Annotated in this window: 53 protein-coding genes (1 of these 53 only partly in view); 25 read left to right on the top strand and 28 right to left on the bottom strand. The window is 64.3% G+C overall.

The window, feature by feature from the left end; translation table 11 throughout:
• Window positions 1-83 precede the first annotated feature (83 nt).
• Entirely contained in the window at window positions 84-500 is a 417-nt protein-coding gene (fabZ, locus tag AC0L3J_RS32560) for a 3-hydroxyacyl-ACP dehydratase FabZ (protein ID WP_051058562.1), read from the top strand.
• Window positions 501-506: 6 nt separating this feature from the next.
• Here the strand turns inward: fabZ and AC0L3J_RS32565 are convergent, their stop codons facing one another.
• The gene (locus tag AC0L3J_RS32565; RefSeq protein ID WP_473349782.1) at window positions 507-851 is read right to left on the bottom strand and encodes a KTSC domain-containing protein; all 345 of its coding nucleotides are present in this window, start codon (window positions 849-851) and stop codon (window positions 507-509) included.
• A 175-nt stretch (window positions 852-1,026) separates the two neighbouring features.
• On the opposite strand from AC0L3J_RS32565, the gene lpxA reads away from it, so the two are divergent.
• The 3 genes from lpxA to lpxB are packed head-to-tail and all read left to right on the top strand — an operon-like array spanning window position 1,027 to window position 3,876.
• On the top strand, window positions 1,027-1,818 hold the full coding sequence (gene lpxA / locus AC0L3J_RS32570) for an acyl-ACP--UDP-N-acetylglucosamine O-acyltransferase (RefSeq protein WP_473349783.1): 792 nt from the start codon (window positions 1,027-1,029) through the stop codon (window positions 1,816-1,818).
• Window positions 1,819-1,837: 19 nt separating this feature from the next.
• On the top strand, window positions 1,838-2,695 hold the full coding sequence (locus tag AC0L3J_RS32575) for an LpxI family protein (RefSeq protein ID WP_247463174.1): 858 nt from the start codon (window positions 1,838-1,840) through the stop codon (window positions 2,693-2,695).
• Window positions 2,692-3,876: a lipid-A-disaccharide synthase gene (gene lpxB, locus AC0L3J_RS32580; protein ID WP_473349784.1), complete on the top strand. Its 1,185-nt coding sequence runs from the start codon at window positions 2,692-2,694 to the stop codon at window positions 3,874-3,876. Before AC0L3J_RS32575 ends, lpxB begins: the two co-directional genes overlap by 4 nt.
• Before the next feature lie 653 nt (window positions 3,877-4,529).
• Here the strand turns inward: lpxB and AC0L3J_RS32585 are convergent.
• Complete coding sequence (locus AC0L3J_RS32585; RefSeq protein ID WP_473349785.1) at window positions 4,530-5,276, bottom strand: P-loop NTPase family protein; 747 nt, start codon at window positions 5,274-5,276, stop codon at window positions 4,530-4,532.
• A 319-nt stretch (window positions 5,277-5,595) separates the two neighbouring features.
• On the opposite strand from AC0L3J_RS32585, the gene AC0L3J_RS32590 reads away from it, so the two are divergent.
• Window positions 5,596-6,291: a Clp protease N-terminal domain-containing protein gene (locus tag AC0L3J_RS32590; RefSeq protein ID WP_473349786.1), complete on the top strand. Its 696-nt coding sequence runs from the start codon at window positions 5,596-5,598 to the stop codon at window positions 6,289-6,291.
• Between the two features lie 134 nt (window positions 6,292-6,425).
• Here AC0L3J_RS32590 and AC0L3J_RS32595 read toward each other — a convergent pair whose 3' ends face one another.
• The 8 genes from AC0L3J_RS32595 to gltX form a co-directional block, all read right to left on the bottom strand.
• Window positions 6,426-7,193: an SDR family NAD(P)-dependent oxidoreductase gene (locus tag AC0L3J_RS32595; protein WP_473349787.1), complete on the bottom strand. Its 768-nt coding sequence runs from the start codon at window positions 7,191-7,193 to the stop codon at window positions 6,426-6,428.
• Entirely contained in the window at window positions 7,190-8,299 is a 1,110-nt protein-coding gene (locus AC0L3J_RS32600; RefSeq protein ID WP_473349788.1) for an ABC transporter ATP-binding protein, read from the bottom strand. Before AC0L3J_RS32600 ends, AC0L3J_RS32595 begins: the two co-directional genes overlap by 4 nt.
• Window positions 8,300-8,309: 10 nt before the next feature.
• Window positions 8,310-9,167, bottom strand: a complete 858-nt coding sequence (locus tag AC0L3J_RS32605) for a carbohydrate ABC transporter permease (RefSeq protein WP_473349789.1) — start codon at window positions 9,165-9,167, stop codon at window positions 8,310-8,312.
• Window positions 9,160-10,083, bottom strand: a complete 924-nt coding sequence (locus tag AC0L3J_RS32610) for a carbohydrate ABC transporter permease (protein WP_473349790.1) — start codon at window positions 10,081-10,083, stop codon at window positions 9,160-9,162. Before AC0L3J_RS32610 ends, AC0L3J_RS32605 begins: the two co-directional genes overlap by 8 nt.
• The gene (locus AC0L3J_RS32615; protein WP_473349791.1) at window positions 10,080-11,366 is read right to left on the bottom strand and encodes an ABC transporter substrate-binding protein; all 1,287 of its coding nucleotides are present in this window, start codon (window positions 11,364-11,366) and stop codon (window positions 10,080-10,082) included. The genes AC0L3J_RS32610 and AC0L3J_RS32615 overlap by 4 nt, the downstream gene beginning before the upstream one ends.
• A 57-nt stretch (window positions 11,367-11,423) precedes the next feature.
• Window positions 11,424-12,602 carry an ROK family transcriptional regulator gene (locus AC0L3J_RS32620; RefSeq protein WP_473349792.1) on the bottom strand — a complete coding sequence of 393 codons (1,179 nt, stop codon included), beginning with the start codon at window positions 12,600-12,602 and terminating at the stop codon, window positions 11,424-11,426.
• A 178-nt stretch (window positions 12,603-12,780) separates the two neighbouring features.
• Window positions 12,781-14,085: a citrate synthase gene (gltA, locus tag AC0L3J_RS32625; protein ID WP_473349793.1), complete on the bottom strand. Its 1,305-nt coding sequence runs from the start codon at window positions 14,083-14,085 to the stop codon at window positions 12,781-12,783.
• A gap of 195 nt (window positions 14,086-14,280) precedes the next feature.
• Window positions 14,281-15,708: a glutamate--tRNA ligase gene (gltX, locus tag AC0L3J_RS32630; RefSeq protein ID WP_473349794.1), complete on the bottom strand. Its 1,428-nt coding sequence runs from the start codon at window positions 15,706-15,708 to the stop codon at window positions 14,281-14,283.
• A gap of 156 nt (window positions 15,709-15,864) precedes the next feature.
• Between gltX and AC0L3J_RS32635 the strand changes: the two genes are divergently transcribed.
• The 4 genes from AC0L3J_RS32635 (at window position 15,865) to AC0L3J_RS32650 (ending at window position 20,630) form a co-directional block, all read left to right on the top strand.
• A complete protein-coding gene (locus tag AC0L3J_RS32635) occupies window positions 15,865-17,541 on the top strand; it encodes a glutamine--tRNA ligase/YqeY domain fusion protein (RefSeq protein WP_473349795.1) in 1,677 nt (558 codons plus the stop codon).
• A 9-nt stretch (window positions 17,542-17,550) separates the two neighbouring features.
• Window positions 17,551-17,937, top strand: a complete 387-nt coding sequence (locus AC0L3J_RS32640; protein ID WP_473349796.1) for a nuclear transport factor 2 family protein — start codon at window positions 17,551-17,553, stop codon at window positions 17,935-17,937.
• Window positions 17,938-18,021: 84 nt separating this feature from the next.
• A complete protein-coding gene (locus tag AC0L3J_RS32645) occupies window positions 18,022-18,255 on the top strand; it encodes a DUF2171 domain-containing protein (protein WP_007610829.1) in 234 nt (77 codons plus the stop codon).
• Between the two features lie 95 nt (window positions 18,256-18,350).
• Window positions 18,351-20,630: a ComEC/Rec2 family competence protein gene (locus AC0L3J_RS32650; protein ID WP_473349797.1), complete on the top strand. Its 2,280-nt coding sequence runs from the start codon at window positions 18,351-18,353 to the stop codon at window positions 20,628-20,630.
• 9 nt (window positions 20,631-20,639) lie between these two features.
• Here the strand turns inward: AC0L3J_RS32650 and AC0L3J_RS32655 are convergent, their stop codons facing one another.
• The 7 genes from AC0L3J_RS32655 to AC0L3J_RS32685 form a co-directional block, all read right to left on the bottom strand.
• A complete protein-coding gene (locus AC0L3J_RS32655) occupies window positions 20,640-21,581 on the bottom strand; it encodes a GAF domain-containing protein (protein ID WP_473349798.1) in 942 nt (313 codons plus the stop codon).
• A gap of 221 nt (window positions 21,582-21,802) precedes the next feature.
• Complete coding sequence (locus AC0L3J_RS32660) at window positions 21,803-22,237, bottom strand: hypothetical protein (RefSeq protein ID WP_473349799.1); 435 nt, start codon at window positions 22,235-22,237, stop codon at window positions 21,803-21,805.
• A gap of 495 nt (window positions 22,238-22,732) precedes the next feature.
• Window positions 22,733-23,434, bottom strand: coding sequence for a transcriptional repressor LexA (gene lexA, locus AC0L3J_RS32665; RefSeq protein WP_027567131.1), 702 nt, complete (start codon window positions 23,432-23,434; stop codon window positions 22,733-22,735).
• A 175-nt stretch (window positions 23,435-23,609) separates the two neighbouring features.
• On the bottom strand, window positions 23,610-24,821 hold the full coding sequence (locus AC0L3J_RS32670) for a molybdopterin molybdotransferase MoeA (RefSeq protein ID WP_473349800.1): 1,212 nt from the start codon (window positions 24,819-24,821) through the stop codon (window positions 23,610-23,612).
• A gap of 244 nt (window positions 24,822-25,065) precedes the next feature.
• Window positions 25,066-25,257 carry a hypothetical protein gene (locus tag AC0L3J_RS32675; protein WP_027518168.1) on the bottom strand — a complete coding sequence of 64 codons (192 nt, stop codon included), beginning with the start codon at window positions 25,255-25,257 and terminating at the stop codon, window positions 25,066-25,068.
• 169 nt (window positions 25,258-25,426) lie between these two features.
• Window positions 25,427-26,053, bottom strand: coding sequence for an HAD family hydrolase (locus tag AC0L3J_RS32680; RefSeq protein ID WP_473349801.1), 627 nt, complete (start codon window positions 26,051-26,053; stop codon window positions 25,427-25,429).
• Between the two features lie 14 nt (window positions 26,054-26,067).
• On the bottom strand, window positions 26,068-27,201 hold the full coding sequence (locus AC0L3J_RS32685; protein ID WP_473349802.1) for an alpha-hydroxy acid oxidase: 1,134 nt from the start codon (window positions 27,199-27,201) through the stop codon (window positions 26,068-26,070).
• A gap of 306 nt (window positions 27,202-27,507) precedes the next feature.
• Here AC0L3J_RS32685 and AC0L3J_RS32690 point away from each other — a divergent pair, with 306 nt between their 5' ends.
• Complete coding sequence (locus AC0L3J_RS32690; RefSeq protein ID WP_456764161.1) at window positions 27,508-28,845, top strand: S41 family peptidase; 1,338 nt, start codon at window positions 27,508-27,510, stop codon at window positions 28,843-28,845.
• Between the two features lie 190 nt (window positions 28,846-29,035).
• Here the strand turns inward: AC0L3J_RS32690 and AC0L3J_RS32695 are convergent, their stop codons facing one another.
• The 3 genes from AC0L3J_RS32695 to AC0L3J_RS32705 all read right to left on the bottom strand — a co-directional run bounded on the left by AC0L3J_RS32695 (window position 29,036) and on the right by AC0L3J_RS32705 (window position 33,442).
• On the bottom strand, window positions 29,036-29,890 hold the full coding sequence (locus tag AC0L3J_RS32695) for a DMT family transporter (protein WP_473349803.1): 855 nt from the start codon (window positions 29,888-29,890) through the stop codon (window positions 29,036-29,038).
• Between the two features lie 83 nt (window positions 29,891-29,973).
• The gene (locus tag AC0L3J_RS32700; protein ID WP_473349804.1) at window positions 29,974-30,588 is read right to left on the bottom strand and encodes a TetR/AcrR family transcriptional regulator; all 615 of its coding nucleotides are present in this window, start codon (window positions 30,586-30,588) and stop codon (window positions 29,974-29,976) included.
• A gap of 121 nt (window positions 30,589-30,709) precedes the next feature.
• Entirely contained in the window at window positions 30,710-33,442 is a 2,733-nt protein-coding gene (locus tag AC0L3J_RS32705; RefSeq protein WP_473349805.1) for a bifunctional diguanylate cyclase/phosphodiesterase, read from the bottom strand.
• Between the two features lie 154 nt (window positions 33,443-33,596).
• Here AC0L3J_RS32705 and AC0L3J_RS32710 point away from each other — a divergent pair, with 154 nt between their 5' ends.
• The gene (locus AC0L3J_RS32710; protein WP_456769624.1) at window positions 33,597-33,698 is read left to right on the top strand and encodes a Flp family type IVb pilin; all 102 of its coding nucleotides are present in this window, start codon (window positions 33,597-33,599) and stop codon (window positions 33,696-33,698) included.
• Window positions 33,699-33,707: 9 nt separating this feature from the next.
• On the opposite strand, the gene moaC is transcribed toward AC0L3J_RS32710, so the two are convergent.
• Genes moaC through AC0L3J_RS32730 form a run of 4 tightly spaced genes read right to left on the bottom strand, consistent with a single transcriptional unit; the run spans window position 33,708 to window position 37,971 of the window.
• Complete coding sequence (gene moaC / locus AC0L3J_RS32715; RefSeq protein ID WP_473349806.1) at window positions 33,708-34,220, bottom strand: cyclic pyranopterin monophosphate synthase MoaC; 513 nt, start codon at window positions 34,218-34,220, stop codon at window positions 33,708-33,710.
• Entirely contained in the window at window positions 34,220-35,038 is an 819-nt protein-coding gene (gene trpC / locus AC0L3J_RS32720) for an indole-3-glycerol phosphate synthase TrpC (RefSeq protein ID WP_473349807.1), read from the bottom strand. The genes moaC and trpC overlap by 1 nt, the downstream gene beginning before the upstream one ends.
• A gap of 6 nt (window positions 35,039-35,044) precedes the next feature.
• Window positions 35,045-36,058 (bottom strand): anthranilate phosphoribosyltransferase, encoded by a 1,014-nt coding sequence (gene trpD, locus AC0L3J_RS32725; protein WP_247435457.1) that lies wholly within the window; start codon window positions 36,056-36,058, stop codon window positions 35,045-35,047.
• A gap of 14 nt (window positions 36,059-36,072) precedes the next feature.
• On the bottom strand, window positions 36,073-37,971 hold the full coding sequence (locus AC0L3J_RS32730; protein WP_473349808.1) for a peptidylprolyl isomerase: 1,899 nt from the start codon (window positions 37,969-37,971) through the stop codon (window positions 36,073-36,075).
• A 223-nt stretch (window positions 37,972-38,194) separates the two neighbouring features.
• Here AC0L3J_RS32730 and tpiA point away from each other — a divergent pair, with 223 nt between their 5' ends.
• The 3 genes from tpiA (at window position 38,195) to AC0L3J_RS32745 (ending at window position 41,275) form a co-directional block, all read left to right on the top strand.
• Entirely contained in the window at window positions 38,195-38,950 is a 756-nt protein-coding gene (gene tpiA, locus AC0L3J_RS32735) for a triose-phosphate isomerase (protein WP_456764168.1), read from the top strand.
• A 140-nt stretch (window positions 38,951-39,090) separates the two neighbouring features.
• Window positions 39,091-39,477, top strand: coding sequence for a preprotein translocase subunit SecG (gene secG / locus AC0L3J_RS32740; RefSeq protein WP_007590603.1), 387 nt, complete (start codon window positions 39,091-39,093; stop codon window positions 39,475-39,477).
• A 166-nt stretch (window positions 39,478-39,643) separates the two neighbouring features.
• Window positions 39,644-41,275, top strand: a complete 1,632-nt coding sequence (locus AC0L3J_RS32745; RefSeq protein ID WP_007590604.1) for a CTP synthase — start codon at window positions 39,644-39,646, stop codon at window positions 41,273-41,275.
• Between the two features lie 5 nt (window positions 41,276-41,280).
• On the opposite strand, the gene AC0L3J_RS32750 is transcribed toward AC0L3J_RS32745, so the two are convergent.
• From AC0L3J_RS32750 to AC0L3J_RS32760, 3 genes are all read right to left on the bottom strand, one after another.
• Complete coding sequence (locus AC0L3J_RS32750; RefSeq protein WP_473349809.1) at window positions 41,281-41,943, bottom strand: class I SAM-dependent methyltransferase; 663 nt, start codon at window positions 41,941-41,943, stop codon at window positions 41,281-41,283.
• 103 nt (window positions 41,944-42,046) lie between these two features.
• Window positions 42,047-43,423, bottom strand: coding sequence for a sensor histidine kinase (locus AC0L3J_RS32755; RefSeq protein WP_473349810.1), 1,377 nt, complete (start codon window positions 43,421-43,423; stop codon window positions 42,047-42,049).
• Window positions 43,420-44,094 (bottom strand): response regulator transcription factor, encoded by a 675-nt coding sequence (locus tag AC0L3J_RS32760; protein WP_007590606.1) that lies wholly within the window; start codon window positions 44,092-44,094, stop codon window positions 43,420-43,422. Before AC0L3J_RS32760 ends, AC0L3J_RS32755 begins: the two co-directional genes overlap by 4 nt.
• 197 nt (window positions 44,095-44,291) lie before the next feature.
• Between AC0L3J_RS32760 and AC0L3J_RS32765 the strand changes: the two genes are divergently transcribed.
• The 3 genes from AC0L3J_RS32765 (at window position 44,292) to AC0L3J_RS32775 (ending at window position 46,812) form a co-directional block, all read left to right on the top strand.
• On the top strand, window positions 44,292-44,618 hold the full coding sequence (locus AC0L3J_RS32765; protein WP_007590607.1) for an NIPSNAP family protein: 327 nt from the start codon (window positions 44,292-44,294) through the stop codon (window positions 44,616-44,618).
• Window positions 44,619-44,743: 125 nt separating this feature from the next.
• A complete protein-coding gene (kdsA, locus tag AC0L3J_RS32770; RefSeq protein ID WP_473349811.1) occupies window positions 44,744-45,607 on the top strand; it encodes a 3-deoxy-8-phosphooctulonate synthase in 864 nt (287 codons plus the stop codon).
• Window positions 45,607-46,812 (top strand): MFS transporter, encoded by a 1,206-nt coding sequence (locus AC0L3J_RS32775; protein WP_473349812.1) that lies wholly within the window; start codon window positions 45,607-45,609, stop codon window positions 46,810-46,812. Before kdsA ends, AC0L3J_RS32775 begins: the two co-directional genes overlap by 1 nt.
• 21 nt (window positions 46,813-46,833) lie before the next feature.
• Here the strand turns inward: AC0L3J_RS32775 and queF are convergent, their stop codons facing one another.
• The gene (gene queF / locus AC0L3J_RS32780; protein WP_027518152.1) at window positions 46,834-47,310 is read right to left on the bottom strand and encodes a preQ(1) synthase; all 477 of its coding nucleotides are present in this window, start codon (window positions 47,308-47,310) and stop codon (window positions 46,834-46,836) included.
• A 126-nt stretch (window positions 47,311-47,436) separates the two neighbouring features.
• Here queF and eno point away from each other — a divergent pair, with 126 nt between their 5' ends.
• The 8 genes from eno to pdhA form a co-directional block, all read left to right on the top strand.
• The gene (eno, locus tag AC0L3J_RS32785; RefSeq protein ID WP_247349200.1) at window positions 47,437-48,720 is read left to right on the top strand and encodes a phosphopyruvate hydratase; all 1,284 of its coding nucleotides are present in this window, start codon (window positions 47,437-47,439) and stop codon (window positions 48,718-48,720) included.
• Between the two features lie 35 nt (window positions 48,721-48,755).
• Window positions 48,756-49,889 (top strand): zinc-binding dehydrogenase, encoded by a 1,134-nt coding sequence (locus AC0L3J_RS32790; protein WP_473349813.1) that lies wholly within the window; start codon window positions 48,756-48,758, stop codon window positions 49,887-49,889.
• 120 nt (window positions 49,890-50,009) lie between these two features.
• Entirely contained in the window at window positions 50,010-51,008 is a 999-nt protein-coding gene (locus AC0L3J_RS32795; protein WP_473349814.1) for an MBL fold metallo-hydrolase, read from the top strand.
• A gap of 176 nt (window positions 51,009-51,184) precedes the next feature.
• A complete protein-coding gene (locus tag AC0L3J_RS32800; RefSeq protein WP_027567108.1) occupies window positions 51,185-51,736 on the top strand; it encodes an NADPH-dependent FMN reductase in 552 nt (183 codons plus the stop codon).
• Between the two features lie 196 nt (window positions 51,737-51,932).
• Complete coding sequence (locus tag AC0L3J_RS32805) at window positions 51,933-52,250, top strand: FtsB family cell division protein (RefSeq protein ID WP_007590617.1); 318 nt, start codon at window positions 51,933-51,935, stop codon at window positions 52,248-52,250.
• Between the two features lie 153 nt (window positions 52,251-52,403).
• Window positions 52,404-53,366: a helix-turn-helix domain-containing protein gene (locus AC0L3J_RS32810; protein WP_473349815.1), complete on the top strand. Its 963-nt coding sequence runs from the start codon at window positions 52,404-52,406 to the stop codon at window positions 53,364-53,366.
• Window positions 53,367-53,660: 294 nt separating this feature from the next.
• Window positions 53,661-55,178 (top strand): aldehyde dehydrogenase, encoded by a 1,518-nt coding sequence (gene adh, locus AC0L3J_RS32815; RefSeq protein WP_473289157.1) that lies wholly within the window; start codon window positions 53,661-53,663, stop codon window positions 55,176-55,178.
• A gap of 265 nt (window positions 55,179-55,443) precedes the next feature.
• Window positions 55,444-56,277: the 5' portion of a pyruvate dehydrogenase (acetyl-transferring) E1 component subunit alpha gene (pdhA, locus tag AC0L3J_RS32820; RefSeq protein WP_007590620.1), read on the top strand. It continues 189 nt past the right edge of the window; only the first 834 of its 1,023 coding nucleotides appear in the window; its start codon is at window positions 55,444-55,446; the stop codon falls past the right edge of the window.

The following is a 56,277-nucleotide window of genomic DNA, read 5'->3' on the forward strand; positions in this document are numbered from 1 at the left end:
CGCGACAGCAAGGCCGATCCGAAGCAGGAGGAACGGGAGTGACGGACGAAGCACCGGTCAGGTTCGAGCTTGTGGACATCAACATGATCCTGCAAACGCTCCCGCACCGCTTTCCGATGCTGCTGATCGATCGCGTGATCAACATCCGCACCGATTACAGCGGCATCGGCATCAAGAACGTCACCTTCAACGAGCCGCCGTTCCAGGGCCACTTTCCCGATCGCCCGGTCTATCCCGGCGTCATGATGATCGAAGCGATGGCGCAGACCGCGGGTGTGATCGGCATCAAATCGGTCGAGGGCACCGATAAGCCCCGGGCTGTGTATTTCCTGACCATCGACAAGTGCAAGTTCCGCAAGCCGGTGCTGCCCGGCGATACCATCGAATACCACATGCGCTCGATCGGCCGCCGCAAGGCCATGTGGTGGTTTCACGGCGACGCCAAGGTCAACGGCCAGGTGGTTGCGGAGGCCGATGTCGGCGCCATGCTGACCGACTGAGCGGGATCAACTTCTCTGGATGCGCTCGCGTGCAGGACACGCGTACCGGCTGCCGCTGACCTCGCGCTTGATGTTCTGCTTGAAGAACTGGCCCATGGACGGTGCGCCCAGCAGGCGCTCGACCGTGTCGATTGGCACGCCGCAATAGCGGTCATAAACGCCGTCCACTGCCACGACGAGGGCCTGCTGCGCCCGGTCGTAACAGACCCGCTGGAGCACCGTGCTGCGGGTGATGTCGCGGCATTCGAATGTCTTGAGATCGACGAGGCGGTGTTCGCCGGTCTCGATCGTCTCGGATACGATCGGCGCGGCGGCGAGCTGTGCGAGGAGAAGTGCCAGGGCCCTGACCACGATACCTAAAGCTCCGCGTGAACTTGTTGACGCGCCGGGAAGGCTACCTCGTTCGGCACTTGAAACACGGAGAGATCATACGTCACTGGACAGATCGGGCATAGTCGCGCTAACCAGCGGAAAACCGAGCGACTTCAACACCTAATCAGACCTTCTTGATGAGTCAGATTGCTTGATGAGTAAGATTGATCCCACCGCACGGATCGCGGACGGCGCCGTGATCGGCGAGGGCACCGAGATCGGCCCCTTCTGCATCATCGGCCCGCATGTCGTGATCGGCAGCAACTGCAAGCTGATCGGACATGTGCATATCACCGCGCAGACCACGATCGGTGACGATTGCACCATCTATCCGTTCGCCTCGCTCGGCACGCCGCCGCAATCGCTCAGCTATCGTGGCGAATTGACGAAGCTCAAGATCGGTTCGGGCTGCACGATCCGCGAGTCCGTGACCATGAACGCCGGTACGGTCGCAGGCGGCGGCATCACCGAGGTCGGCGACCGCAACTATTTCATGAATTGCAGCCATGTCGGCCATGACTGCCATGTCGGCAACGACGTGATTTTCGCGACGTCGGCCACGCTCGGCGGTCACTGCGAGATCGGCGATTTCGTCTTCATCGGCGGTCTGTCCGCGGTGCACCAGTTCACCCGCATCGGCCCGCAGGTTATGGTCGGCGGGGTATGCGGCGTGCGCGACGATGTCATTCCGTTCGGCCTCGTCAACGGTCAGTATGCCGTGCTCGAAGGCCTCAACCTGATCGGCATGAAGCGGCGCAAGTTCACCAAGCAGCGGCTTGCGACCGTACGCGCGTTCTACCAGAAGCTCTTCCATGGCCCCGCTACCTTTGCCGAACGCCTGGAGGCGGCGCGGCCGCTCGCCGGTGACGATCCGGCCATCGGCGAAATCCTCGACTTCATCGGCAAGGGCAAGCGCCCGCTCTGTCTTCCCGCCATCGCGAAGTGATGATGCGATGGCCCCGGGCATGACATCGGCCGCTTCGGAGATTTCATCGCCGGTCGGCGTGGTCGCGGGCGGCGGCGCGATGCCGTTCGCGGTTGCCGACTCGCTCGCTGCCCGCGGCATCACACCGGTGCTGTTTCCCCTTCGGGGGGCCTGCGATCCGGCACGGGTGGAAAAATTCCGTCATCGCTGGATCTCGGTCGGCCAGCTCGGCCGTGCCATGCGGCTGTTTCGCGAGGAGGGCTGCCGCGACCTGATCTTCATCGGCACGCTGGTGCGGCCTTCGCTCTCGGAGGTCCGGGTCGACTTCACGACGCTCCGGCTGCTTGGCAATGTCATCCGGGCCTTCCGCGGCGGCGACGATCATTTGTTGTCCGGCGTCGGGCGCATTCTCGAGCAGGGCGGCTTTCGCATGGTCGGCATCAAGGATGTCGCGCCGGACCTCTTGATGCCCGAGGGCTGCATCAGCCGCGCCTGGCCGAGCGACACCGGCAAGACCGACATCGAGCGCGGACGCGCGGTGCTGACCGCGCTCGGTCCGTTCGACATCGGCCAGGCCGCGGTCGTGATCGACGGTCATGTGGTGGCGGTCGAGGATATCGAGGGCACCGATGCGCTACTCGCGCGCGTGGCACGGCTGCGCGAAGAGGGCCGCATCCGCGCCGCCTCCGGGCGGGGCGTGCTGGTGAAGGTCCCAAAGAGCGGGCAGGATTTGCGCTTCGACCTGCCTACGATCGGCCCGCGCACCCTCGAGGGTGTCGCCGCGGCAGGGCTGGCCGGGATCGCCGTCGTTGCCGGCAACACCATCGCCGCCGAGCCGCAGGCGATGATCGCGCTCGCCGACGCCAAATATCTCTTCGTCATCGGCCTGCCGGCGTGATGCAAGGTCGCGATCCCAAGCGCAAGATCTTCCTGATCGCCACGGAGGAATCCGGCGACCGGCTCGGCAGCGCCTTGATGAAGGTGCTGCGCCAGCGCCTCGGCGACGGCGTGCAGTTCGTGGGCGTCGGCGGCCACACCATGGCGCGCCAGGGGCTCGAGACGCTGTTTCCGATCGAGCAGCTCTCGATCGTCGGCTTTGCCGCGGTCGTGCAGCAATTGCCGAAGATCCTGCGGCTGATCCGCGAGACCGCGGAGGCCGTGACCGAAGCCGCGCCGGACGCGCTCGTCATCATCGACAGTCCCGACTTCACCCACCGTGTCGCCCGCCGCGTGCGGCGGCACAATCCGGCGATCCCGATCGTCGACTACGTCTCGCCGCAGCTCTGGGCCTGGCGGCCGGGACGGGCGCGGACCATGCTCGGCTATGTCGACCATGTGCTCGGCCTGTTGCCGTTCGAGCCGGAGGAATATCGCAAGCTCGGCGGGCCGCCATGCAGCTATGTCGGCCATCCCCTGATCGAGCAATTGCCCTCGCTGCGGCCGAACACCGAGGAGCAAGCGCGCCGCGACGGCGGGCCGCCGGTTTTGCTGGTGTTGCCCGGCAGTCGCCGCAGCGAGATCAGGCACCATCTCGACGTGTTCGGCGCGACGCTCGGCCGATTGCAGACGGACGGCCGCGCATTCGAACTGATGCTGCCGACCATGCCGCATCTCGAGGCCACCATTCGCGAAGGCATCGCGAACTGGCCGGTCAAGCCTCAGATCGTGGTCGGCGAGAACGAGAAGCGCGCCGCCTTCCGCATCGCGCGCGCGGCACTTGCAAAATCCGGCACGGTGACCCTGGAACTCGCGCTGTCGGGCATTCCGATGGTGACCGCCTATCGCGTCGGCGCGATCGAAGCCTTCATCCTGCGCCGCGCGATCCGCGTCTCCTCGGTGATCCTCGCCAATCTCGTGATCGGCAAGGATGTCATCCCGGAGTTCCTGCAGGAAGACTGCACGCCGGAGAAGCTGGCGCCCGCGCTCTCGCAGCTTCTGACCGATTCTCCGCTGCGCCGGCAGCAGGTGGAAGCGTTCGCCCAGCTCGATACGATCATGTCGACCGGCAACAAGTCGCCGAGCGTACTCGCAGCCGACATCGTGCTGGCGACGATGCGCAAGGGCAGGCGGGCTAGCTAGGACGTGTACTCCCAAACGTCGGCTTGCCAGCGCAAAGCGGAAGTCTCCCAACCTTGGGCGTGATCGGCGGTTTGTGACCCAATGCGGACGTGGGGCAAGTAGCAGGGACTGCCGGCGTCACAGGTAACTTTTTCACGCGCGTATCAAAATTGGCATGAGCGCGAATACGAACCACAAGCCGACAAAAGCCCCCAATCCATACATTGCCCGTCGTCGGTGGGCAGCCCCATCGGGCACCACGCCGGGGCTAGCAATCATCCAAACAATATCCATGCGCGGCGCCTGTAGACTGACCGGAATTCTTCCGTCCATCTGGGCCTGCTCAAGCTTTTGGAGGAAAGCCCAGTAGTGGTACCCGCCATACGCAAACGCGACGGCGCAAGCTATCCAAATTGCGATGCCAATCGTGTGCATATTGAAACCACGGTTCAGACAGCCTCAGTTGGTTACCCTTTTATATCAAACAAGCCGGCCATGTCGCCTATTGGCCCATCTCAGACCTCCGTGCCGGCGCGGGTGACCGCGCTCCCGGTGCTCAAGCGGAAGTAAGCAGCCGGGTGCCGAAAGGCCGCTTATGACCCGGAGCAGACCAGCGCAGACCGTCGCCACTGACTCAGCACGCAAGCATCTTCTCTAGCTCAGTCACAAAGCGATCAAGAATTGCTGCCTCCGTCGCCGGCCTGGCTCACCAAGACGGAATCTATCGTCTCTTCATACTTCGTCCATTCCTTTCGGGAGTTCTCGATGCTGATCTTCGGGATATCGAGCTCCGCGTAGAGCCGGTCGGTAAGCCAGCGGTAATCACGATAGAGCTCTATGAGGCCCCCCAGACCGGCGAAGCCATGCCTAACGGCGTACGGCGACGTCAGCTTCCAATTGACCTGATATGTCACCCATGAATCGCCTCGCTCTGCGGAAACCGTTCTGATCGCTCGATCAACGTCGTCTTGGTGAAAGTAGATCAGCAAAGGACGTAGCGGCTTGATAGTGGCTATCACATCACGAAGGTAGCCGCGGATCAGGGCGATGTCGGCATCAAGTAGAAACAGCGACGTTAAATTCCCGTGGAAAAGCTGTCCGTCGACAACCGTGATGCTCTCCGACATCGCGGCAGAATTGGCGTAGGCACTCCAACGCGCAGCGGCTGACTTCGCCAGATGCGTTGCTGGCATGTCCTCCCATGGCGCGTCCCAATCAAAGCGGATCGGATGTGGCCTGGTGCCCTCGGTAATGCCGAGGGCGGACACACCGGAAGCCCTCAAGCGATCAGCAAGTCGCAGCACGGTCGTCGACTTGCCGGACCCCATGATCCCTTCGACGATCACAATTCTGGACCATATGTTGCAAAAGAGCCGGGTCATGCAAAGCCAATGATGCCCAGTCTCATGCGCCACTTCCATTAAAATCTTTCTGCTTATGGCCCATTGGCGAAGTAGCAGCGCACCGGGTGAGGTCCGCTCAGTGAGGCATGGCGGACCGGATTTTCTCTCGTTGAGTTCTTCGCATTTTGACCCAACCCGGACATGACCTATCGGGTCATGGCAGTTGACAGCGTTTCTCGTCTGGATCATTTTGTCTTCAGGTAGATACGACCTGCTGCTTGCGCCCCAGTGGGGATGGTAAACGTATCATAAGTCTTTCATAGACCTTTGCCCGAACGAACGGGTCAGCAACGCAAGCTCCTGGCACTTTGGTTTCGTTCAAAGCAAAGGATGAAAGATGATGCGCGATTATCGCCACGCCAAAGCCATGGCGCAAACGGCTCGGGCCTTTCTCGCTGACCACGGTGCGAAGATTACCAATAGCCAAAGCCTTGAGCTGATTGCCAAGGCGTTTGGCGTTGCCGATTGGAACACACTTGCGGCTGCAATTCGCGGCGAGGTTACCGCGCCGCGCATGAAGGATGCGACGCCATCAACCACAGTCGATGCGGGGATTAGGCCTCGGGCACCTCGGTTTTCTACTGAACTTGAAATCACTCTGCAGCGCGCCCTCGGCTATGCCGATGCGCGAAAACACCAGTATACGACGCTAGAACACCTGCTGCTCGCGCTGACAAATGACGCGAATGCTTCGAAGGTGATGCAAGCGTGCGATGTCGATCCTGCGGCGCTCCAGAGAAGTCTGACTGACTACATTGACAATGAGTTGATAGCCATCGTGGTCGAAACCGGCACGCTCCCCGGCGAATCCCGCCCGACGGCGGCGTTTCAGCGTGTAATGCAGCGCGCTATCTCGCACGCGGAGCAAATGGGCCAGCAGGAGGTTACCGGTGATAACATGATGGTCGTTATCTTTGCCGAGCGGCTAAGCCCGGCAGTGCGACGGCTCTATGGTCAGAACATGACTGCTCAGGATGCGGCGAACTTCGTTGAGCGCGGCATCATTAAACGAAGTGGCACCGCCGCGCCCTGATCGGTGCGGTGCCGCGCCCAATTTGGGGCTTCCGCAACTGGCCCAATTCGGACCCAAGGTCAGGTACGCCAACCCGACTGCTAGCGGATACGGAGCGGACCTCTGCGAGGCACTCGGGTGTGTGAGTACACGCTCTAGCCGAGACCAGCGTCGACCTGAAAGCACTGGCGCGTGATGCGCTGGCTCTCATCGGAGGCGAGGAACAGCGCCATGTTGGCGATGTCGTCAGGCGTCACCGCGTCGGGAATGGCCTGACGCGTGCGCAGCTCGGCGATCGCCTGGTCGTCTGGATACCACAGCCGGCGCTGACGCTCCGTGATCACCATCCCCGGCGCGATCGCGTTGACGCGGATGCGGTCGGGCCCGAGCGACCGGGCCAGGGAGTTGGTGAAGCCGACGATCGCGGCCTTCGCCGCGGCGTAGACCGGCAGCCCCGGCGCGCCGCGCATCCAGGCAATCGATGACATGTTGATGATCGAACCGCCGCCGCGCGCCTGCATCTGCGGCACCACCGCTTGCGCGGCAAAGAAGACGTGCTTGAGGTTGACGCCGATCATCCAGTCGAACTCGGCCGGGGTCACCTCGCCCAGCACCTGACGCTGGTCATTGGCGGCGTTGTTGACGAGAACCGCGGCATCGCCAAGCGTTCCGTGAACCTGCGCCATGGCGGCGCGCAAGGCGTCGATGTCGAGCAGGTCGCACGGCACGAATAAGGGTTCGGTTCCAGCCCCAGCCTTCACGTCCGCGACCAGCGCCCGGCCGGCTGCTTCATCGAGATCCAGGAACGCGACGCGCGCCCCCTGGGCTGCGAACGCTCGCACGAAGGCCGCACCGATGCCGCTGGCGCCACCGGTGATCAACACCACGCGGTCCCTAAGACCGGCATAGCTCGTTGCTGTCATGCGATCAGTCGCTCCGTCTCGGGGTCGAACAGGCAGATGCGGCGCGTGTCGAGCGCGAACGGGGCGGCGGCGCCCGGTGTGGGGCGGATGTCCGGCGTGATGCGCGCCAGCGCAGCTTCGCCGCCAAGCCGCAGCAGCACGATCGTTTCGGCCCCCGTCGGCTCGACCATCTCCACCGGCGCGTTGACGACGACGGGCGGATCGGCGGAAAACACGCGGCTGCCCTCGGCGATGCATTCCGGCCTGATCCCGACCACCACGTCACGGCCGACGAAAGGGGCCGCCGCGTCGTATTGGCCAAGGCGGAGGCGGACCTCGTCCGGCCGCCCCGCGCCGATCACGACCACCGGGCCGCCGGCATCGGCCTCGAGCCGTGCCGGCATCGTGTTCATCGGCGGCGAGCCCATGAAACGGGCCACGAACAGATTGGCGGGATAGCGATACACGGTGTCAGGATCGGCAAACTGCTGCACCACGCCGCGATGCATCACGGCGATGCGCGTCGCCATCGTCATCGCCTCGATCTGGTCATGGGTGACATAGACGATTGTGGCGCCGATGCGCTGGTGCAAACGCTTGATCTCCATCCGCATCTCGACGCGCAGCTTGGCGTCGAGATTGGACAGCGGCTCGTCGAACAGGAAGAGCAGGGGATCGCGCACCAGCGCCCGGCCCATCGCCACGCGCTGGCGCTGGCCGCCGGAGAGCTGCGACGGCTTGCGACCGAGCAGCGGCTCGATCTGGAGCAGCCTGGCCACATTCGCCAGCGCCTTCTCCTGCTCCGCCTTCGGTACGTGGCGGCATTCCATGCCGAAGGTGATGTTCTGGCGCACCGTCATCGACGGATAGAGCGCGTAGGACTGGAACACCATGGCAATGTCGCGGTCCTTCGGCGGAATGTCGTTGACGACACGTCCGCCGATTTCCACGGTGCCGGCGCTCGGAAGGTCGAGCCCGGCGATGATGTTGAGCAGCGTGGACTTGCCACAGCCGGATGGGCCGACGAGCACGGTGAATTCACCGCTCTCGATGTCGAGATCGATGCCCTTCAGCACCTCCAGATTGGCGTAGCGCTTGGACAGGGAGCGAATGCTTAGTGCTGCCATGACGATCCGATCATTTCACGGCTCCGGCGGTGAGGCCGCGTACGAAATACTTGCCGCCGATCAGATAGATCAGCAGGGTCGGCAGGGCGGCGATCATCACCGCCGCGCTTTGCACGCCATGCTGCGGGATGTCGGCGACTGCGGCGGATAGCGCGATCAGCGCGGCGGTGACCGGCTGCTGCTGACCGGTCGTGAATGTCACGCCATAGAGAAACTCGTTCCAGATATGCGTGAACTGCCAGATCACGGTGACGACCAGAATAGGCGGCGAGAGCGGCAGGATGATGCGCCAGAAAATACGAAAGAACCCTGCGCCATCGATGCGCGCAGCTCTTATCAAATCCTGCGGGATGGCAGTGTAGTAGTTTCGGCAGAACAAGACGGTAAAGGAGAGCCCCTGGATCGTGTGGATCACGACCAAGCCTGTCAGCGTGTTCATCAGGCCCGTATCGCGCAACACGATGGTCCAGGGAAGCAAGCGCATCTGTTGGGGAAGGAAGAGGCCAAGGGTCACGATGCCGTAGATCCAGCTATCGCCGCGAAAACGCCAGAGCGACACAGCGTAGCCGGCGACAGCACCGAGCAGGGTCGAGAAAATCGTCGCGGGGATCGTGACCAGCGCGGAGTTCACCATGTACGGCCGGATGCCGGCGCAGGTCTCGGCGACGCAGAAACCGCTCCAGGCCGCGGCGTAGTTGCTCCATGCCCATTGCTTCGGCCAGCCGATCATCGAGGCCTGCGCGATCTCCTCGTTGGTGCGCAGCGAGTTCAGCACGACAACAGCCAATGGCGCGAGCCAGGCTGCAGCGATCAGCGAGACGACGAGATAGATCAGGATTCGGCTTGGCGTGAATGTTCGCTCACGCATGGATCGCCCGCCGCCGCTGGACATAACGCCACGCTGCATAGGGCAGCAGAACCGCGAGAAGAATGAGCAACATGAGCACCGCCGCCGCTGCTCCCCGTCCGAGCAGGCTGCGCTGGAACATCAAATCATAGACGACGAGGGCAGGCAGCTGGGTGGCGATCCCGGGCCCACCATTGGTGAGCGCGCGGACGAGGTCGAAGGTCGAAATCGCGAACTGCAGCTGGATGACGATGACGGTGATGGTGATCGGCCAAAGGGTCGGCAGGATGACCCGCCGGTACATTCGGATCGGTCCGGCGCCGTCGATCTGCGCGGCCTTGATCAGGTCGGCGTCGACGGAGCGGAGGCCGGCGAGGAACAGCGCCATGGCGAAACCGGAGGACTGCCAGATCGCAGCGATGACAATGGTCCAAATGGCCATGTCGCGGTCGATCAGCCAGTCGAACCGGAACGAGGTCCAGCCGAGATCGCGGACCAGCTTCTGGATCCCGAGGCCAGGATTGAGCAGCCAGCTCCAGACAGTGCCGGTGACCACGAATGACACCGCCAGAGGATAGAGGAAGATAGACCGCAGCAGGTTCTCGCCGCGAATGCGCTGATCGAGCAGGATAGCAAGGATGAGGCCGGCCGCTAAACTCAGCAACACGAAGGCGCAGCCAAACAGCAGCAGATTGTCCAAGGCAATCTGCCAGTTCCGCGATGCTGCGACCGAAGAATAGTTGCGCAAACCGACCCAGCCCGAGACCGGGACCAGAGTGGACGGCGTGAACGATATCCAGATCGTCCACAGCGTAAACGCAATGAGATGCGCGGCGGACAACAGCAGCGGCACCCAGATCATCAAATATTCGGGCAGCCGGCGTACCCAGTCAGGGGCCGCCGGCCGGCCCGGTGTTGTCGAGACGGCGATCGTCAACGTGAGCTCTCGACGGCGTCGGCGAGGCGTACGGCCGCTTGCTCCGGCTTGATCGTCTTGTTCTTCACGTACTCCGTGATCACGTCGATGATCGCTGCGGTCATGCCGTTTTCCTGTGCCATGTTGTGCGCAAGACTGAGAACGGCCTGATTACTGGCGATCGCGTCTTTCAGGGCTGCTGCGGTCCGCCGTTGACCGTCCGACCAGCCTTCGCCCGACAGATCGACATCGGTGCGTACGGGGATCGATCCCGTGATCTGCGAATACATGGTCTGGATCGCCGGATCCATGACGAGCTGGGCCATCAGCGTCTGGCCGGCTTGCAAATCGGGCTCCTTGCGCTGCCAGAATATGAAGGCATCGGCATTCAACAGGAAGACCGGCTTGCTATTGTCGCTCGGGCCCGGGGCGATGATGAAGTCCTCGAACTTGAAACCGGCGTTGCGCAAGACGCCCTGCGCCCACCCGCCCATGATCATCATGCCCATGTCGCCGTCGACGAAGCGCTTCAGGTTGGTCGAAAAGTGCTGGGCGCCGACATTGGGGTCCATCCAGTCGGCAATCTTGCGCACCTGGACGAAGGACGCCTTTATCTCGGGGCCTTCCAGGGCCTTCTTGTCGAGGTTCATAATGGCTGCGCGGTATGCGGTGGGACTGATGCCTGCCAAAGCGGCCTCGAATTTTTGGCCGTCGTCCGCGCGGGTGCCACCGTTGGCGATGGGATAGGGGACGCCGCCTGCTTTCATCTTCTCGGCGAGGTCGTTGAACTCAGCCCATGTGACGGGGATCTTGTCGGCCTTGGCCTTGTCCATCGCGCGTTTGGAGAGAAACAGCATGTTGGTGCTGTAGATCTGCAACGGCAGTGCAATCCACTTGCCCCCCGGCTTGTGCAATTTTGCAAGGTCTGGAGCGACAACCTTTTCGTATCCGGCGGCAGCGACGACGGCGTCGAGATCGACGGTTGGGGCAATCTTGGACCAGGCCGCGATCTCGGGACCTTTGAGCTGCGAGCAGGCCGGTGGATCGCCGGCCATGATCTGGGCACGCAGCTTGTTCATCATCTCGGTGGTGAAGCCGGGGACGGGCGAGTGCTGCCAAATCCCGCCTTTCTCCTCGAATTTCTTGCCGAGCGCCGTGATGGCGGCACCATCGCTGCCGGCGGACCATTGCGAGATCGCAGTCAGACGCGGCTTGATCGCGCTTTGCGCGCGGGCAAATGCCGGCAGCGCGAGCGCGGCCGCAGATCCGGCGAGCAGTTGGCGCCTTGTTGTCGTGATCGGCATGGCAAGTTCCTCCCGGTGTGAACTCTTTCGCGCGAGCGCCGCGCGGCATCAGATATCTCAGGCGGCCTCGCTCGATGCGGCCGGCATGCCGCCGCGGCAAGCGAGGCAGAAAGCCGCAAATGCCAGCGCCGCCCGCGGATCGTTGCCATTCGATGGCGGCACGAAAGCGAGCGACACTTGCGCGTGCTTGCGGCCGCCCAACAGGCAGGCGTCGATCCCCTCGACGAGCGCGCTGCGATCGTCCTCGGCGAGAAGCGACGGCCAGCCGCTGATCGCGACGCCCTTGCAAGGCTTCACGTTCAGCGTGTTGCCGATCGCAAGACCAAGCCGGAATAGCCGCCGGCGCAATTCCTGCCGCACGCGCGACGAGAGCGGCATTGCGGTGACCCATTCGCTGCCGAGTTCAAGCAACTCGGCTTCGGCGACGCCAAGAAGCTCGGCCAGGGCGGGAAGCGACGTATAGGCCTCGACGCAACCATGATGACCGCAGCGGCAAATTGGTCCGTCGCCTCCGAACACCATGTGGCCGAGCTCGACCGGCTGGAGGGCATCGTCCTCGATCGGATTATCCATCCAGGTGCCCGCGACGCCCTGACCGACGAAGACGAAGAGATGCGCGCCGCTGAACGGATAGTTCTCCGTGCGGCAGCGATGAAAGATGGCGTGCGCGACGACCGAATTGGTGAACTCGACCGGCACGCCGGCAAAGTTCTCGCCGAACATCTCACTGATACGCCCGATGTCGCAGGGAATGATCGGATTCCCTGACGCGCCCAGCCGGCCGAGACCCGGAATGGAGACGCCGATCTGCGCGAGGGGGATGCGTCGGCGCCGCGTCCAGTCGTGCAGCAATGTCATTGCCTCGCGAAACGCCCGGCCGACGGTCGCTGCGGTCGGCGTCTTCGGCAGCGGCACATGCCCGGTATGGTGCAGTTCGCCCGACATGCCCCCGACGCCGACGCTGAGCCGCTGGGTGGTCAGCTCGAAGGCCGCGAGCGCCACCTCGCCATCGAGCGACACGAGGCCCGTCGGGCCACCGACGTAAGGGGCAGGGCGCCGCACTTCCTCGATCAGGCCTTCGGCCTTCAGGTCGAACAGGATGCGCGACAGGCTCGCTTCCGACAGGCGCACGGCCTTGGCCAGCGGCGGGCGAAACGACCCGCCTGACTGAAGCAGATGAGTCAAAATGGCAGCACGCGTCTGCCGCCGACTTCTCGGCTGCTCCGGCATTTCCATCCCTGTCGTCATTCTTACTTAGAGTAAGAATTTGCGCGCGAAGCGTTTCGCCGTCAAGCGTCGGACGACCCATCGCGCCGACTTGTTGTTGTGCGCGGCAGCAAGATTGTGTCGGCGCAAAACAAAAACGGCGCCATCCGGAGATGGCGCCGTTTCGAAAGCCGTGATGGGGTCGACCTTACTTGCGGTTGTTGATCGCGACGTAGTCGCGCTTGGTGACGCCGGTGTAGAGCTGGCGGGGACGGCCGATCTTCTGCTGCGGATCCTCGATCATCTCGCTCCACTGGCTGATCCAGCCGACGGTGCGGGCGACCGCGAACAGCACGGTGAACATCGAGACCGGGAAGCCCATCGCCTTCAGCGTGATGCCCGAATAGAAATCGACGTTCGGGTAGAGCTTGCGGTCGATGAAGTACTGGTCGCTGAGCGCGATCTTCTCGAGCTCGAGCGCCACCTTCAGCATCGGATCGTCGCCATGGCCGGTCTCCTTGAGCACGGCGTGACACATCTTCTGCATGATCTTGGCGCGCGGATCGTAGTTCTTGTAGACGCGGTGACCGAAGCCCATCAGGCGGACTTCAGAGTTCTTGTCCTTCACCTTGGCGATGAACTCGGGGATCTTGTCGACCGAGCCGATCTCGGCGAGCATCGCCAGCGCTGCTTCGTTGGCGCCGCCATGCGCCGGGCCCCACAGGCAGGCGATGCCGGCGGCGATGCAGGCGAACGGGTTGGCGCCGGAGGAGCCGGCGATACGCACGGTCGAGGTCGAGGCGTTCTGCTCGTGGTCGGCGTGCAGGATGAAGATCTTGTCCAGCGCGTCAGCCAGCACCGGGTTGATCTTGTAGTCCTCGCACGGCACCGCGAAGCACATGTGCAGGAAGTTCTCGGCGAACTTCAGCGAGTTCTTCGGATACACGAAGGGCTGGCCGACCGTGTACTTGTAGGCCATCGCAGCCAGCGTCGGGATCTTGGCGATCATGCGCATCGAGGCGATCATGCGCTGCTTCGGATCGTTGATGTCGGTTGAGTCGTGATAGAATGCGGCGAGCGCGCCGACAGCCGCCACCATGATCGCCATCGGATGGGCGTCGCGGCGGAAGCCCTGGAAGAAGCGGGCCATCTGCTCGTGCACCATCGTGTGATGGATCACGCGGTCGTCGAAATCCTTCTTCTGCGCGGCGGTCGGAAGCTCCCCGAACAGCAGCAGATAGCAGGTCTCGAGGAAGTCGCCGTTCTCGGCGAGCTGCTCGATCGGATAGCCGCGGTATTCCAGCACGCCCGCGTCACCGTCGATATAGGTGATCTTGGACTGGCAGCTCGCGGTCGAGGTGAAGCCCGGGTCGTAGGTGAACAGGCCGGACTGGCCGTAGAGCTTGCCGATATCGATGACGTCGGGCCCGATGCTGCCGCTGTGGATCGGAAGATCGAAATTCTTATTTCCGACCGTCAGTGTGGCGGTCTTATTGCTTGGTTTTGCGTCCATCAGAGGTCCCCGATGTATGGTGAAACGGGCCGGACCCGGAGGCCCCGATGAGATATCGCAGGGCAGGCCGGATGTTCCAGAAGGTACGGCTGAGATGGGTATATTATTGCTGTGTGCGCTGCAAGATGGCGCCGCGCATGGTCGACTTACGTCGTAGCCTGGTCCTTGGCCCCGGTCCTTAGCGTGGTCCTCGGCCTATTCCGTGGCTTGGTCTTTAAGCCGGCCCAGGCTTTCCTGGCGTCCCAGGACGTCCAAAACCTCGAATATGCCGGGCGACGTCGTCCGTCCCGTCAGCGCCGCCCGCAGCGGCTGGGCGACCGCGCCGAGCTTGAGACTATTTTCCTCGGCAAAGGCGCGCAGCGCGGCTTCCGCATTGGCCGCGCTCCACGTCTCGACTTTCTCCAGCGCGGAATGAAGCTGGCCGATCAGCTTGCGGTTCTCGGGCGTCAGCAGCGCTGCCGCCTTCGGATCGAGCTCCAGCGGCCGGTCGGCGAAGATGAAATACGCGCCGTCGATCAGCTCGATCAGCGTTTTGGCGCGCTCCTTCAGCGCCGGCATGGCCTTCAGCAGCTGCGCGCGCGTGGTGTCGTTTAACTTGGCCTTAAGCTCGTCGCGGCTGGGCACGACGTGGTCCAGCACGTCCTCGAACATCTTCACGAGTGATTGATCGTCGGCATTGCGGATGTAGTGGCCGTTGAGGTTTTCCAGCTTGGCGAAATCGAAGCGCGCTGCTGCGCGGCCGACGCTGGCGAGGTCGAACGCCGCGATCATCTCCTCGGTCGAGAAGATTTCCTGGTCGCCATGGCTCCAGCCGAGCCGGACGAGATAGTTGCGGAGCGCGGCCGGGAGGTATCCCATGGCGCGGTAGGCATCGACGCCAAGCGCGCCGTGCCTCTTGGAGAGTTTTGAGCCGTCCGGGCCATGGATCAGGGGGATGTGGGACATGCTCGGCAGCGTCCAGCCCATCGCGTCGTAGATCTGCTTTTGCCGGGCCGCGTTGATCAGATGGTCGTCGCCGCGGATGACATGGGTGACGCCCATGTCGTGATCGTCGACCACCACCGCGAGCATGTAGGTCGGGTTGCCATCGCCGCGCAGCAGGACGAGATCGTCGAGATTCTCGTTCTGCCAGACCACGCGGCCCTGGACCTGATCCTCGATCACGGTCTCGCCTGTCTGGGGCGCGCGGAGCCGGATGGTGGGCTTCACGTCGGTTGGGGCCGTCGCCGGATCGCGGTCGCGCCACAGGCCGTCATAGAGGCGGGTGCGGCCTTCCGCGCGCGCCTTCTCGCGCATCGCGGTGAGCTCCTCGGCGGTGGCGTAGCAGCGATAGGCCTTGCCCTCGGCGAGCAGCTGCTCGGCGACCTCGCGGTGGCGGGCGGCGCGGCTGAACTGATAGATGACGTCGCCATCCCAGCCGAGCTCCAGCCATTTCAGGCCGTCGAGGATGGCGCCGATCGCCGCCTCCGTGGAGCGCTCCCGGTCGGTATCCTCGATCCGGAGCAGCATCTTGCCGCCGTGCTTCTTCGCATAGAGCCAGTTGAACAGCGCCGTGCGCGCGCCCCCGATATGGAGGAAGCCGGTCGGCGAGGGAGCGAAGCGGGTGACGACGGGAGAGGTCATTCTTGGCAAGGCCTATGCATTGGAGGCGGTGGTATATATCAGGACCGGTGCATAACTAAAGCCCGGCAGCGGACGGTTTAAGGCATCGCTTAAGCCCTTGGCTCAGCGTTCCGAATTTGGCAGAAGGGCCGCTGATTTCCCTACAGGATTTTCGTAATGACAGAACCGGTGGCGAACGAGGTTGGGCGCGATTTCATTCGTGACATCATCCAGGCCGACCTCGACCAGGCCAAATACAAGGAGATCGTGACCCGGTTCCCGCCGGAGCCGAACGGCTATCTCCATATCGGCCACGCCAAGTCGATCGCGCTCAATTTCGGCATCGCCCAGGAGTTTCCGGGCCGCTGCCATCTGCGCTTCGACGACACCAATCCGGTCAAGGAAGAGCAGGAATATATCGATTCCATCCAGGCCGACGTGCGCTGGCTCGGCTTCGACTGGGGCAAGAACCTGTTCTTCGCTTCGGACTATTTCGACCGCCTCTATGAATGGGCGGAGCAGCTGATCCGAGACGGGCTCGCCTATGTCGACGACCAGACCCAGGAGGAGATCCGTCTTGCGCGCGGCACGCTGACCGAGCCCGGCAAGAACTCGCCGTTCCGCGACCGCAGCGTGGATGAAAACCTCGACCTGTTCCGTCGCATGAAGGCGGGCGAATTCCCGAACGGCGCGCGCGTGCTGCGGGCCAAGATCGACATGGGTGCGGGCAACATCAATCTGCGCGACCCCGTGCTGTACCGCATCCTGCATGCGCACCATCCGCGCACCGGGACCAAGTGGAGCATCTATCCGAGCTACGATTATGCCCACGGCCAGTCGGACGCGATCGAGGGCATCACGCACTCGATCTGCACGCTGGAGTTCGAGGATCACCGGCCGCTCTATGACTGGTTCATCGAGAAGCTGCCGGTGCCCTCGAAGCCGCACCAGTACGAATTCGCGCGGCTGAACCTGACCTACACGCTGCTGTCCAAGCGCGTGCTGACCCAGCTCGTCCGCGAGGGCCATGTCGCGGGCTGGGACGATCCGCGCATGCCGACCATGGCGGGGATGCGCCGCCGCGGCGTGCCGCCGGCCGCCCTTCGCGAATTCGTCAAGCGCATCGGCGTGGCGAAGGCCAACAGCGTCGTCGACGTCGGCATGCTCGAGTTCTGCATTCGCGAGGAGCTCAACCGCACGTCGCAGCGGCGGATGGCGGTGCTGAAGCCGCTCAAGGTCGTGATCGAGAACTATCCGGAAGGGCAGACCGAGGAGCTCGAGGCGATCAACCATCCGGACGATCCCTCTGCCGGCACCCGGAAGATCACGTTCGGCCGTGAGCTCTATATCGAGCAGGACGACTTCATGGAGAACCCGCCGAAAAAGTTCTTCCGTCTGTCGCCGGGCAACGAAGTGCGGTTGCGCTATGCCTATTTCGTCAAGTGCACCGGCGTGATCAAGAATGATGCCGGCGAAGTGGTGGAGCTGCGCTGCACCTACGATCCCGCGACCAAGGGCGGTAACGCGCCCGACGGCCGCAAGGTCAAGGCCACCATGCACTGGCTGTCGGCGGCAACATCCGTGCCCGCGGAAATCCGCGTCTACAACCAGCTGTTTGCCAATCCGAGCCCGGACGCCTCGAACTTCGCCGCCGATCTCAATCCGCAGTCGCTGGAAATTCTCGCTGATGCCCGCGTCGAGGCATCGGTCGCGGAAAGCAATTCGACCGAGCCGATGCAGTTCGAGCGCCAGGGCTATTTCGTGCGCGACAAGGACTCGACGCCCGGCAAGCCGGTATTTTCCAGGACCATCGGCCTGCGCGACACGTTCGCGAAGGAAGTTGCCAAAGGCTGAGGGACCACAATGAACGACGAAGCCGACGCGATCGTTTCCGCCATCATCGCGAAATGGTGCGCCGGCTTCGCCGCGCTCGATGCGGCCGCGCTGTCATCGCTCTATGCGAAGAGTGCGTTCTTCTTCGGCTCGAACCCGAAGCTCTACCGGGGCAGGGATGGCGTTGCCGACTATTTCAACGGCCTGCCGCGCTGGCGCAAACCGAGCGCGGTGTTCTCCGAAGTGAAGGCGGCGCAGGCAGGTCCTGATCTGATCAATATGGCCTCAACCATCTCGTTCGATCTCGCCGGCGAGCGCCCCGATCTCGTGGTCAAGATGAGCTGGGTCATCATGCGCGAGGACGGCGACTGGAAGATCGTCAATCATCATGCTTCGTCGCAGGCGCCGCTGATCTGACCAGCGGGCACACGACTTCGTCATTCTCGTGAGAGAACGAACGTGCGCCCCGTGCGTTGGGGTGGGCCCAACAAGGAACCCACCATGCAGAACATCGCAGAGCATATGGAAGTCATCGGCGCCGATGGCGTCCACATCGGCACCGTCGACAAGGTCGAAGGCAATCGCATCAAGCTGACCAAGAAGGACAGCGGCGAGGGCAGCCACAAGGGGCATCACCACTTCATCGACAAGGGCCTCGTCGCCGATATCGAGGGCAACAAGGTCCGGCTGTCGGCCAAGGCCGATGTCGCCGTGACGATGGAAGAGGAAAAGTAGCGGCCGCGCCCTTTCGTTCCTGATCTGTACCGCTATCCGCCCGCCTGCACGTTCCGGTAGCTTCTGACTTCGTTGCGTATCATCGAGTGCAGGAAATGGCGGAGCCGGGCCGGCCGGTACGGTCGCAGGGGATCGCAGGGACGTGGCCCGCGGGCCGCACCGCGTTCGCGGGCGGCCTCGTGCCTGCAGGCCTCGACCTCTGGACCTCGCTGGCCGCGACCCTCCGCGCATGGCTACGCGCCGAGGCTGGCGCCGGGCGGCTGTTGCCGTGGGTGCCCGTCGCGTTTGGCTGCGGCATCGCGCTTTATTTCTCTGCCGATCACGAGCCGGTGCTGTGGGTCGTTGCCACCACCGCCATCGCACTCCTGCTTGGCGCGGCTCTGTTGCGGCGGAGCCGGCTGTTCGCCCCAGCCATCATGATCGCGGCGGTCGCGGCCGGCTTTGCCGTCGCGACCTGGAAGACGGCGCGCATCGCCCACCCGGTGCTGGCAAAGGCGCTCTATTCGGTGTCGTTGTCGGGCTTTGTCGAGGCCCGCGACATCCGCGAGCGTACCGATCGTTTCGTGCTGCGCGTCACGGCGATGGAGGCGCAACGCAGCGACGTCAGACTTGAGCGCGTGCGCCTGTCGGTCCGCAAAGGCACCGCGCCGGAGGTCGGTAGTTTCGTTCAGCTGAAGGCACGGCTGATGCCGCCGCTCGCGCCGGTGCGGCCCGGCAGCTACGACTTTTCGCGTGACATGTTCTTCCAGGGCATCGGCGCCTCCGGCTTTGCGATGGGCGCAATCACGGTGGCGCCGCCGCCCGAGACCGCCGGCTTGCGGCTGCGTTATGCGGCCTTCATGCAAGGCCTGCGCGATGCGATCGATGCCCGCATCCGGGCGACGCTCGACGGCGACAACAGGGCGATCGCGACCGCGCTGCTTACCGGGCGGCGCGATGCGATCACCACGCCCGTCAACGATGCGATGTTCATCTCCGGTCTCGGCCACGTGCTCTCGATTTCCGGTTATCACATGGCCGTCGTTGCCGGTGTCGTGTTCTTCGCGGTGCGCGCGCTGCTCGCTCTGATCCCGGGACTTGCGGCGGGCTTCGCCATCAAGAAATGGTCGGCGGCCGCCGCGCTGGTCGCTGCTGCGTTCTACCTGCTGCTGTCAGGCGCGGAGGTCGCAACGCAAAGATCGTTCTTCATGACGGCGGTGGTGCTGATCGCGGTGATGGTCGATCGCCGCGCCATCACCTTTCGCACGCTTGCTGTCGCCGCGCTGATCGTGCTGGCGGTCGCGCCGGAAGCACTGGTGCATCCGAGTTTTCAGATGTCGTTTGCGGCAACGCTCGGGCTCGTCGCCTTGGTGCAGATCGGCATGCCCAATTTGTTTGCCTCACCGGACCATTCGGCGACCGCGCGCATTGCGATGTGGGGTGGCCGCGAGATCGCGATGCTGTTCATGGCCTCGCTGATTGCGGGACTTGCGACCACGCCCTACGCCGCTTTCCATTTCCACCGTGTCACGCCGTTTGGCGTGCTTGCCAATCTGGGCGCGATGCCGGTGGTCTCGGCGCTGGTGATGCCGGCGGGATTGTTGGGGCTGCTTGCTGCGCCGTTCGGGCTGGACAGCGTGTTCTGGTGGCTGATGGGGATCGGCATCGACTGGATGGTCGCGGTCTCGCGCTGGGTCGCGGCATTGCCGGGCGCCGTCGGCCGCATCTCGGCGTTCGGGATCGCGCCGCTGATCGCGGCGAGCCTGGGAATCATCCTGCTGGGCTTGTTGCGCACGCCGCTACGCTGGTCCGGCGCCCTGGTGCTGCTGGCAGCGATCCTCTGGGGACTGTCGGCGCGGCAGCCCGACATCCTGATTGCCGGGGATGGCGCGAGCGTCGCGGTGCGGGGCAGGGACGGATATCTGCACCTGATCAGGACGAGCAAGGACAGCTTTCTGCTCAAGGAATGGCTCGCTGCCGACGCCGATCCGCGCGATGCGGGCCGAGCCTCTCTGGCCGATGGCGTGTCCTGTGACGAATCCGGCTGCGTGACGCCACTGGCCGACGGAAGGTTGGTCGCGCTGGCACTGCGCGTCGACGCTCTCGCGGACGATTGCAGTCGGGCCGCGCTGGTGGTGACGACGCGCCCCGCGCCACCCGATTGCGCGGCGATGGTGGTCGATCGGCAACGGCTCGCCAGCCAGAGTGCGCTGGCGTTGACGCAACGTGGTGACGGCTTTGCGGTTCACGCGGTGAGGGCGAGAGGCACGAGCCGCCCCTGGTTGCCGGCCGGCGCAGGCGAGGGAGATTTCGACGGCAGCCTTGCGCCGAAGGCGATCGCGCCCCGCATCAAGGACGCAACGCCGGCGGAGACCGACTTGCAGGCCGACGATTGATTGGATCGGTTACAAGTACCAGGCCAGTACGGCGTCGAGCCTGGAATTGCCGATGACCGGCAGGGCCACCATTCGGCTCAGTCCGGATGTGCAGGCTTCGAGACCGGCGACCGAGCCGTCATGCACTAGATCGGCGTTGAGCGCGGGCATGCCGGTGGCCCAGGCCCCGCCGATGCTGCCTTCGCCTCTGGCAATGGATTTATCCGCATAGAGCGCGGCAAGGTCGGTCTGCGCGCTGCAATCGCCGGCGCGGAACACCAGTGCCGAGCGGGTCTCGTTCGGGATCCAGATCTCGAAGCGTCGCGCAATCGGCGTGGCCTGCGCGGAGAGGAATGTCAGGACCCAGGTCTGGTCCGCGCCCGTCCGATAGGGCACGCCGACGCCGAAATTGATCCCGACCTTGGCCGCGTCCTCCCAGCGCAGAAAACTCCTGGCGTCGTGCAGGTCCTTTATGATCAGCGGCAGGCCCGCCTTCCAGGTGCGGCCAGGCAGGCCAAAGCCGCGAGGAAATTTGGTGTGGCGGGAGTTGAATTCAAACATGTCGGCGGTGCCGTAATAGCCGTCGACAAGCCCCATCTCGTGGGAGGCATCAGGGTCGTTGTGCCAGAGCTCGATCGCCCCGACATGCGCTTCGTCCTCGCCGCAGAACAGCACCATGACGGCTTGCAGGAATTCACCCGCAAACACCGGCACCGCGACGCCGCAGGTGAGGCCGGCCGCGAGCGCCTGATCGGTCCGTTTGAAATAGGAGTTGGCGAATTTGGTGAGGATCACGGGGTGGCCCACGGCCCAGGCCTTGCCCGGAAGTCCCTCGTCATATCCGAAGTGCAGCTCTTCGCTGACGGCCTTGAACGCGGACAGCCCTTCGCCACAGAGACCGCCACCAAACTCCAGCCGCGTGCGCGTCCGATCGGGCACCCAGAGTTCAACGACGCGAAGGAAGGTTTTCATCGAGCGTGTCCGCCGTCTCAAGCCCTGACAGCATCGGTCATTTGGCTGCGAAGCGGACGTTCAAAATTCAGGCAGGGCGGCTCAAACTTCGTGCGGCGGAGAGGTGCGGGCTTGGTCCATCCGATTGGATTTCGCGGACGCAAGCCGTACCATCTCGCCGGCCACGGCCGGCGATGGCAATTCAATCCTGACCCCCGACCTCGTAGCCGGAGGCGGCTGTGTCAGCCGATCGGCAGGTGCCTGACGGTCGGCTGCCGGTCGGCGGTAATCTGCGCCTTGTGCTCGCGCTCGGTGACCGACTGAGTCACCGGCAGTTGCAGAACGGTCGCGCGCTGGCCTTCGACGAGCTGCGTCACCAGCACGTATTTGCCGTCCGGGAATTCGATCGCATCATGATGGCGGTCGGGAACGTGCGGGTCGATCTTGCCGAACTTGCCCACGCGGGAATTGATGGTGCGCGTCCAGATCCAGCGATTGTCGTAGCGAACGTCGTCGGCGAAGGCGAGCTCCGTTCCCGGCAGCAGGCAGACGGCAACAGACGGATCGGCTGCCGAGGCGAAGCCGCGCGTCGAGGTGCCGCGGAAGCTTGTCGTGACGATCGTCTCGCCGACTTCGGCGGGGCGCGACGCGACGGCATGCAGGCTGTAGTCACACATCGGGTGCTCCTCATGCTGGGATAGCAACCCGCGTCTCTTAATCGAGGCGCAGGCCTCTATCAGAGTTGAAGCATGAACGCTCTGCTTGGTTGTGGGCAAATCTGCGGCTGGTTTCCGGGAGCCGCGATCACATTATCTTTCCCGAATTCAATAGGAACAAAGCGAGTTGCGATGCATTCGGGAGGCGCGTGCGCGAATATCGCCGGCTTAACTGCAACGGTCGAGCTTGATCGCTGGATGGTGTTTCCTCGAACACTCGAGCCGCGAAGCGGTGCCGTTTGAAGCGGTGCTGTTTCGTGGGCGTCGCGAGGAGCCAGCGCCGAAGGAGGGGCCGGATAGTCTGTGCAGAACCAGAAAGACTACCCAGCCGGAGACGACGATGATCCGCTCCAATCGCTGACCGGCGATGCCGGTAGGAAGCGCGCGAGGCGCCAGGCACCTCCGGTATGAAGTACTCCCGATATTAAGGACTCCCGGTATCAAGGACTCCCGGTATCAGTACTTCCGGTAAAGCCCGATCAGCTTGCCTTGAATCTTCACCCGGTTGGGCGGCAGGATGCGGACCTCATAGGCTGCGTTGGCGGGCTCGAGCGCGATCGAGGCGCCGCGGCGGCGGAAGCGCTTCAGCGTCGCTTCCTCGTCGTCGATCAGCGCCACCACGATGTCGCCTGTATCGGCGCTCTCGTTGCGCTGGATCAGCGCCATGTCGCCGTCGAGGATGCCGGCCTCGACCATGGAATCACCGCGCACTTCGAGCGCGTAATGCTCGCCCGAGCCGAGCATGTCGGGCGGCACGCTGATCGTATGGCTGCGGGTCTGCAACGCCTCGATCGGCGTGCCGGCCGCGATGCGGCCCATCACCGGCACCGCGACGGGACGTTCGCCGTCGTCCGCGGGCAGGCTGGAGCTCGCACGCACCTTGCCGAGATTGCCCTCGATGACGCTCGGCGTGAAGCCGCGGCGGCTGCCGGCGGCTGCCTGGAGCTCCGGCAGCTTGATGACTTCAATCGCACGGGCGCGGTTGGGCAGGCGTCGGATGAAGCCACGCTCCTCGAGCGCCGTGATCAGGCGATGGATGCCCGACTTCGAGCGCAGATCGAGCGCATCCTTCATCTCGTCGAAGGAGGGCGGCACGCCGCTTTCCTTCAGACGTTCACTGATGAACCGCAGAAGCTCGTATTGTTTGCGCGTTAACATCTCGACCAAAGTCCCCCGGTTGATGTCGTCCGATTCCGAGACGCAGAGTTCGGCAATAAGCCGCTACATACTCGAAACAAATCATGAACGGACACTATATGTTCGATACATGTTCCGCAACTGCTTAATTTACCGTGAACAGAGCAAAGTTCGCGGAACGCGCATTGCGGGACGCTCAGACGGGGAGCCGCAACACTTCGCAAGCCGTGCCGGCCTCGGCCTTCGGCGCGAACGGTGCGCGCACGAGAAGTACCTGTGCTGCAGCGAGATTCGCAAGCAGCGAAGAGTCCTGATGATTGACGGGAAGAACGACGCGCGTGCCATCGTCACGCTCCTCCAGATGCGCGCGCAGATAGTCCTCGCGCTGGTCGTTGGCGCCGATTTCGCGGCCGAGCACGGCGCGTTCACGGCGATGGTGAATCACCGAACGGCCCGACAGGGCGCGAATCAGCGGCACCATGAACAGGAAAGCGCACACGTAGGACGACACGGGATTGCCCGGCAGGCCGATCACCCCCATTGCGCCGAGCCGCCCGTGCATCATCGGCTTGCCTGGCCGCATCGCGATCTTCCAGAACGCCAGTGCGATGCCTTCCTCCCTCAGTGCCTGCTGGACCAGATCGTGGTCGCCGACCGATGCGCCGCCGGTCGTGATCAGGATGTCGGCGCCGCTCTCGCGGGCGCGGCGGATGCCGGCGGTGGTCGCCTCCAGCGTGTCGGCGGCAATACCAAGGTCGATGGTCTCGGCGCCCTCGCTGCGGGCGAGCGCGTGCAGGGCGTAGCCGTTGGAGTAGACGATCTGGCCGTGGCCGGGCGTGGTGCCCGGCATCACCAGCTCGTCGCCGGTGGCGAGAATCGCGACCCTCGGACGCCTGAAAACGGCAAGGTGCGGATGGTTCATCCCGGCGGCGAGCGCGAGGTCGCGCTCGGTGAGACGACTTCCCTTGCGCAGGAGCACGTCGCCCTCGCGGAAATCGACGCCGGCGGCGCGGATGTGCCGTCCGGCGATGGCGGCTTCTTTGATCGTGATACGCTTGCCGGCGGCGACCGTGTCCTCCTGGATCACGACGGCGTCCGCGCCAAAGGGAACGACGCCGCCGGTGAAGATCCGCACGGCCTCGCCGGCGCCGACCGTCCCCGCGAACGGTCGGCCTGCCGCGACTTCGCCGATGACGGTGAGTTCCGAATCGATCGTCGCGGCATCGGCCGCGCGCACCGCGTAGCCGTCCATCGCCGACATCGCCTGCGGCGGCTGCGTGCGCCGCGCCGCGACGTCACGCGCGAGCACGCGATGGTAGGCCTCGTCGAGGGAAATCATTTCTTCCGGCAGCGGCTCTGCACCCGCCAGCACCGCGGCAAGCGCGTCAGAAACCGGCATCAAGGCCACGGCGAAAACTCCTGCTCGGCACGTTCGGGCGAATGTTCCGCACGTCTTCTAGCCGAGCGCGGGCGCAGAGGCAAAAACGGCTAAGCGGGCGCAGTCATCCCGCCGCTTCACATTGTTCCGGAAGGCAGGATCAAGCGCGTCGCGGCATGATCCAAAGAACCCGACAGATCGGCAGGAGAGTGGTCATGGGAGCGACGAAAATCACGGCAAGGCGAGAACGACGAGCGCCCCGGGCCTGGATCGATCAGCTCCCTGGCTGCCCGGGAGTTACGTCGGGCGCCTTGGGTCCCTGATCCTTGTCGGGCAGCGGATCAGCCTGAGATTTCAGGTCCGCGGCTTTGCTCACGAGCTTGGCGGAAAGGTCCGAATCTGAAGTTGTCCTGGCGAATTCAAGAAGAAGAGAGGCCTGCTTGGTGAGGTAGGTCTTGCCCAGCACGATGATGCATCCGTCCGTAGAAGTCCCAACGGACTCTAAGAGTCCGGAAGGCGGTATTCCGTTCCGGGAACTCTGTATAAAAATGCACAAAGTGATTGGGTTCCTCAATTTTTTTCAAAATTGTTCCCGTTGGCCGTGCCGCCAAGGGTTTCGCGACGACGCCTCGTCGTCAGATGCCCAATGCCTTCAACGCGTTCCCGACGTCACGTGGCGAGGTCACATGCACCGCCGTCAAGCCGCGCGCCCGCGCTCCCTCGATGTTTTCGGCAAGATCGTCGAAGAACACGATGCGCCCGGCGGGCACGCCGATCGCCGCAACGACGTGGTCGAAGGCGTCCGCATCCGGTTTGCGCAAGCCGATGCTGGACGACAAATACAGCTCGCGGAAATGGCCGAGGAGGTCGGCATATTCCCTTGAGAAATGGTCCACGTGCGGCCGGTTGGTGTTGGAGAAAGCGTAGAGCGGCATCTGCTTCGCTGCGCGCGGCAGCAGCTCGGCGATGTCAGGCATTTCGCCGGCGAAGATCGCGTTCCAGCCTTCCAGGAACTGCGCGTCCGAAATGCCGATACCGAGCGAGGCTCGCAGTGAGGCGAAATAATCCTCATCGCTGATCTTCCCCATCTCGTGCAGCCGATAGGCTTCGCTGTCCCGCACATAGCGCGCGACGATGGCTTCAGGCTTGCAGCCGGCATGTCCCGCCCAGCAGGCGATCGCCTTGGAGAAATCGATATCGAGCACCACGCGGCCGAGATCGAACAGAAGCGCATCCGCGCTGCCGGGAGAGAGCGATGTCACCTGCGTCCTTTCACTCAGTATCGATACGGCTCGTGGTCGAACAGCGGAAACGCGCTGAACACACTCGGCGCGTTGGTTGCGGTCGCCTGGTGCAGGCAGGATTTATTGACCTCGGCGAACGAGGTCGCACCCAAGAGGCCGAGGCAGCGCAGCACTTCGTCCTCGAGCAGCTCCAGCATGCGGGCCACGCCGGCTTCGCCGGCCGCCGCCAGCGCCCAGCATTGCAGCCGGCCGATGCCGACGAGGTCGGCGCCCGCCGCGATCGCCTTGACGATGTCGGTGCCGCGACAGATGCCGCCATCGACCATGATCTTGGCGCGGCCGTTCACGGCCTCGACGATCTCGGGCAGCACGTGCATGGCGCCGCGACCGTGATCGAGCTGACGGCCGCCATGGTTGGAGACGTAGATCCATTCGACGCCGTGATCGATCGCGATCAGCGCGTCCTCCGGCGTCGCGATGCCCTTGAGGATCAGCGGGATCTTGAACTTGTCCTTGATCATCTTCACCGTCCGCCACTCCAGACCCTTCTGGTAATCGCCGCCGGTGGCGCGCAGGCGGCTCTCGCGAACGTAGCGCTTGGCGATGTCACGTTCGCGACGGCTGTAATGAGCGGTATCGACGGTCAGGCAGAAGGCGGCGTAGCCGTTCTTCTCAGCCCGGCTGACGACGTCGGTGACGAAGGCGTCGTCGCCGCGCACGTAGAGCTGGTAGAGGCGCAACGCGTCCGGCGCAGCTTCGGCGGTCTTTTCTAGGCCGGGCTCGGACACGGAACTGAGCATATGCGCCGCACCGAAAGTGCCGCAGGCGCGTGCCACGCTCGCCGCACCATCCGGATCGAAGATCTCGAGCGCGCCGACAGGGGCGAGTACCACCGGCAGGCGCATCTTGCGGCCGAACTGTTCGACCGAGCCGGTGACCTTGCGGACATCGCGCAGCACGCGCGGGCGGAAGGCGATCTCGTCCAGCGCCATGCGGTTGCGACGCATCGTGGTCTCGGTCTCGGCCGCGCCGACGATATAATCCCAGGCATTCTGGTTGAGGTTGGAACGCGCTTTCCGGATGAATTCATGCAGATTCTGGAACGGCTCGGTGCTGGCGCCGAGCTCGACGTTCCTGTCCGGTTGGATGCGGGGTGCTTCGTTCATTGTTATCCTCCCGAGAATTTGAAGCCTTCCCTCATCGCCTAACCCGTCCGGGGCGCTAAAACCATCCTAAAATGGCATGGCTGCGAGGCGTGGGCCGGCCGGCCGACCCCCGCTGCGCACGAACCGGGTCCTGCAACGTTGCCGAAAGTTTAGGTCCGGACGAAGCGATTTTTACGGTGTACCCGCCGGCGTGGCATCCCGGCCTTGAAGAAACCAGAATGGTATTGTGAGAAGCAGGCTGGATCGCCATTTGCATGGCGGCTCTCCAGCCCCACCGAACCGCGAAGCAAAAAGGCCAGCCTATCCATGCGGAAAACCCTGCTGTTTCCACTGGGCGCGCTCACCGGAGCGTGTCTGACCCTTCTGGTAGCCAGTCCGCACGGCGGCGTGTGGGCGGCACGGGCGGCAGCGAGCGCGGATGACGCCTATTCCAAGCTCAATTTGTTCGGCGAAGTGTTCGAGCGGGTGAAGGCGAGCTATGTCGAGAAGCCTGACAATGCCAAGCTGATCGAAGGTGCGATCACCGGCATGGTGACCTCGCTCGATCCGCACTCGCGCTACATGAACGACAAGGCCTGGACCGAGATGCAGGAGACCACCTCCGGCGAGTTCGGCGGGCTCGGCATCGAGGTCACGATGGAGGACGGCCTGGTTAAGGTTGTCTCGCCGATCGACGACACGCCGGCCTCGAAGGCAGGCATCATGTCGGGTGACCTGATCAGCAAGATCGACGGCGATGCCGTGCAGGGCATGACGCTCGAGCAGGCCGTCAACAAGATGAAGGGGCCGGTCGAGACCCAGACCAAGCTCACGATCGTGCGCAAGGGGGCCGACGCCCCGCTCGACGTCGCGATCAAGCGCGAGATCATCCATGTGCGCCCCGTGCGCTTCCACGTCGAGAACGGCGATATCGGCTATATCCGCGTCACCTCGTTCAACGAGCAGACCACCGACGGCCTGAAGAAGGCGATCGCATCGATCGCCAAGGACGTTCCGCCGGAGAAGCTGGTCGGCTACGTGATGGACCTGCGCAACAATCCGGGCGGACTGCTCGACCAGGCCGTGTCGGTGTCGAGTGCGTTCCTGCAGCGTGGCGAGGTCGTCTCGACCCGCGGCCGCAATCCGGAAGAGACCCAGCGCTTCACCGCGCATGGTGGCGACCTCACCAAGGGCAAGCCGCTGGTGGTTCTCGTCAATGGCGGCTCGGCCTCGGCCTCGGAGATTGTGGCCGGCGCGCTGCATGACCACAAGCGCGCGACGCTGATCGGCACGCGCTCGTTCGGCAAGGGCTCGGTGCAGACCATCATTCCGCTCGGCACCGGCAACGGCGCACTGGCGCTGACCACGGCCCGCTACTACACACCTTCGGGCCGCTCGATCCAGGCCCAGGGCATCGCGCCAGACATCGAGATCCTCCAGGACGTGCCGCCCGAGCTGAAGGGCCGGATGGACACCATGGCGGAGTCCCAGATGCGCGGCCATCTCCAGGCGGCCGATGGCACCGAGCAGACCGGATCGCAGTCTTATGTTCCGCCGGAAGCCAAAGACGACAAGGCGCTGCATACGGCCTACGACTTCCTGCACGGCCAGACCGCGAATGCGGTCGCCGCCAAGCCGGCGCCGAAGGCTGCGGTGCCGAACTAGCCTTGCGACGGTAAAGTATTGATCGCCCGGGAGCGGATGACCGCTCCCGGGCGAATTCGTTTGGAGACGCGGTCTCACCTCAGGTTCGTGGCCGCAAAGGTGGCCTCAGCAGCCATCGCGCTCGTCCCAGCGCCGGGCGCGAAGTCGCAGCGATGCGACTTCAAGGTTCAGCTTGACCGAGCGCTCGGTCTTAACTGTGTCTCGGTCTTAACTGTGTCATGGCGACGCCGGAGATCGCGAGCAGCCCGCCGATCATCAACTTTGAAGTCATGTGTTCGCCAAGGAACATCACGCTCGACATCAAGGCGAACATCGGAAGCAGCAAACCGAAGGGCGCGACGCGGCCCATGGAGCAACGCCCGATCAGCCAGAACCACAGGCCAAACCCGACAATTCCCCCGATAAAAATCGTATAGGCGAGTGCCAGCCAACCACGTCCATCTGCCGTGACGAGGCTCGCGAGTTGTCCATGTTCAAGGAGCAGCGACATCAACATGACCTGCGGCACCGTGAGCAGCGAGGACCATCCCATCAACATCAGGGGGTCAAAAGGGCCGTAGCGTTTCGTCAGGACATTGGACACCGCGAATGCGAAGGCTGCCCCGACCTCGAGCAGCAGTGGAAGCGCGTTTGCGGACGGGCCGGGCTCCGCCGCCAACACGACCACGCCGACGAATGCAAGCACCACCCCAGCGGAAGTGGTGAGAGACGGCCTCTCCGCGAGCAGCGGCCACGCCAGCAGGACGGTGAAGGGCGTGGCGAGTTGATAGACGACGGCCGACATGGTTCCCGAGCCGAGCCCAAGGCCGACATAGAAGAGGCCGAAGTTCAGCCCACCGAGGAAGATCGAAATAGCTGCGATGGGGCCGAACTGCTGACGCGCGGGCTTTTTGACGAACGGAACGACCAGCAGCGCGATGGCCAAAAAGCGTAGCGCGAGGAAGAAGAGGGGCGGAAACTCCGTCACCCCCACTTTGATGGCGACGAACTGGTAACCCCAGAGCAAGGGGACGGCCACCGCACAGACGATCTGGATGGCAGACATGGCATTCTTCCTTTCAAGACCGTTCGGTCTATATATTGGCGCGCCAACGGCGGATGCGGCCGAAACCTGATGAAACGGGTTGTCTACCTGATGAAGCGGTCGAGGAGAGCGTCAACGGTGGCTTGCGACGTGATCCGCGCCGGTGCCGTTTTGCCGACGACGCGCAGCCCCTCGACGAAACAGACGAGAATTTTCGCGGCAGTTGAAGGCTCGACAGCATCGGCCAGCTTGCCCGCCGCCTTCGCACGCGACAGCGCATCAGCCACCCTGGCCTCCATGGCTTTGAAAAAGCTCGCGATGCGGCGATCAACTTCAGCGTCACGGCCAGCCAGCTCCATGGCTGTGGCCACCAGCAGGCATCCGCGCCGGCCATTGGCGCCGCTCGTTCGGTCGACGTAACCGGCAAGATAGGCCCGCAAGCCGTCGATCGGCTCTCGGCGGGGGTCGAGTTCGACATCCATCCGTGTCAGGGCATCGGCGACGTAGCGATCAAGCGCACGCAAGAACAGCGAGTGCTTGTCTCCGAAAGCGGCATAAAGGCTGCCACGCGAGAGCTTCGTCGCCCGGAGAAGGTCGGGTAGCGCCGTGGCGTGATAACCGCGCGACCAGAACACGCCCATCGCCTGCTCGACCGCAGCTTCCGCGTCGAAACTTCGGGGACGGCCACGGGGTAATTGCACAGGGGTTTGGCGGCGCATTGCCGATATATAGACCGAATGGTCTTTAATTCCTAGGGGGCCCGCCACCGCCGTTTGGCCGTCCGCCGACGTTTCTGCTTGGCCTCCCGAACCGACAATTGCGCCTGTGTGAGACCAGGCCCTAGCCCGCCTCGCGGCGGCGGCCTTCGTCGCCGCCGCGCTGGGCGAGACGGCTGCGATGAACTGCGAACAGCTCCAGCACCTTTTCGGCGGGCTTTGCGGCGCTGAACAGATAGCCCTGCATCTCGGAGCAGCCGAGTGCGCGCAACAACCGCTGCTGCTCCTCGGTCTCGACGCCCTCGGCGGTGGTGGTCATGCGGCGGGCGGCCGCGAGATTGACGACGGCCTGCACGATGCTGGCGGAGCCGTCGGGGCCGGCGATGTCGTTGACGAAGCAGCGGTCGATCTTGATCTTGTCGAACGGGAAGCGGTGCAGATAGCTCAGCGAGGAGTAGCCGGTGCCGAAATCGTCGAGCGCGATGCGGACGCCGATGGCGCGGAGTTGATGCAGGATCGCAAGCGCCGTGTCGTCGTCGCGGATCAGCACCGCCTCGGTGATTTCGAGCTCGAGCCGGCTCGCCGGCAAATTGGAGGCGGCAAGCGCCGCCATGATCTTCAGCGCCAGCGTGCCGCTCTTGAACTGCACTGGCGAGACGTTGACGGCGAGACGGATGTCGTCGGGCCAGTTCGCCGCGTCCCGGCAGGCCGTCGCCAGCACCCATTCGCCGATCTCGTTGATCAGGCCGGTGTCCTCGGCGATCGGAATGAACTCGGCCGGCGAGACCATGCCGCGCCCGGGATGGCGCCAGCGCACCAGCGCCTCGCAGCCGGTGATGCGGTCGTCCTTCAGGCTGAGGCAGGGCTGGTAATACACCTCGAGGCCGCCTTCGCGCCCGCCTTGGGCGATGGCGTGGCGCAGGTCGATCTCGAGCTGCCGCCGCTCGTGGATCTTGGCGTCCATCTCCGGCTCGAAAAAGCGGTAGGTGCGGCGTCCGGCGGCTTTGGCGGCGTACATCGCCATGTCCGCGTTCTTCAGGATCTGGTCCAGCGCCGTTCCATGTTGCGGCGCCAGCGCGATGCCGATGCTGGCGTCGGTGGCAAGATGATGTCCCATGCAGTCGAACGGCGCGCGGATGGCCTCGAACACCCGCGCGACGAGCTCGTTGACCTGATCCAGCGATGTCACAGCACTCTGGACGATGGCAAATTCGTCGCCGCCGAGGCGCGCCACGAAGTCCGTCGGACCCGCACAGCGGTGGAGGCTCTGTGCGACCGACTTCAGGAGCTCGTCGCCGACGAGATGCCCGAGCGCGTCGTTGACGCCCTTGAACTCGTCGATGTCGATGTAGTGCACCGCGAGTTGTTCGCCCCCGGCGACCAGATTGAGTTCCTGACGCAGATGCTCGTGGAACAGGGTGCGGTTGGGCAGGTCGGTCAGCGCGTCGTAATGAGCGAGATGGCTGATGCGCTCCTCGATACGCCGGCGCTCCGTGATGTCCTCATGCGTCGCCACCCAACCGCCATCCGTGAGCGGTTCGTTGACGATCTGGATCGAGCGACCGTCGGAGGTCTCGACCACCATAGAATTGCGCACATGGATGTCGCGCAGGACCCGCGCGACATATTGGTCCACATCGCCGGCGAACGAGCCGGTGGCTCTGCGGTGCGCGATGATATCGTGAAAGCTGCAGCCGGGTCTCACGATTTCGGCCGACAGCCCGTACATCTCGATGTAGCGCTGATTGCAGATCACGAGCTGCTGCGAGGCGTCGAACAGCAGCAGACCCTGGGTCATGTTGTTGACGGCGCGGTCGAGACGCTGCTTTTCCAGCGTCAGCCGTTCCCGCGAAAGACGATGCTGCTCCAGGAGCTTGCGTACGATCGCGATCAGCACGCCCGCGATGGCGAGCGCGGAAGAGGCCGCGACCGAGATCAGGATGCCGATCTGCTCGCGCCAGTCTGTCAGGGCCGTCGCGCGCGTCGTGGTGGCCATCATCAGGATCGGGAAGTGAGGCAGGGCGTGTGAGGAAATCAGCCGGTCCTCCCCGTCGACGGGGCTCATGAAGCGGCCGGTAAAATGGTCGAGCCCGAAAACCCTTTGATGCGCGAACGGACCGTTCTTGAAATTCCGTCCCATCAATTCACTGGAATGGGGATAACGGGCGAGCATCGTGCCGTCCCGGTGCAGCATCGAGATCGTCGTGCCTTCGCCGAGCACGGCTGACTCGAAGAATTTTTCGAAATTTGCCGGCTCGATGCCGCGTCCGACCGCACCCATGAATTCGCCGTTCGGTCCGACGATCTTGCGCACGATCAGGATGGTCCAGGCGCCGGAGATGCGACTGTAAAGTGGTTCGATCAGGACGTCGGGAGCGTCGGGATCGTACCGGAAGGTCTGGAAATAGGCGCGATCGGCAACGTTCACGTTCGGAGCCGGCCATGTCGTCGACGAATTGATCAGATTGCCTTCGGCATCGATGATATTGACGCCGCCTATGTAGGGCAGTGCCTCGATCTTCGAACGCAGCATCCGGTGGAGGTCCTGGCCGGAGAGGCGTTTGCGATAGTCCGCCGCACTGGTGATGCCGCTCGCGCGGACGTAGTCGACGAAATCTTTCTGGATGACCGCGAAATCCTGCAATTGCTGGTCGAAATGATGGGCCAGCATCAGCACGGTGTTTTCCAGCTCGCGGCCGGAGCTGCGCAGCGCACGTTCGCGGAAATTCTGTGCCATCAGCGTCGCGCCGACGGCGATCGCAGCGATCAGCAGCGTGCCGCCCACCACCAGCCAGCGGATCGGTCCGCTGCGCACGAAGGCCTGGTCAAAAAGGCGACTGCCGAATCCCGTCATCATGATCGATCGTTGTCGTGCACACGTCAGGGTCAATTCTTGGCCCCCGAAACATCCGTCGGTTTACGGGAACGGAGTGGAGGCGAAGTTAGCAAGCTGGGTTAATGCGCCGTGAACGGACGCTCACAAAAGCAATCAATATGCGGGCGAATACGGCCTGATCGCCGCCGGCATCGCGCTCGCGATCATCGCCGTGGTGAACGGCCTGGGCAGCAAGCTCAATTCAAAATTCGGGTCGATCAGCGCGTCGTTGAAGTAGCAGCGGCAATCAGACGCGGTAATGGCCAGACTTGCCGCCGAGCTTCTCGACCAGGTGGATGCCTTCGATGCGCACGCCGCGTTCCACGGCCTTGATCATGTCGTAGATGGTGAGACAGGCGACCGAGACGGCAGTGAGCGCTTCCATCTCGACGCCGGTCGGGCCCGTGACCTTCACGCTGGCGCGGACGAGGCAGCCCGGCAGCTTCGCGTCGGGCTCGATCTCGACCGTCACCTTCGACAGCGCGAGCGGATGGCAGAGCGGGATCAGCTCCGCGGTCCGCTTGGCGGCCATGATGCCGGCGATGCGGGCGGTGCCGAGCACGTCGCCCTTCTTGGCGTTGCCGGACACGATCAGGTCAAGCGTCGCCCTGGTCATGACGACGCGTCCTTCCGCGACCGCGAGCCGCTCGCTCGCGGGCTTGTCCGACACGTCAACCATCCGCGCCTCGCCGGAGGCGCCGATATGGGTGAGGGCAGGGGCGGTCTTGGTCGGTTTGGCCTTTGGGGGCTTACGCGCCATCAGTTCGTGCCTGTGGCGCGCGCGGTCTCGCGCGCCAGCAGCGTGCGGGTCGCAGCGGTAACGTCGGCTTGCCGCATCAGGCTCTCGCCGACCAGGAAGGTCGACATGCCGACGCGCTCGAGCCGGGCGAGATCGGCGGGCGTGAAGATGCCGCTCTCGCCGACCATCAGCCGGTCGCCGGGGATCAGCGGCGCCAATGTTTCGCTGGTCGCAAGCGTGGTTTCGAAGGTGCGCAGATTGCGATTGTTGACGCCGATCATCGGCGAGCGCAGCTTCAGTGCGCGATCAAGCTCGGCGCGGTCGTGGATCTCGATCAGCACGTCCATGCCATGGGTGATGGCGGCGTCCTCAAGCTCTTTTGCCGTGGCATCATCCAGCGCCGCCATGATGATCAGGATGCAGTCGGCGCCGTGCGCGCGGGCCTCCGCCACCTGATAAGTATCGAACATGAAATCCTTGCGCAGCACCGGCAGTGACGTTGCGGCGCGTGCCGCCACCATGAAGTCGAGATGGCCCTGGAACGATGGCGTGTCCGTCAGCACCGACAGGCAGGCAGCGCCGCCGGCCTCATAGGCCCTTGCGAGCAGCGGCGGATCGAAATCGGCGCGGATCAGGCCCTTTGACGGCGAGGCCTTCTTGACCTCTGCGATCAGCGCGTAGTCGCCATTGGTGTGCTTGGCCTTGATGGCGCGCAGGAAGCCGCGCGGTGCCGCTTGCGCCTTGGCCTTCGCCTCCACCGCCGACAGCGGCTGCGCGCGTTTGGCCGCCGCGATTTCCTCGCGCTTGTAGGCTTCGATCTTGGTCAAAATGTCCGACATGTCAGCTCAGCCGTTCGAGACCGCGATCAAATGTTTCAGCCGCGCGCTCGCCGCGCCGCTGTCAAGTGATTTTGCGCCGATCACGACGCCTTCCTTGAGGTCCTTGGCACGCCCCGCCACGACCAATGCGGCAGCGGCGTTGATCAGCGCGACGTCACGGTAGGGGCTCGGCTTGCCGTCGAGCACGCTCTGCAAGGCGATAGCGTTGGCGTCGGCGTCGCCGCCTTTGAGTGCACCGGCCTCGCAGCGCGGCAGGCCCGCGTCCTCCGGCGTCACCTCGAAATTCCGGATCTCGCCGTTGTGGAGCGCGGAGACGAAGGTCGGGCCGGTGAGGGTGATTTCGTCGAGGCCATCGGAACCGTGCACGACCCAGGCGGATTCAGAGCCGAGGTTCTTGAGCACTTGCGCCAGCGGCTGCACCCATTGCCGGGAGAACACGCCGACCATCTGCCGCTTCACGCCCGCCGGATTGGACAACGGGCCGAGCAGGTTGAAGATCGTGCGTGTCGCAAGCTCCACCCGGGTCGGGCCGACGTTCTTCATGGCGGGATGATGGGCGGGGGCGAACATGAATCCGATGCCGCATTCGCGTATGCAGCGGCCGACCTGCTCCGGCCTCAGATCGATCTTCACCCCGAGCGAAGCCAGCACGTCGGCGGCGCCGGAGCGCGACGACAGTGCGCGGTTGCCGTGCTTGGCCACCGGCAGACCGGCGCCCGAAACGATGAAGGAGGCGCAGGTCGAGACATTGACCGAGCCGGAGCCGTCGCCGCCGGTGCCGACAATGTCGACGGCGTCGGCGGGCGCATCGACCGTGAGCATCTTGGAGCGCATTGCCGCGACCGCGCCGGTGATCTCGTCCACGGTCTCGCCGCGCACCCGCAGCGCCATTAGGAGGCCGCCCATTTGCGAGGGCGTGGCCTCACCGGACATCACGGCGTCGAAGGCGGAAGCCGCTTCGTCACGCGACAGGCTGGCGCCGGTCGCCACTTTTCCAATGATCGATTTCAGGTCGTCCATCGCGTGCTTTCAGCTCACTGGTTCGCGCCGGTCACCTGCGCGAAGGCGGCCTGATTAATGGTGGTCCCGATGTCGGTTTCAAGCTTGTTGACGTAGGAAGCGACCTGCTCCTCGGTCTGCGCGCGGTCGAGACTGTCCTTCAGCTTCTTGACCGCCTCGGAAGCGGCATCGACCGTGGGATCGACGATCTCGGTGACGCGGAACACGATCACCTCGGTGCCGCCGGTCACCGCCGTCTGCCCGACGCCGTCCTTGGCGACGCGGAAGGCGGCCGACACGACGGTTGCGGGCACGCTGGCGGGCGAGTCGTCGCGCTTGAAGCCGGTGGCGGTCTCGACCTTGGCGCCGATCGCGGCTGCTTCGTCGGCGAGCTTGCCGCCAGATTCGAGCTTCTGCACCACCTCGGTCGCCTTGGCCTTCAGCTTGGTCGCGATCTGGTCTTGGCGCCAGCGCGCCTCGACCTGGTCGCGGACCTCGTCGAGATTGCGGTCGCGCGACGGCGTGATGGCAAGCACGTCGTACCAGACATAGCCGCCCTTGAAAGAGATCGAGTCGTTGTCGACGCCCACATCGGTGTTGAAGGCCTGCGACACCACGTCGAGGCCCTGCGGAATGCCGGAGACCGGCTGGCCGTTCGGGGCGCGGCCGGAACGGTCGACGGCGTCGATGGTCACGGCGGTGAGGCCGAGCTTCTGCGCCGCGTCGATCACGCTGGCACCGCCGCCGCGCTCGTCTTCCATCTTGTCGCGGAGATCGGCGACCTTGACCCGCGCACGCTCGGTGGCGATCTCGCGCTTGATGTCGGCGGCAACGCTCGCATAGTTCGCCTCAGCGCCCGGCTCGATCTTGTCGACCTTGACGATCGACGTGCCGAGACGGCCCTGGATCGGCTGGCTGATTTCACCGGCGGGAAGCGCGAAGACGGCGTCTCCAACTGCGGGATCGAGCGAGGATTTGGTCACGAGCCCGAGATCGACGTCGGACGCGCTCAGTCCGCGCTCTTTGCCGAGATCCTCGAACGAGGTCCCGCTGGTGAGCCGCTCGCGTGCGGTCTGCGCCTCGGCGGCATTGGGAAATACGATCTGCTGGATCTGGCGCTTCTCCGGCGTGCCGAGCCGATCCTTGCGCTGGTCGAACGCCTTCTTGGCATCCTCGTCCGACACCTCGCTCCACTTGCCGATCTCCTCCGGCGAGACCACGACAAATGCGATCTTGCGATATTCGGGCGCGCGGAACTGGACCTTGTGATCCTCGAAATAGGCGGCGAGCGCCTCCGGCGATGGCGCGTCGATGGTGCCTGCCTGGGCTGCGTCGAGCCTGACGAATTCAATGGCACGCTGCTCGTTCTGGAAGCGCGTCAGCACGTCGAGCATCGCCTTCGGCGGCTCGAGGCCGGCACCGATCGTGCCGGTGATCTGCCGACGCAGCGAGACCTTGCGCTGCTCCGAGACGTAGCGCTGCTCGGTATAGCCGAAGTTGCGGATCACGGACTGGAAGCGGTTCGGATCGAAGTTGCCGCCGACGCCCTTGAAGTTCGGGTCGTTCATGATGAGCTGGCGGATCTGTTCGTCGGACTGGCCGAGCCCGAGCCGGCGCGCCTCTTCGTCGAGGGCGGCTTCCGCGATCGTCTGCTGCAGCACCTGACGATCAAGACCGAAGGCGCGCGCTTGTTCAGGCGACAGCGGCCGGCCGAACTGGCGGCTGATCTGCTGGAGGCGATCGGTGTAAATCTGGCGGAACTCGTTCAACGAAATCTCGGTGCCGCCGACCTTGGCCACGGTGGATTGCCCGAAGCCCTTGAAGATGTCGGCAATGCCCCAAACGCCGAAGCTGATGATCAGCACGCCCATCACAACGGCCATAATGGTCTTGCCGAGCCAGTTTGATGAGGCCTTGCGCATTCCTCGAAGCATTTGGTCCAACTTGTTTGGCAGGAGGGGAACGGGAGCGCGTCTTAATGCAGATTCCGCAAAAGCGCGTCACCAAATTGATCAATCATCATAAAGTGGTGGCTTTCCCCCCGCAACCTCGGGTCTAGCGGGCTTTCGATCCCTGCGGTTAAAAGCCCCTGGTCTCTGGAACTGCCACGGGACCTCTGCTAGCGCATGAACAAACCGAATTTTGCTGGAATTTGACATGACCGATGCCATCCGCCCCCTGATCGCCGGCAACTGGAAAATGAACGGCCTGAAGGCCTCGACTGCCGAATTCGACGCCATGCTCAATGGTGCGGCAGAGGTGGCCGGCAAAGCCGATTTGCTGGTTTGCCCGCCAGCGACCTTGATCGCAGCCTTTGCCGAGAAGGCGCGCGGCAAGACGGTCGCGGTGGGGGCCCAGGATTGCCACCCCAAGGCCTCCGGCGCCCATACTGGCGATATCGCCGCCGAAATGCTGGCGGATTCGGGTGCGACCGCGATCATCGTCGGCCATTCCGAGCGCCGCGCCGACCATGGCGAGGGCGATGCTCTGATCCGGCAGAAGGCCGAGGCCGCCTGGCGCGCCGGGGTGACGGCGATCGTCTGCATCGGCGAGACGCAAGCGCAGCGCGATGCGGGCCAGACCCTGGATATTCTGCGCGGCCAGCTCAACGGCTCGCTGCCGGATGGCTCGACCGCCGCCAATCTGGTCGTGGCCTATGAGCCGGTCTGGGCGATCGGCACCGGCCTGACCCCGACGTCTGGGGATGTCGAGCAGATTCATGGCTTTATCCGGGAATTCCTGACCTCCAGGTTCAAGGCCGACGGCGCCGGGATGCGCATCCTCTATGGCGGCTCGGTCAAGCCGTCGAACGCGGCCGAGCTGATGGCCGTGAAGAACGTCAATGGCGCGCTGGTCGGCGGGGCCAGCCTGAAGGCGGTCGATTTCCTTGCGATTGCGCAGGGCTGTCCCTAGCTAACTCAAACCTTAGGACCCGGCCGATCGGGGGTGGCAATGACCCGTCTGATCGTGTAACACCGCGCAACTTCAGGAAAACCCCGCGAAGCACGATTGGCCGCCGTCTCGGCGCTGTCGGCTTGTGACGGAAGGACACTATGCAGACCGTTGTCATCGTCATTCACCTCATGATCGTCACCGTCATGATCGGCGCCGTCCTGCTCCAGAAGTCGGAAGGCGGCGGCCTGGGCATGGGAGGTGGCGCAGGTTTCATGTCGAGCCGTGGCACCGCGAACCTTCTGACGCGGACCACCGCGATCCTGGCCGTCGGCTTCTTCCTCACCAGCCTGTTCCTGTCCTGGTATGCCGGCTACGACCGCAAGCCGTCGTCGATCATCGGCGCACCGGCGTCGCAGACCCAGCCGGCCGGTGGCGGACCGATCGCGCCACCGACCTCGGGCGGCATCCTGGATTCGCTGAAGAAGGCCGACGAGCAGCAGCAGGCTCCGGCACCGAGCGGCCCGCAGGTACCTCGTTCGCAATAAAGCAGGGGGGCCATGCAGGGCGGCTTCTACCGTCCTGCATCAACAATCCCCATCAAGGCTCTGTCACCACTCTTAGTTCTGGCTCACCCACAGCCCCGCAAAATGTTTGGGGCGGAATACGAATCGCTTTGGCGAATCGAATTCGAGGGATTAGAGGTTAAGCCCCATGGCGCGGTACATATTCATCACCGGCGGCGTGGTTTCTTCGCTCGGCAAGGGTCTGGCTTCAGCGGCACTTGGTGCCCTGTTGCAAGCCCGGGGCTACAAGGTCCGCCTCCGCAAGCTCGACCCCTATCTCAACCTCGATCCCGGAACGATGTCGCCGTATCAGCACGGCGAAGTGTTCGTGACCGATGACGGCGCGGAGACCGACCTCGATCTCGGTCACTATGAGCGCTTCACCGGACGGCCTGCGACCAAGGCCGACAACATCACGACCGGGCGCATCTACCAGGACATCATCTCCAAGGAGCGGCGCGGCGATTATCTCGGCGCCACCATCCAGGTGGTTCCGCATGTCACCAACGCCATCAAGGATTTCGTTCTCGACGGCAACGACGATTATGACTTCGTACTGGTCGAGATCGGCGGCACTGTCGGCGACATCGAAGGCCTGCCGTTCTTCGAGGCGATCCGCCAGCTCAAGAACGAGCTGCCGCGCGATCACGCCATCTACATTCATTTGACGCTGCTGCCTTACATCCCGAGCGCCGGTGAGCTGAAGACAAAGCCGACGCAGCACTCCGTCAAGGAGCTGCGCTCGATCGGCATCCAGCCGGACATCCTGCTCTGCCGTACCGATCGCGAGATCCCGAAGGAGGAACGGCGCAAGCTCGGGCTGTTCTGTAACGTGCGCGAGAGCGCCGTCATCGAGGCACGCGACGCCGACAGCATCTACGCTGTCCCCCAAGCTTACCATGCGGCAGGCCTCGACGACGAAGTGCTTGCCGCCTTCGGCATCGGCTCGCGGATTCCGCCGGAGCTGCGGAGCTGGCAGCAGATCAACGAGCGCATCCGCAATCCCGAGGGCAACGTCACCATCGCCATCGTCGGCAAATATACCGGCATGAAGGATGCGTATAAGTCGCTGATCGAGGCGCTCTCGCATGGCGGCATCGCCAACAAGGTGAAGGTCAACCTCGACTGGATCGAAAGCGAGATCTTCGAGAAGGAAGATCCCGCGCCGTTCCTCGAGCACGTCAACGGCATTCTGGTGCCCGGCGGCTTCGGCCAGCGCGGCGCCGAAGGCAAGATCCGCGCGGCGCAGTTCGCGCGCGAGCGCGACGTGCCGTATTTCGGCATCTGCTTCGGCATGCAGATGGCGGTGATCGAGGCTGCTCGGAATCTCGTCGGGATCGAGGAGGCCAATTCCACCGAGTTCGGCCCGACCAAGGAGCCCTTGGTCGGCCTGATGACGGAATGGCTGCGCGGCAACGAGCTCGAGAAGCGCACCAACGCCGGCGATCTCGGCGGCACGATGCGCTTGGGTGCCTATCCCGCGGCGCTCAATCGCGGCAGCCGCGTCTCGGAGGTCTATGGCGGCGCGACCGAGATTTCCGAGCGCCACCGCCATCGCTACGAGGTCAACACCGCCTACAAGGATCGCCTCGAGCAGCACGGGCTGAAATTCTCCGGCCTGTCGCCCGACGGCGTGCTGCCGGAGATCGTCGAGTACGAGGATCACCCCTGGTTCATCGGCGTCCAGTTCCATCCCGAACTGAAGTCGCGCCCCTTCGAGCCGCATCCGCTGTTCGCGTCGTTCATTCGTGCGGCGATGGTGCAGAGCCGACTAGTGTAATCGGCTCAGGGCGTGGCGGTGCAGTCACGTGCGAGATGCATCGGCTCCGGCGCGGCCGGCATCGACGTATCAGGCGCAAGCGATCCCGTAACCAGTTTCATCTGCGGCCGTCGCGTCAGCTTGTAGACGGCGGCCGGCGGCACGTTCAGCAGGGCACGATCCACCAGCTTTGCGCGCAAGCCCAGCCGGTCGAGCACGGGCCGCGCGACCGGGCAACTCATGCCGTAGGTGAACTGGTAGAAGGCGCCGCCGGGGCGGACGTGACTGAACGCGCCACCGACGATTGAGACGACCTTGCGCGTCGACATGTTGAGCAGCGGCAGGCCGCTCACGACCGCGCCGACGGGCGCGCCCTCGTAGAGGCGTTCCGCTGCCAGCCGCCCCGCATCCATCCACAAGACGCGCGCGTTGGGAAAACGCATCTGGAGCAGTTTCATGAAGTCGGAGCCGTATTCGACAAGCGTGAGGTCCTGCTGACGCACGCCGCGTTTGAGCAGCTTGTAGGTGAACGCGCCGGTGCCGGGGCCGAGCTCCAGAACAGGCCCGGTCGATGCGGTGATCTCGCGGGTGATGAGATCGGCCAGCGCCGCGCCTGACGGCGCGATCGCGACGACGCGGCGCGGGGCTGACATCCATGACAGGAAGAACGAGAGGAAATCGTTGGGCATGCGCACTCCGGCATCTTGGTTGCGCCTCGCAGGTCAGAGGCGAGGCGGCCGAACAATCGCTTGAGTGCATTGCGACAGCATTGCGTGCCGCATGCCGATTGCGTCAATTCTCCCGGACGGGCGGCAGTGAAATCCTGAAGCACGCGCCGCCGATCGCTCCGTCCGCGACCGAGATGTGGCCGCCATGCAGGAGCACGATCTCGCGTACCATGTTGAGGCCGAGGCCGGCACCGCGATCGAGCGGTGTCAGCCGGTAGAACGGCTCGAATATCTGTTCGCGCTGATCGGCCGGAATGCCGGCGCCTTCGTCCGTAACCTCGATGCTCGCGGGCCTGCTGATACGAATGCCGATGGTGCCGCGGCGAGGGCCGTGCTGGATCGCGTTCTGCACGAGATTGGTCAGCGCGCGCTCCAGCGCCGCCGCATCGCCGATCGTTTCGACCGGCGTAGCGGGGGCGTCGAGCGCCAGCTCGTAGCCGGCGGCAATGGCCAGCGGCGCGAGATCTGCGGCCGCGCTTTGCGCGATTGCAACGAGGTCGACGCGCGTGAAGGGCTGGCCGCAGCGGTCGAGCCGCTGAATGTCCAGCAATTGCTCGGCAAGCGTTGCCAGCCGTGCGGAATCCTCCAGCAACCGGGTCTTGTCCGGCCCCGCCGGAAGCGACTCCAGTCGTGTGTTCAGGATTGCGATCGGCGTACGCAACTCGTGTGCGGCATCGGCGACGAAGCGCTTGTGGCGGGCATAGCCCTGGTCGAGCCGCGCCAGCGCGTCGTTGACCGCGGTCACGAGCGGCACGACCTCCAGCGGAATCCGGTCCAGCGACAGCCGCGCGCCGCGTTGATGGATGTCGATGCGCCGCGCCTGGTCCGCCGTCGCATCGAGCGCCTCGAAGGCACGCCGCACGATCATCGGCGTTGCGATGAAGGTCGCCGTTCCCATGAGGAGCAGGCCGGGCAGGGCGATGCCGAGCAATGCAAGCGACGTCATGAACAACGCCTTGGCGCCGGTGAGCCTGCCTTGCGTCGCCGTGATGATCTGTACATTACCGGCGTCGGTGTCGACCCGCTTCAGCCGCGCCGGGGGCTTGCGCGGATCGTCCTCGAACAGCTGCCAACCGAGCCGGGCCTGGCCGATCTGGTCGAGGCCGCTGCCGATGGCGGCGAATTCGGCCGGCACGGCGCCTTCGCTGAGCGAATGTCCCTGCCTGTCGCGGACCAGGAACCAGAGATCGGGGGTCTCGCTGCGCAATCGTTTCAGCTCGGTCGTCGACCGCACGACCAGGTCGCCTTGCGCGTCGCGTGCGAGCGCGCGCTGGACGATTTCGATCACGCGATCTTCGTCGCGCCCGGCGATCGCGAACCCCGACACGCTCAACGCCCCGACGATGACGGCAACGAGCGCCGTGAGCAGCACCGCCTGGAGCGACAGCAGGCGCCAGCTCAGCCGCGAGCGCAGGCAATAGGGATCGTGGTGCTTGCTCATGGCAGCTTCTTCAAGAGATAGCCGACGCCACGGATGCCGTGGATCTCCACGCGCGCATCGGCTTCCGAGAGTTTGCGGCGCAGGCGCGACACATGCGTATCGAGCGCATTCGACTGGATCTCGTCGTCGAAACTGTAGACGGCTTCTTCCAGTGCGGAGCGCAGCACGGTCCGGCCCATGCGGCGGACCAGGGCTTCCAACACAAGGAGCTCGCGTCGCGGCAGCTCGAGCGGAGCCCCGTCGATGCTTGCCTCGCGATGGCCGAAATCGAAAGCGAGGCGGCCGGCGTGCATGATGTCGGGCTGCATCCCGGCGGGCCGGCGCAGCACGGCGCGCAGCCGCGCCAGCAGCTCCTCCACCGCGAACGGCTTTGACAGATAATCATCCGCTCCGCAGTCGAGCCCGGCGACCCGGTCGGCAAGTTCGCCGCGCGCCGTCAACACGATGATCGGTACGCCGTCGGCGCGCGCCCTGAGTTTCGGGATCAGGGTGAGACCGTCGCCATCGGGAAGCTGGCGATCGAGCAGGACCGCGGCGTGGACGTCGGCAGAAATGGCCTCTTCCGCCTCGGCGAGCGTGGGGGCGTGGTCCACGACCATGTCGTAGCGCTTCAGCGCCGACGCCAGCGCGTCGGCCATTTCGGCCTCGTCCTCGACGAGCAAAATCCGCATGATCCGCACCTCAACCTCAATCGTGCCAATCTAGCGGCCGTATCATTGCGGCAGCATTGCGGGAACCGGCTCTCGATGAAGCGGCTTAAGCGGGCCCGAGCCATGCGCGGAACGCCACCGGGGGCGGCCGAGCGGGCCTCAAGACACCGTCAGGGCCAGCCGATATAACCGCCGGACCTGATCAGGGAGGAACAAGAATGATCTACGAAATGCGCATCTATCGCTGCGTGCCCGGCCGCCTGCCGGCACTGCTCAAGCGGTTCGAGACCGTCACCCTGAAGGTGTGGGAAAAGCACGGCATCAGGCAGGCCGGGTTTTTCACGACCCTGATCGGTGAATCCAACCAGGAGCTGACCTATTTCCTGGCCTGGGAGTCGCTCGCCGAGCGCGAGAAGAAGTGGGCCGCCTTCATGACCGATCCGGACTGGATGAAAGGGCGCGCCGAGAGCGAGGCGGACGGCCAGATCGTCGGCAACATCGTCAGCCAGATTCTGGCGCCGACCGCCTTCTCGGCGGTGAAGTAGAGGCTGCCGGCGCGAGGGCGTCGCGGGGGGCTTGGGCGCAACCCTGATATTCTGGGAGCCCAGGCCGAATGGGGTTGATCCGCCCTTCATCGCGCCTATGGTCGCGCCGAAACGAGGGATTTGCCTTGAGCTCTTCGACGTCAGCGGCGCCGGTCGTCACCATTGGCAAGGTCAAATTCGGCAATGATCTGCCGATCTCGATCATTGCAGGGCCGTGTCAGCTCGAAAGCCGCCAGCATGCGCTGGAGGTGGCCTCCGCGCTGAAGGAGATCGCCGCGCGCCTGCAGATCGACCTCGTTTACAAGACCTCGTTCGACAAGGCCAATCGCACCAGCGCGTCGGCTGCGCGTGGCCTCGGGCTTGCCCAGTCGCTGCCGATCTTCGCCGAAATCCGATCGTCGCTCGGCCTGCCGGTCCTGACCGATGTGCATGACGCCGCGCAATGCGCCGAGGTGGCGCAGGCGGTGGACATCCTGCAGATCCCGGCGTTCCTGTGCCGGCAGACCGATCTGCTGCTGGCCGCAGCCGCGACCGGCAAGGTCGTCAACGTCAAGAAGGGCCAATTTCTCGCACCCTGGGACATGGCCAACGTCGTGTCCAAGATCACGAGCGCGAACAATCCCAACGTGCTCGTCACCGAACGCGGTGCGTCCTTCGGCTACAACACGCTGGTCTCCGACATGCGCGCATTGCCGATCCTGGCGCGGACCACCGGCGCACCGGTGATCTTCGATGCGACGCATTCGGTGCAACAGCCGGGCGGGAAGGGGACGTCTTCCGGGGGCGAGCGCGAATTCGTGCCGGTGCTCGCACGCGCGGCCGTTGCCGTCGGTGTTGCCGGTGTCTTCATCGAGACCCATCCCGACCCTGACAGCGCGCCGTCCGACGGACCCAACATGGTGCCGCTGCGTGAGTTCGAGGCGCTGATCCGAAGGCTGATGGCGTTCGACGCGCTCGCCAAAGATTCTACCAAAGCCGATCCGCGCTGATGCAGCAAGGCGAGGCGCGGGCGCACGATCACGGCCTGCCGGCCGCGCTTTACGTCATCTCCGGTGCAAGCTTTGCCGCAGCGCTCTCCGCGCGCGCGCTCGATCCGGTGCTGCCGCACGTCGCCGAGGATTTTGGCGTCAGCATCGCGACCGCTGCCGGCTTTGCCGCGGTGTTCGCCTTCACCTTCTCGATCATCCAGCCGATCGTCGGCGCCGCCGCCGATCTGTTCGGCAAGACGCGGCTGATGATCGGCTGCCTCGCGCTGCTCGGCCTTGCCAACATCCTGGGCTCGCTCTCGACCTCGTTTTCGGTTCTGTTCGCGACCCGTATCCTCGCCGGCATCGGCTCCGGTGGCGTGTTTCCGGTGGCGCTCAGCCTGACCAGCGATCTCGTCGGTCCGGAGAAGCGCCAGGTCGCGATCAGCCGCACGCTCGCCGGCGCGATGACAGGCAATCTCCTCGGTGCCTCGGCCTCCGGCCTGATCGGCGATTTCCTCGGCTGGCGCGGCGTGCTGGCGGTGCTCGGCGGGCTCGTGATCGTTGCGTCGATCGCGGTCGCCGCCGGTTTTCGTGGCGCCAAGGTCAAGCATCCGCCGAAGACGAGCTTATCGGCGCTGAAGGCCGGCTATCGCACCATCTTCACCAACCCGAACGCCTATGTCTGTTATGCGGCGGTGTTCATCGAAGGCTGCTGTGTGCTCGGCCTGTTTCCCTACCTCGCCTCGTTCCTGTTCGAGCTCGGGCAGACCTCGCTCTCGATCGCGGGCATCGTCATCGCGGGCTTTGCGGTCGGCGGCTTGTTCTACACCTTGACAGTGTCGCGTCTGCTGCCGTGGCTGGGCATGAAGGGAATGATGATCGCGGGCATGACGCTGGTGGCCTCGCAGCTCGTTGTCGTCGCCTTCGGCCCACGCTGGGAAGTGCAGGCGCTCAATCTCATCGTGATGGGATGGGGCTTCTACATCGCCCATGGCTGCCTCCAGATGTTTGCCAGCGAGCTTTCGGTCGAGGCGCGTGCCACCGCGCTGTCGCTGCATTCGTTCTTCTTCTTCATGGGGCAGACGGTGGGGCCGCTCGCCTACGGCCTTGGCCTCCAGCATGGCGGCAAGATGCCGACCCTGTTCGCGAGCGCAGCGATCATGGTCGTGCTCGGCTTCGTGTGTGCGCGGCTGTTGAAGCAGCGGGCGCCATCCGACGCGCGCTGAGGCCTGGACACGAGAGAGAGCTCAGCCCCGCCCGCGATAGGGCGCCACGCCCTGTTCCGGCACCCACAATCCCTTCGGCGCGCGGCCGGTCTGCCAGAACACGTCGATCGGGATGCCGCCGCGCGGATACCAGTAGCCGCCGATGCGCAAGAACTTCGGCTTGATCTCGCTCGCGATGCGCTTGCCGATCATCACGGTGCAGTCCTCGTGGAAGGCGCCGTGATTGCGGAAGCTCGCGATGTAGAGCTTGAGCGATTTCGACTCCAGCAACCATTGGCCGGGGGCGTAGTCGATCATCAGATGTGCGAAATCCGGCTGTCCCGTGACCGGACAGAGCGAGGTGAACTCGGGCACGGTGAAGCGCACCAGATAATCGGTGCCTCCTTGCGGATTGGGCACGCGGTCGAGTTTCGCCTTCTCGGGCGTATCTGGCCATTCGACGGCGCGGCCGAGCTGCAAAGCAGGGGAGTTGTTCGATTTGCTGGGTTTTTTCGACATCAGGCCGCCTCCGTAGCGGCCCTCTTAGCCAATCGCGACGCGGCCGTCACCCGGCCTTTTCCACTTCGACGCATTGCGGTAGAAGCACCGCCAACTGCCCCCTTTGGTCCCCGAAAAGAGGCTCTCATGACCGCCATCATCGACATCATCGGCCGCGAAATTCTCGATAGCCGTGGCAATCCCACCGTCGAGGTCGACGTCGTGCTGGAAGATGGTGCGCTCGGCCGTGCTGCTGTGCCGTCCGGCGCCTCCACCGGCGCCCATGAGGCGGTGGAACTGCGCGACGGCGACAAGGCCCGGTATCTCGGCAAGGGCGTCACCAAGGCGGTCGGCGCCGTCAACGGCGAGATCTTCGAGGCGCTGAGCGGCCTCGATGTCGAGCAGCAGGCCCAGCTCGACCAGATCATGATCGACCTCGACGGCACGCCGAACAAGAGCCGGCTGGGTGCCAACGCCATCCTCGGCGTCTCGCTCGCCTGCGCCAAGGCGGCCGCGAACTCGCTCGACATGCCGCTGTACCGTTACGTCGGCGGCACCTCGGCGCGGCTGCTGCCGGTACCGATGATGAACATCATCAATGGCGGCATGCATGCCGACAATCCGATCGACTTCCAGGAGTTCATGATCCTCCCCGTGGGCGCGTCCTCCTTCGCCGAGGGCTTGCGCTACGGTGCCGAGGTCTTCCACACCCTGAAGTCGGAATTGAAGAAGGCCGGCCACAACACCAATGTCGGCGACGAGGGCGGCTTCGCCCCGAACCTGCCGTCTGCGGATGCCGCGCTCGAATTCGTCATGAACGCGATCGGCAAGGCCGGTTACAAGGCGGGCTCCGACATCGTCATCGGCCTCGACTGCGCCTCGACCGAGTTCTTCAAGGACGGCAAATACGTCTACGAAGGCGAAGGCAAGACCCGTTCGATCTCCGAGCAGGCCAAGTACCTTGCTGACCTCGTCGCGCGCTATCCGATCGTGACCATCGAGGACGGCATGTCGGAAGACGACATGGACGGCTGGAAGGAGTTGACCGACCTCGTCGGCAAGAAGTGCCAGCTGGTCGGCGACGATCTCTTCGTCACGAACGTCAAGCGCCTCGCCGAAGGCATCAAGGCCGGACGGGCCAACTCGATCCTGATCAAGGTCAACCAGATCGGCACCCTGACCGAGACGCTCGCCGCCGTCGAGATGGCGCACAAGGCCGGCTACACCTCGGTGATGTCGCACCGCTCCGGCGAAACCGAGGATTCCACCATCGCCGACCTCGCGGTCGCCACCAATTGCGGACAGATCAAGACCGGCTCCCTTGCGCGCTCCGATCGCACCGCCAAATACAACCAGCTCCTGCGCATCGAGCAGCAGCTCGGCAAGCAGGCGCTCTACGGCGGCAAGGCGGCACTGAAGGCGCTGGCATAAGCCAGCGCCTTGATAAGGAACAGGGGAGGATCGACATGAGCGACGGCAAGAACGGCCTGCAACTGCGTTCGCTGATCAAAAAGAGCGGTGAGCTCGAGATCTCGCTGCTCGACGTGCCGACCCCCGAACCCGCCGCGGACGAGGTCGTCGTCCGCGTCGAGGCGGCGCCGATCAATCCGTCCGACCTCGGGCTCCTGATCGGCGCGGCCGATATGAGCACGGCAAAGGCTTCCGGCGACAAGGGCGCCCCCGTCATCACCGCGAAGGTGCCGGAAGGCGCGATGCGGGCGATGGCAGGCCGGCTCGACGAGTCCATGCCGGTCGGTAACGAAGGCGCGGGCGTCGTGATCAGGACGGGCTCGTCGGATGCCGCCAAGGCATTGATGGGCAAGACCGTCGCTATGATCGGCGGCGCGATGTACACGCAGTATCGCACGTTGAAAGTACGCGAGTGCCTGCCGCTGCCGGAAGGCACCACGCCGGCCGAAGGCGCCTCCTGCTTCGTCAATCCGCTGACCGCGCTCGGCATGACCGAAACCATGCGGCGCGAGGGTCACAAGGCGCTGGTGCACACTGCGGCCGCATCCAATCTCGGCCAGATGCTGAACAAGATCTGCATCAAGGACGGCATCCCGCTGGTCAACATCGTGCGCAGCAAGGAGCAGGCCGACATCCTGCAGAAGATCGGCGCCAAATATGTCGTCGATTCCACCGCGCCGAGCTTCCTCGGCGATCTCACCAATGCGCTGGTCGAGACCGGCGCCACCATCGCCTTCGACGCCATCGGCGGCGGTAAGCTCGCCGGCGACATCCTCAACTGCATGGAGGTCGCGATCAATAAGACCGCGAAGGAATACAGCCGCTACGGCTCCAACGTGCACAAGCAGGTCTACGTCTATGGCGCGCTCGATGTCCGCCCGATCGAGCTGCCGCGCGGCTTCGGCATGGCCTGGGGTGTCGGCGGCTGGCTGCTGTTTCCGTTCCTGATGAAGATCGGGCAGGCGGACGGGGCCAGGCTGCGCCAGCGCGTGGTCGACGAACTGAAGACCACGTTTGCCAGCCACTACACCAAGGTGGTGTCGCTTTCGGAGGCGCTCGATCCCGCCAACATCGCGATCTACGCCAAACGCGCCACCGGCGAAAAATTCCTCATCAACCCAAATAAATAATCGGCACGTGCGACGGCACGTCACCGAAAGAAGGTCTTGCCTTCTGAGCGAAGCGGGAGATTATTCCGCCGCCATTGAAAGCGGAAAAACCGCAAGGCGCGCTCAGAAGGGGACTTCTCCATGACCGATCTTAATCGCCGCCATTTGCTCGCAGGCGCCGCCGCTCTCGGTGCGGCCGCGATGACCAAGCTTGGATCGACCACCGCCAATGCCGCGGTGCCGCAAGCCGGCACGCAGGCGCCGGGCTTCTATCGCTACAAGGTCGGCAGCTACGAGTGCACCTCGATCAACGACGGCGCGCGGACCTTCCCGATGCCTGACAAGTTCGTCGTCAACGCGCCGAAGGAGGAAGCGCTGGCCGCGGGCGAGGCGGCCTACATGCCGAAGGGTATGGTCACGGTGCCGTTCAACCCGCAGCTCATCAACACCGGCTCCAAGCTCGTGCTGATCGATACCGGCAACGGTGTCGCCAATCTCGAGCCCAGCAAGGGCGCGGTCGGCCGCACGCTGCAGAACCTCCAGGCCGCCGGCGTCGACCCCAAGAGCATCGACGTCGTACTGCTCTCGCATCTGCATCCCGACCATACCAACGGCATTCGTCTCGCCGACGGCGCGCTTGCCTTCCCCAATGCGGAGATCATGGTGCCGGGCAAGGACTGGGAGTTCTGGACCAGCGAGGACAACGCCGCCAAGGCCGAGTCCAACGGGATGATGAAGAACTACTTCGCCAACGTGAAGAAGACATTTGCCGGCCTCGAATCCAAGGTGACGAAGTACGATTGGGGCAAGGAGGTCGCGCCGGGCATCACGTCGATCGCGACCCCCGGCCATACCCCCGGGCACACCTCGTTCGCCGTCGCCTCCGGCGATGCCAAGGTGCTGATCCAGTCCGACGTCACCAACATCCCAGAGTTCTTCCTGCGCAATCCGGACTGGCATGTGGTGTTCGACACCGATGCTGCGATGGCGCAGGAGACCCGCCACAAATTCTACGACATGGCGGCGGCCGAGAAGGCGACCGTGATCGGCTTCCACTTCACCTTCCCCTCGGTCGGCCATGTCGAGAAGGACGGCGCCAAATATCGCCTGATCCCGTCGGCGTGGAATCCGACGATCTGAGCCGATTTGCAGATTTGTACCGAGGAGTCAGGCCGCCACTTGGCGGCCTGACTGTTTGGGCAACCGTTCAGAAACCCAGCGTTTCCAAATCCGATCGGTCCATGCACTTGCATCCATCGCTCGGGATCGCTTAAGTGCAGCCCCGGCACTCCCGCTGAAGATTTCGAGGACACTCCATGGCCTACAATATCGTCACGATCGCCGGCAGCCTGCGCAAGGACAGCTTCTCGCTGAAGATCGCTCATGCGCTCGCCAAGCTCGCGCCGGCCTCGCTCAAGCTCGAGGTCATCACGCCAGCCGGCATTTCGTTCTTCAACCAGGACCTCGAGGGCGCGCCGCCGGCCGATTGGCTGTCTTTCCGCGAAAAGATCCAGAAGTCGGACGGCGTTATTTTCGTCACGCCGGAATACAATCGCGCGATCCCGGGCGTGCTGAAGAACGCTATCGACGTCGCCTCGCGGCCCTATGGCAAGAGCTCGTTCAACGGCAAGCCGGTCGGCATCGTCGCGAACTCGCCGGGTCCGCTCGGCGGCGTTAGCGCCGCCAAGACGCTGCAGAACATCCTGCCGGGCATTTCCGGTCCGATCCTGCAGCAGCCGGAGGCTTATCTGAACGGGGTGGGCGACGCCTTCGATGCCGACGGCAACCTGACCAAGGAGTCCCTGAAGCCCGTGCTCCAGGCCTATATCGACGCGTTTGCGGTGCACGTCGCGAAGCATCACGGCTGAGGCTAAGTATCCCCGCGGCCACACCAGAGGTCCTCATCCTGAGGAGACCGCGAAGCGGTCGTCTCGAAGGATGGCCGCGGGTACCGTCGGACCCGCATGGTTCGAGACGGCGCTTCGCGCCTCCTCACCATGAGGGTCGAGCAGGGGATGGCTTGGAATTAGCACGCCCTTAACCAACCTGTCCCATCTTCCCAGGATGGTCTCCCGCGCGCGCCTGAAATCGATCCTGACCGGTCTTGCCCTCTATGCGATGGCGGCCGCCATCGTCGGCTATTTCGGCGTCAACGCCTATACCGGCAAATACGGCCTCAACGCCCGTCAGGAGCTCGACCAGGAGATCGTGGCGCTGACCAGCGAGCTGGCCCAGCTCAAGCGCGAGCGTGCCAGGAGCGAGCAGCGCGTTTCGTTGTTGCGCTCCGCGAAGATCGACCCGGACATGCTGGACGAGCGGGCGCGCTTCCAGCTCGACTACGTCAATCCGCGCGATCTCGTCCGGACGATCCCGGCGAACTAACAGCTCTTCCTAAAGTTGAAGGACTGGAACCGGATTGCCGCCTTGACGGGATCGCGGCAACCGGCTCATGGCTGTCAGCGCCATGGCCAGGGTTGACGCAGATCAACCGGGCCGTGCCGGCACGCTCTAGATTGCCACCCGGAGGAAACAGTGATGAATGGGCAATCCCCCCGGCATCACGCGGCCCGTGTCGAGGCCGCCATTACGTCAGGCCAGGCGGCACGCTCGTCGCTCGTGGCCTCGTGGCGCCGTTCGTCCCGATTGCATCGTCTCGATCCCGCCGGCCGTAGCTTGCCGAACCGGCTGAGCGAAGCCGAGCTGCACCGCGCGCGCGAGCGCGTCGCGCCGCTGCTCGCCGCTGCGCGGGGTGCGATGGACCGGCTCTATCAGGCGGTCGGCGCCAGCGGCTGCTGCGTGCTGCTTGCGGACGGTGAAGGCGTGCCGGTCGATCGCCGCGGCACCCCGGCGGACGATGCGACATTTCAGTCCTGGGGCCTCTGGACCGGCGCGCTTTGGAGCGAGGAGCATGAGGGCACCAACGGCATCGGCACCTGCCTCGTCGAGCAGCGTCCGCTGACGATCGATCGCGATCAGCATTTCTTCACCCGCAACACGCTTCTGAGCTGCACCGCCGTTCCGATCTACGATCATGAGGCTGCGTTCGCCGGCGTGCTCGACGTCTCCTCCTGCCGCGCCGACCGCACCGACGTGTTTTCCAGTTTGATCGCGCTCGCGGCCAGCGAGGCGGCCAAGCGTATCGAGGCCGATCTGTTTCGCAGGGCCTTTGCCCATGCCCGCATCGTGCTGACGCAAGCTGCGGACGGCCAGTGCGGCGGCCTCGTTGCGGTCGATGCGGACGATCTCGTGATCGGCGCCACCCGGTCCGCCCGAGCGGGACTCGGGATTGCGCCGGGCCGGGCATTGCAGCCGATGCCTGCCGCTGATCTCCTCGGCGGCGACACCGCGCGCGACCATCTTGCCGGCGGTCAGCGCGCAGTGTTGCAGCGGGCGCTCTTGCGCGCGGGCGGCAATGTCTCGGCGGCCGCCAAGACCCTCGGCGTCAGCCGCGCTACGCTGCACAGGAAGCTCAAGCGGTTCGAGCTGAACGCGCATTGAGCTGCTGGTAGACCCTCATGGCGAGGAGATCGCGAAGCGGTCGTCTCGAACCACAAGAGGTCCAGCCGTCACCTCCAGCCATCCTTCGAGACGCGCGCAAGAGCGCGCTCATCAGGATGAGGTCAGTATGTGCGGCGGCACGACGTGCAGTCTCGTCACCTGTCGCAGAACTGCGACAGGTCGGCTCCGTCATCGCTCCTATCAGGGCTGACAGAAGACGGCTCCCGCGACATCGTCGGCGCAAGTCGCGACCACGCGACGAATTGCGCAAACAGCAAACATCGGGAGTGATCAATGAACAAGGTAGAATTCCTCAGCGTCACCAAAATTCCCTTCGCCGAACGCTACGACAATTTCATCGGCGGCAAATTCGTCGCGCCGATCTCCGGCAGGTATTTCGACAACGCCTCGCCGGTGACGGGCCAGATCGTCTGCAAGATCGCGCGCTCCGACGCGCAGGACGTCGAGGCAGCGCTCGACGCTGCGCATGCCGCGAAGGCCGCCTGGGGCCGCACCAGCGTCGCCGAGCGCGCCGCGATGCTGAACCGGATCGCCGACCGCATGGAAGACAATCTCGAGCGTCTCGCCATCGCCGAGACCTGGGACAACGGCAAGCCGATCCGCGAGACCCGCGCAGCGGACATCCCGCTCGCCATCGACCACTTCCGCTATTTCGCCGGCGCCATCCGCGCCCAGGAAGGTTCGATCGGCGAGATCGATCACGACACCGTCGCCTACCATTTCCACGAACCGCTCGGCGTGGTGGGCCAGATCATCCCCTGGAACTTCCCGCTGCTGATGGCTTGCTGGAAGCTCGCGCCCGCGCTCGCCGCCGGCAATTGCGTCGTGCTCAAGCCGGCCGAGCAGACCCCGGCCTCGATCATGGTCTGGGCCGAGATCATCGGCGACATCCTGCCGCCCGGCGTCCTCAACATCGTCAACGGCTTTGGCCTGGAAGCCGGCAAGCCGCTCGCGTCCAGCCCGCGCATCGCCAAGATCGCCTTCACCGGCGAGACCACGACGGGCCGGCTGATCATGCAATATGCCAGCCAGAACCTCATCCCCGTCACGCTCGAGCTCGGCGGCAAGTCGCCCAACATCTTCTTCAGCGACGTCACCGCCGAAGACGACGATTTCTTCGACAAGGCGATCGAAGGTTTCGTCATGTTCGCGCTGAACCAGGGTGAGGTCTGCACCTGTCCAAGCCGGGCGCTGGTCCACGCCGACATCTATGACCGCTTCATGGAGCGGGCGCTGAAGCGCGTCGCCGCGATCAAGCAGGGCGATCCGCGCGCGGCCGACACCATGATCGGTGCGCAGGCTTCCGGCGAGCAGCTCGCAAAAATCCTCTCCTACATCGACATCGGCAAGCAGGAGGGGGCAAAGGTGCTGGCCGGCGGCGGACGCGCCGAGCTCGGCGGCGATCTCGCCGGCGGCTTCTACGTCCAGCCGACCGTGTTCGAGGGCCACAACAAGATGCGCGTCTTTCAGGAGGAGATCTTCGGCCCGGTCGTTTCTGTCACGACCTTCAAGAACGACGAGGAGGCGCTCGAGATCGCCAACGACACGCCCTACGGCCTGGGGGCCGGCGTCTGGAGCCGCGACGCCAACCGCTGCTATCGCTTCGGCCGGGCGATCCAGGCCGGCCGGGTCTGGACCAACTGTTACCATGCCTATCCCGCGCATGCGGCCTTCGGCGGCTACAAGCAGTCGGGCGTCGGGCGCGAGACCCACAAGATGATGCTCGATCACTATCAGCAGACCAAAAACCTGCTGGTCAGCTACAGCCCCAAGAAGCTCGGCTTCTTCTGATCGGACGGAAGTGGGCGGCGCCGCTTCAGCGTCGCCCACTCCAAATGGCGGGACTTTATCGGCTCGACGCTTCTTGATGAGGTCACGAATCTGCGCGTGCGGCGACCGTGTCGATTTGTTGCCCGATCCGCGTCAAAGATTTTGCAATATTACGATCACGTTGCAGTGCGGCATAATGAAAGTCGTGCCATGCCGCCGCGGTGCTTTCCAAGGGCGTTTGACTTGGGTTAGAGAGGGCTGAAGTTTTCTCTGACCCGGAATTCCCATGGCCGCACCCAAGAAAGCCGCCGCAAGCACTGCACAGGACAAGACCGACGGCGGTTCGCCCCCGGAATTCACCAGAGAGCAGGAGCTCAAGGCGCTCCGCGACATGCTCCTGATCCGGCGGTTCGAGGAAAAGGCCGGCCAGCTCTACGGCATGGGCGCGATCGGCGGCTTCTGCCATCTTTATATCGGCCAGGAGGCCGTGGTGGTCGGGATGCAGATGGCCCTGAAGCCGGGCGACCAGGTCATCACCGGCTATCGCGATCACGGCCATATGCTCGCCACCGGCATGGAGGCCAACGGCGTCATGGCCGAGCTCACGGGCCGTCGCGGCGGTTATTCCAAGGGCAAGGGCGGCTCCATGCACATGTTCAGCAAGGAGAAGCACTTTTACGGCGGCCACGGCATCGTCGGCGCGCAGGTCTCGCTCGGCACCGGGCTCGCTTTCGCCAATCACTATCGCGATAACGACAATGTCAGCGTCACCTATTTCGGCGACGGTGCGGCCAACCAGGGCCAGGTCTATGAGAGCTTCAACATGGCGGAGCTCTGGAAGCTCCCGGTGATCTACGTCATCGAGAACAACCGCTACGCCATGGGCACCTCGGTTTCGCGCGCCTCGGCGCAACAGGATTTCTCCAAGCGCGGCGCCTCCTTCAACATTCCCGGCCAGCAGGTCGACGGCATGGACGTCCGTGCCGTCAAGGCCGCCGGCGACGAGGCGGCGGCCTGGTGCCGCGCCGGCAAGGGACCCTTCATCCTGGAGATGCAGACCTACCGTTATCGCGGCCACTCGATGTCCGATCCCGCAAAGTACAGAACGCGCGAGGAGGTC

This window comes from Bradyrhizobium sp. Kon37, assembly GCF_055807535.1.

Excerpts from the sequence above, each read along its gene's own strand:
- AC0L3J_RS32730 (WP_473349808.1), bottom strand. The coding sequence starts at position 37,971 with ATGCTTCGAGGAATGCGCAAGGCCTCATCAAACTGGCTCGGCAAGACC.
- AC0L3J_RS32800 (WP_027567108.1), top strand. The coding sequence starts at position 51,185 with ATGGCCTACAATATCGTCACGATCGCCGGCAGCCTGCGCAAGGACAGC.
- AC0L3J_RS32745 (WP_007590604.1), top strand. The coding sequence starts at position 39,644 with ATGGCGCGGTACATATTCATCACCGGCGGCGTGGTTTCTTCGCTCGGC.
- secG (WP_007590603.1), top strand. The coding sequence starts at position 39,091 with ATGCAGACCGTTGTCATCGTCATTCACCTCATGATCGTCACCGTCATG.
- AC0L3J_RS32790 (WP_473349813.1), top strand. The coding sequence starts at position 48,756 with ATGAGCGACGGCAAGAACGGCCTGCAACTGCGTTCGCTGATCAAAAAG.
- AC0L3J_RS32805 (WP_007590617.1), top strand. The coding sequence starts at position 51,933 with ATGGTCTCCCGCGCGCGCCTGAAATCGATCCTGACCGGTCTTGCCCTC.
- AC0L3J_RS32655 (WP_473349798.1), bottom strand. The coding sequence starts at position 21,581 with ATGAAAACCTTCCTTCGCGTCGTTGAACTCTGGGTGCCCGATCGGACG.
- moaC (WP_473349806.1), bottom strand. The coding sequence starts at position 34,220 with ATGGCGCGTAAGCCCCCAAAGGCCAAACCGACCAAGACCGCCCCTGCC.
- adh (WP_473289157.1), top strand. The coding sequence starts at position 53,661 with ATGAACAAGGTAGAATTCCTCAGCGTCACCAAAATTCCCTTCGCCGAA.
- AC0L3J_RS32750 (WP_473349809.1), bottom strand. The coding sequence starts at position 41,943 with ATGCCCAACGATTTCCTCTCGTTCTTCCTGTCATGGATGTCAGCCCCG.
- AC0L3J_RS32595 (WP_473349787.1), bottom strand. The coding sequence starts at position 7,193 with ATGACAGCAACGAGCTATGCCGGTCTTAGGGACCGCGTGGTGTTGATC.
- AC0L3J_RS32765 (WP_007590607.1), top strand. The coding sequence starts at position 44,292 with ATGATCTACGAAATGCGCATCTATCGCTGCGTGCCCGGCCGCCTGCCG.
- gltA (WP_473349793.1), bottom strand. The coding sequence starts at position 14,085 with ATGGACGCAAAACCAAGCAATAAGACCGCCACACTGACGGTCGGAAAT.
- AC0L3J_RS32645 (WP_007610829.1), top strand. The coding sequence starts at position 18,022 with ATGCAGAACATCGCAGAGCATATGGAAGTCATCGGCGCCGATGGCGTC.
- AC0L3J_RS32590 (WP_473349786.1), top strand. The coding sequence starts at position 5,596 with ATGATGCGCGATTATCGCCACGCCAAAGCCATGGCGCAAACGGCTCGG.
- lpxA (WP_473349783.1), top strand. The coding sequence starts at position 1,027 with ATGAGTAAGATTGATCCCACCGCACGGATCGCGGACGGCGCCGTGATC.
- AC0L3J_RS32775 (WP_473349812.1), top strand. The coding sequence starts at position 45,607 with ATGCAGCAAGGCGAGGCGCGGGCGCACGATCACGGCCTGCCGGCCGCG.
- AC0L3J_RS32650 (WP_473349797.1), top strand. The coding sequence starts at position 18,351 with ATGGCGGAGCCGGGCCGGCCGGTACGGTCGCAGGGGATCGCAGGGACG.
- trpC (WP_473349807.1), bottom strand. The coding sequence starts at position 35,038 with ATGTCGGACATTTTGACCAAGATCGAAGCCTACAAGCGCGAGGAAATC.
- AC0L3J_RS32760 (WP_007590606.1), bottom strand. The coding sequence starts at position 44,094 with ATGCGGATTTTGCTCGTCGAGGACGAGGCCGAAATGGCCGACGCGCTG.
- AC0L3J_RS32620 (WP_473349792.1), bottom strand. The coding sequence starts at position 12,602 with ATGGAAATGCCGGAGCAGCCGAGAAGTCGGCGGCAGACGCGTGCTGCC.
- AC0L3J_RS32700 (WP_473349804.1), bottom strand. The coding sequence starts at position 30,588 with ATGCGCCGCCAAACCCCTGTGCAATTACCCCGTGGCCGTCCCCGAAGT.
- queF (WP_027518152.1), bottom strand. The coding sequence starts at position 47,310 with ATGTCGAAAAAACCCAGCAAATCGAACAACTCCCCTGCTTTGCAGCTC.
- AC0L3J_RS32635 (WP_473349795.1), top strand. The coding sequence starts at position 15,865 with ATGACAGAACCGGTGGCGAACGAGGTTGGGCGCGATTTCATTCGTGAC.
- AC0L3J_RS32585 (WP_473349785.1), bottom strand. The coding sequence starts at position 5,276 with ATGGAAGTGGCGCATGAGACTGGGCATCATTGGCTTTGCATGACCCGG.
- AC0L3J_RS32810 (WP_473349815.1), top strand. The coding sequence starts at position 52,404 with ATGAATGGGCAATCCCCCCGGCATCACGCGGCCCGTGTCGAGGCCGCC.
- tpiA (WP_456764168.1), top strand. The coding sequence starts at position 38,195 with ATGACCGATGCCATCCGCCCCCTGATCGCCGGCAACTGGAAAATGAAC.
- AC0L3J_RS32795 (WP_473349814.1), top strand. The coding sequence starts at position 50,010 with ATGACCGATCTTAATCGCCGCCATTTGCTCGCAGGCGCCGCCGCTCTC.
- AC0L3J_RS32600 (WP_473349788.1), bottom strand. The coding sequence starts at position 8,299 with ATGGCAGCACTAAGCATTCGCTCCCTGTCCAAGCGCTACGCCAATCTG.
- gltX (WP_473349794.1), bottom strand. The coding sequence starts at position 15,708 with ATGACCTCTCCCGTCGTCACCCGCTTCGCTCCCTCGCCGACCGGCTTC.
- AC0L3J_RS32690 (WP_456764161.1), top strand. The coding sequence starts at position 27,508 with ATGCGGAAAACCCTGCTGTTTCCACTGGGCGCGCTCACCGGAGCGTGT.
- fabZ (WP_051058562.1), top strand. The coding sequence starts at position 84 with ATGATCCTGCAAACGCTCCCGCACCGCTTTCCGATGCTGCTGATCGAT.
- lexA (WP_027567131.1), bottom strand. The coding sequence starts at position 23,434 with ATGTTAACGCGCAAACAATACGAGCTTCTGCGGTTCATCAGTGAACGT.
- AC0L3J_RS32685 (WP_473349802.1), bottom strand. The coding sequence starts at position 27,201 with ATGAACGAAGCACCCCGCATCCAACCGGACAGGAACGTCGAGCTCGGC.
- AC0L3J_RS32640 (WP_473349796.1), top strand. The coding sequence starts at position 17,551 with ATGAACGACGAAGCCGACGCGATCGTTTCCGCCATCATCGCGAAATGG.
- AC0L3J_RS32695 (WP_473349803.1), bottom strand. The coding sequence starts at position 29,890 with ATGTCTGCCATCCAGATCGTCTGTGCGGTGGCCGTCCCCTTGCTCTGG.
- AC0L3J_RS32660 (WP_473349799.1), bottom strand. The coding sequence starts at position 22,237 with ATGTGTGACTACAGCCTGCATGCCGTCGCGTCGCGCCCCGCCGAAGTC.
- trpD (WP_247435457.1), bottom strand. The coding sequence starts at position 36,058 with ATGGACGACCTGAAATCGATCATTGGAAAAGTGGCGACCGGCGCCAGC.
- eno (WP_247349200.1), top strand. The coding sequence starts at position 47,437 with ATGACCGCCATCATCGACATCATCGGCCGCGAAATTCTCGATAGCCGT.
- AC0L3J_RS32755 (WP_473349810.1), bottom strand. The coding sequence starts at position 43,423 with ATGAGCAAGCACCACGATCCCTATTGCCTGCGCTCGCGGCTGAGCTGG.
- AC0L3J_RS32705 (WP_473349805.1), bottom strand. The coding sequence starts at position 33,442 with ATGATGACGGGATTCGGCAGTCGCCTTTTTGACCAGGCCTTCGTGCGC.
- AC0L3J_RS32615 (WP_473349791.1), bottom strand. The coding sequence starts at position 11,366 with ATGCCGATCACGACAACAAGGCGCCAACTGCTCGCCGGATCTGCGGCC.
- AC0L3J_RS32575 (WP_247463174.1), top strand. The coding sequence starts at position 1,838 with ATGACATCGGCCGCTTCGGAGATTTCATCGCCGGTCGGCGTGGTCGCG.
- AC0L3J_RS32605 (WP_473349789.1), bottom strand. The coding sequence starts at position 9,167 with ATGCGTGAGCGAACATTCACGCCAAGCCGAATCCTGATCTATCTCGTC.